Raw genomic sequence first — 56,171 nt, forward strand, 5'->3', positions numbered from 1 at the left:
GTGTGCCAGCACCGCGTCACTCACCATGAACACCGACGCCCCGGCGGCGACCAGCGGGCGGCCGGTGCCCCACGCCGTGACCACCATCGCGCCGATGACGAGCATGTATGCCGCGACCGCGGCTCCCATCGCTGCCCCGCCCTGGGCGGCAGCACCCACCAGCACCGGCCTCGCGACCAGCGCGACGACCACCACGACCGGCACCAGGCCCGGCAGCGCCAGCGCCAGGGTCTGCGGCCCGGCCGGAAGGAAGGCCGCCGTGTACGCGAGGTGGCCGACGAGGAAGGCCGACAGCCCTGCGAGGAACCGGCGCTCTCCGTCGCCGAGCAGGGCGACGTCGCCGACCAGTCCGAGCACGAGGCCGGCGAGGAGACGGTGCCCGGAGACGGTGTCCGCCGCACCCATCGAGAGAGCCGCGGCGAGGAGGGCCACCATGGTGAGCGGCTTGGCGAGCCGCTCGAGGCCGCGCGAGCCGCGCCACACGGCATACCAGTCGAGGACGGCGAAGCCGGCCACCAGCGCCCAGAGCACCCCAGTCACGGCCGAACCCTCCCACAGGCCGGCTGCGCCGTTGCCGTCACCCGGCAACGGCGCAGCTCGCGTCAGGTCAGTGGTGGTAGGCGTGCACCACCGCGTGGCCACGGCCCCGCGCGATGAGGGCGCGGTTGACGGGAACGGTGACGACGAACGCGATCACCAGCGAGGCGACCAGCGAGCCCCAGAACAGCAGGTCGGTCAGCCCGGCCTCCATCGCACCGGGGATGACCAGCATGCCGAGGTTGTCGATGACCTCCATGACGGTGATCGAGACGGTGTCGGCCGCGAGCGCCACGCCGAGGGCCGCCTTGAGCGGCAGGCCCGCCCGCAGCACCGGCCAGATCGTCAGCGAGTAGCCGAAGACGAAGGCCAGCACGATGGCGAGCACGATGCTCGGGCCGTTGGACCAGCCCCACCAGGTGGCGAGCGCCAGTCCGAGGACCTCACCGATGGCACAGCCGGTGAGGCAGTGGAGGGTGGCGCTGACGGCCTGCGACCACTGACCGGTGGCGGCGTGGTCGGAGTGAGACTGGACCTCGTGGTGGTGCACGTGTTCGCTCATGGCTCCTCCAACGTATACCCCCGGGGGGTGTATTCCCCTGCGGCATTCCGCGTAGCCGCCACAACGCATATTGCCGGATCCGGGCACGTGCTCCACCTCCTACCGTCGGCACATGGAGGGGACGCTGCGCCTCATCGCCTGGATGGAGCGCCACGCAGGGGCCTGGGGCGCGGCCGGGGCGGTGCTGCTCTTCGCCTTCTGGAACGCGCTCGCCCGTGACGTGGCCCTGCCCCCCGCGGTGCACACCACCCTCCAGCTCGCGACGACGGTGCTCATCACCGTCGGCGTGGCCGGGCACCAGCTCGAGCAGGGCACCCACCCGGCCAGCTGGGTCGGCTGGGCCGGAGCCGCCGCGGTCGGCATGGGCTTCTGGGGGTCGCTGCTCCTGATGTGTGCGGGCCTGCTGCTGTTCGGGATCGCCATCGTCCGCTGCAAGGTGCACCGCCCCACGAGCGGCGTCTTCCTCGCGGTCGGTGCGGGGCTGCTGCTCCTGAGCACGTCGCTGGCACCGGGCTTCGGCACCGACAACTCGGTGCCCATGCCGCTGGAGTGGCTGCTGCTCATGGACGCCGGGCTCCTGCTCATCACCAAGGCCATGGTCGACCTCGCCCTCGCTGCGGCGACCGAGCAGGAGCGGTCCGCGGCCGCGTAGGGTGCGCGGCATGACCGCCGCCGTCCCCACCACACCGACGTCGCAGGACCTCCGCCGTGTCATCGACGACCTGCTGGTCCGGTTCGCCGTGCTGCCCGACGACGCGTGGGAGGCACCGGCCGCCGGTCTGGACTGGACCTGTCGCGACACCCTCGGGCATCTGCTCGACGACTTCGGCTTCTACGCCATGCAGCTCTCCGGCGTGAACCCGCCGCAGACCTCCTACGTCGAGCTGCTCGAGCCGGCCCCGTGGCGCGACGGCTCGCCACCCATCGTGTTCTGGCCCGACCCGGCCACCGGCACCCGCGGCATCCTCAGCGCCCTCGACGCCACCGGGGGCCTGCTCGTGGCGGTGACCGCCACCGCTCCCCCGGAGCGCCGTGGGTTCCATCCGGCGGGCCTGTCCGACCGCACGGGCTTCGCGGCGATGGGCATCGTCGAGGCGGTGGCCCACGCCCACGACATCTTGTCGGCGCACGACGTCAGCTACGCCGCCGACGCGGACATCTGCGGCCGGGCCCTCGACCGCCTCTTCCCCGACGCCGCACGCACCGGCGACCCCTGGCACGACCTGCTGGCCGCCACCGGGCGCACGCCGCAGACCCGCGGGACCGCCTGGCGCTGGTACGCAAGCGTTCCGTCGGACTGACACCGGCCGAACCCGCCGAACCGGCCGGGACATGGCTGCGGGCCCGGTTCAGATGAACCGGGCCCGCAGTTCCCACCCCCAGCTTTCGTTGTCCCCTACTTCTTGAAGCTGAACTTCGCGGTGTGATCCGTCCCGTCGGCCAGCCTCAGGGTGAAGGTGCCGGACTTGCCGGCCCAGGCCTTGTCGGTCTTCCAGACGTAGACGTACTGGTCGGCGACCGGGTCGTAGCTCAGCGAGCTGCCGCCGGCCGTGACGGTCTGCTCGATCGCGTCACCGGTCTGCGAGGTGCCGGTGATCGTGAACTTCGGGTAGCCGGCCGCGATAATGTCCATGCCCTGGAAACCGCTGAGGCTGAACTTGATCGGGATCGAGCTGCCTGCCTTGGCGACGTTGACCTTGTCCATGTCGACCGGCTGGAAGAAGCCGTGGAAGTCGTAGACCACCGAGTAGCTGCAGGCCTCGGTCGCCGCCGACTGGTGCCCGACGTTGTCGACCGCGGTGCCCGCGGGCGCCACGACGCTGCGCGACCCGACTGCGCTGGTGTCGAGGGCGACCTGACCGCTCGCCGCGGTGGCGAGGCCGGAGCCGAGGTCGGAGGCGGTCCAGGTGGCGTATGCCGTGGAGCCCTTGACCACCGGAGCGGTGGGGCAGGCGAGCGAGACGAGCGGCGCTGCCGCGTCGACGGAGCCGCTGAACGTGGTCGGGGCGGAGACGTTGCCCGCCCGGTCGGTGACCGTACGAGAACCGGTCGTGAAGGGCCCGGTCACCGTCACCGTCTCCGAGTCACTCCAGGCGGCGACACCGCTGCCGACGGAGCTGTCGGGCAGGTTGGGGTCGCCGTTGTCCGCGAAGCTGACCGTCACCGAGTCCTTCCACCAGGCACCCGTGGCGACATCGGTGTAGTCGGCGGCCCGGTCGGGCGATGCCGTCGGCGCGTTCGGCTTGGTGCGATCCACCACGACGGGGCTGGACGCCGGGCCGTACGCACTCTCCAGCGCCGGGCTGGTGCTGGTCTCGACGGCCTTGACCCGGTAGGTCCAGGTGCCCTCGGCTGGAGCGCCGGCGACGAAGGTGTGGCTCGGCGAGGTCAGGCCGGTCGCCACCGGCGTGAAGCCTGCGTCGTCGGCGTCCTTGCCCTCGAGCGTGTAGGTGACGGCGTTGTTCTCGGCGTCCGTCGAGGGCGCCCAGCTGAGCGAGAACCCTCCCTGCGTCGGGGTGGCGCTGGCCACCGGGGCGCCAGGAGCCGTTGGCGCGGTGTTGGTGGGACACGGCGCCGTGTTCCACGAGACCTTGAGCGAGTCCGTGCGTCGGATGGTGTCGCCGTCGGTGGCGACGCCGGTCGCCACGAACGAGATCGAGCCGGTGCCGGCGCCCGAGACGGTCGAGGTCGCGAGGCGCGCCACCACCGTGGCGGTGTCCTGGCTGACGTGGCCAGAGCCGGGAGCGAAGCTGGTCCAGTTGGACTCGAGGTCGATGGTGGCGTCACTGCCCGGAGCAGCAGTGAGCCCCGTCCCGGTGACGCCTGTCACTGAGACCGCGACGGCGGTGCCGTTCGCGAAGACCGGGTCTGCCTTGTCGCCATTCCCCCTGCGAATGGCGGCGACCAGGACGTTGCTGGTGACCACGGACTTGCACGCGACCGTGCCGAGGTCGAGGGTGCCGCCGGCGGTCGAGGTGACGTCGTCGCCGGTGAGGACGATGTTGTCGGCGAAGGCGGCGCTGACCCCCGCGCCGACCAGGGCGGCAGCCGTCAGACCGGCTGCCGCGGACTTGCCCAGAGCACGCATACGCGATGCTCCTTTCGAGTTCAGCGTCGCGGGAGTCCCCCACAGATCCGCTTTGCCCGCGGATGGCTGTGTCGACATGACGGAACGTAGACCGCGTCTAGACGGAGTCTTTACCCCTACGCCGGAAGTACGACCGAAGAGCCGATGACAAAGGGTCGTGAACCGGGCACATGCGGCATCCGTGTCGGAGGAGCGCCTTAGGCTGGTCGGCACGGGTCGCAGCCGGCGACCCGACCTACTGCTGGGGGGCGACGGCATGACCGGGCATGGAGCGCGGCACCTGCGTGCGCTGCCCCTGGCCGGCCTGGCCGTCATGCTCGTCGCCGGCGTCGTCGCCGGGCCGTACACCCCGTCGTGGTTCGACGGCGCCGAGGCCTGCACCCGCACCCCCTGCCCGGTCGACGTGGACCCGCAGCTGGCCCTGCGCGTGCTGTCGTGGGCGACGTGGGGTGGCCTGCTGCTGGTGGTGGCGGGAGCCGGCCTGGCTGCGGCACTGCTGGCCCACCGAGACGAGGGCCCCACCGGCCCCGCCACGGCAAGCAGCTTCCGCGGAAGGCGGGCCCTGCTCCACTCCGGCACCGCGGCGGTCGTGACGGCCGTCGTGGTCACCGTGGGGGCGTCGGCGTCGCTCATGGCCGGCCTGGCTGCCAGCTCACAGCTCGCCCTGGCCGCGGCCGTGGGCGCCTGGCTCGGCCTCGGCCGCCTGCTGGAGCTGGTCCATCGCAGGCTGGGGCGCGCACGAGGTGCGGCCACGGCATACCTGCTCTCGCTGGCCGTCGCGGCGCTGTCGGGCCTGGCCATGGCGACGGTGCTCGTCGCGCGCGAGGCCGACGCCTGGTGGGCCGGGGTCGGGACGGCTGGGCTGGTCGCCGCCGGCGTCACGGCGCTCGCCGACAGGGTGGCCTGGGACCGGTGGCCGGCCGTCCGTGCGCTGGGCGGGGTCGTCGCGACGGCCGCCGCTGTGACGGCCCTGGTCGGAAGCCTGTCACCGCTCGGCCTGCTCGGCCCCATGGACCGTCCGACCGGGCGCGCCGACCTGACGGACATGACGCCGCCGCAGTCGCCCCCACGCCCGACGGGCCCACCGGCCACCGCACCCGGCACCACGCCCTCCCCCACGACCGACCCCGGGGTGCGGACGGGACTCCGGTGCAGGGCGGCCGACCTTCGCCTCGCACTCACCGGCTTCGACGCCGCCATGGGGGCGCGCGTCGCCACGCTGGAGGCCACCAACCTCAGCGGACGCGCTTGCTACGTCGACGGTTTCGCGACGGTCGCACTCTCCCAAGGAGGCGGCGCCCTTGACGTGCGCAGCGGCACGACGTCGACCAGCCAGCCCGGGATGGAGGGACGTGCCACGCGCGTCGGGTTGTCTCCCCACGAGACGGCCCGGGCGGTGCTCTACTGGCGCGGATTCGGCGCCGCCGCCGACACGACCACGCCCCAGACCCTGACGGTCACCCTGCACCCCGGGACCCGTGGGCAGCCGGTCACCGTCGAGCCCTACGCCTTCGACCTCGCCGACGGCGGCGAGCTGCGCGTAGGCAACTGGGTGCTGGCGGGGTAGGTCGGATGGCCGGGTACGTCAGGCGGACATGTGGGTGAGGTGCCGGGTGGGTCAGGTGGCCGGGTGCGGGGTGCCCGGGCGTGCCGAGCTGCCGCGGGCCGCACCGGTCAGCTCGCGCCGCACCTCCCAGGCGAGGACGAGCATCGCCAGGCCGAGCACGATGGCGTACCAGCCGATCAGCCACGTGATGACGAGGACGCCGGCGCCGGGTGTGATGACGAGGACGACCGCGAACCCCATGGACAGCACGCCCACCGCGCCGAGCACCCACTCATGACGCAGCTCGCGGCGCAGCTGGATGGCGGTGACGAGCTTGGCGAGCCCGGACAGGAACGCCCAGATCGCGATGACGAACAGCAGCACCAGGCCGGTGATGTCGGGCCAGATGAACGCGACCAGGCCGGCGGCCACCCCCAGCACGCCGTGGGCGACCAGCCACCCGCGTCCGCGGACGACGTCGCTGGTGAATGCGGCGACGAGGGTGCCCACACCGTCGAGGAGCATGAACGTGCCCCAGGTGATGACCACAGCCCAGAGCGTGATCTCGGGCCACACGAGCGTCACCACACCGAAGGCCACCGCCAGCACTCCGCGCAGGGCCAGCAGGCGCCAGTCACCGACGTAGTCACGAACCATGGTGGGCCTCCTCAGGCGGCTCGGAACGCGCCGCGGCAGACGTCGCGCCCCTCCAGTACACGGCGTGCCGACCGGTCTGCTCAGGGGCGAAGGTCCTCCACGCCGGCCGCTGCAGGGTCGACGGATGCCGAGCCGGCCCCAGCCTCGTCGGCGGCCGATCCGGCCGCGCTGCCCCCGGCTGCCTCGCCGGGGGCACCAGCAGGGAGAGGCCTCCGTGGACCGGTCAGCAGGAAGGTCCGCATCGGCCCCTTCCCCTTGACGTCGACCACCCCGCGAGGCCGCAGCTCGAAGCTGCCCTCGAGCGCGCCCGCGACCCGCTCGGTCACCTGGATCTGCCCCGGGAGGCCGTGGGACTCCATCCGGCTCGCGGTGTTCACCGTGTCGCCCCAGAGGTCGTAGATGAACTTGCGCCTCCCGATGACGCCGGCGACGGCCGGTCCCGCGTCGATGCCGATGCGCACGGCCAGCCACGGGTGTCCCCCGCGTTGGGCGAGGTCCGCGATCTCCGCGCGCATCGCGAGCGCGGCGCGGGCGGCGGCCTCGAGGTGTCCCGGTCGCGGCTCGGGCAGCCCACCGGCCGCCATGTAGGCGTCGCCGATGGTCTTGATCTTCTCCAGCCCCTCGGCGTCGGCGACGCGGTCGAACGCCGAGAAGATCTGGTCGAGCAGCGCCACCAGGTCACGCGGGGCCATCACGAGCGACCGCGCGGTGAAGCCCACCAGGTCGGCGAAGAGCACGCTGACCGAGTCGTAGTGCTCGGCGATGACCCCGCTCTCGCGCTTGAGACGCGCGGCGATCGGCTCGGGCAGCACGTTCAACAGCAGCCGCTCGGAGCGCTCCTGCTCGGCCTCCAGGGCCTGGTGGGCGCGAGCCCGCTGCTCGACGAAGTAGGCCAGCATGACGTAGGTGCACAGGGTGACCCCGACGACGTTGAGCACGAAGAACGCGGTGACGAAACCCGCCGGCAGCTCGGCCGGGTGCTGCGACAGCCACGGATCGAGCACCGCCAGCAGGACCAGCAGCGTGAAGTAGGCGACGAGCCACGGAACCGACCGCCGCGTCCCGAGCAGGGCCAGGGCCGCGAGCGGGGTGAAGATCGACCACAGGCTCATCCCGCTCGAGGCCACGAACCCGCCGAGCGAGGCCTGAAGCAGGGCCGGGAGCACGAGGAACACTACGAACTGCGTCTTGCGGAACAGCTCGAACCGGTGGTTGTGCGCGAGGACGACCAGTCCCAGCACGGTGATGACCTGGTAGGCGGCAGGGATCGCCGCCGAGAGGGGGTACCCGTAGACGAGGTAGGTCGTCACCCACACGAACGAGACGAGGGAGATCAGCACCGACGCGAGGATGAGCGTCCCCGACCGGACCTGCTCGTCGTCTGACCCGTCCGGCGTCGAGCCGAGCGCCGTCAGCGCGGCCAGTACGGCCCTCGGGCGCGCCACGGCACGCCTCGGCCAGGGTTCCGGAAGCGCGCGGTGCGACGGCGCGGCGCCCACCCATCGAGCGTACGGCCGCGACGCCCACGCCCGCACCGGATCGCCGGGCTCAGCGGGTGGGCGCCTCGCCGTGCACGACCAGCACCGGCACGTGCGCGTGCTCGGCGCAGACGGCGCTCACCGAACCCAGCAGCAGGCCGGTGAACCCACCGTGGCCGCGGCTGCCCACGACCAGCATCTGTGCGCCCTCGCTGGCGTCCAGGAGGGACTTGGCTGCGGGACCCTGCACCACGCGGGTGGTGAGCTTGGGTGGCCGGTCGTTGCCGTATGCCGCGTCGAGCGCCTCCTCGAGAACCTGCCGGGCGTTCTCCTCCGGGTCCCAGCCACCGACCATGCCCCACCCAGCGGCTGCCGGGTAGGTCCACACCGTCACAGCCTCCACGACCGCCCCGGTGCAGCCGGCCAGCGTGCGCGCCCACCTCAGCGCCTGCCGCGACGGCTGCGACCCGTCGACCCCGACCACGACCCGTGCGACGTCGTGCTGGTTGTCCTGCGTGCCGACCATCGAGGGGCTCCTCCCTGCCGCGCCGATCGGCCGACCCGCTGCTGCGGGTCGTTCCTGGCACGTCCAGCGTGCCCCCGCGCCGCGCGCCCGCGGCAGGGCCGAAGGTCCGCCGCGCGGCTCCTCCTACCGATGGCGTAGTGCGAGCGGGCCGTTGGCCCCCACCAGGCCGCCCAACGCCTCTGACGCCGGCGCTCCACCGACGCCCAGACTGCCGGTATGCCGTCCCGCACCCCCGTCGTCGATCAGCGCCAGCGCCACGCCCGGAACCGGCACCGGCCGCTGCCGAGGGTCGACGCGGAGCCCTCGGCACCCGAGTGCGGGACCAGCCCACCGGCGGCCGTCACGGTGCCGGCGACGACGCACGCGGCGGTCCTGGCCCGGGCCTTCGTCCGGACGCACCTGTGCCGTGAGCACGCCCGCTGGTCCCTGCCCGAGGTCACCCTCGTCGTCAGCGAGCTGGTCACCCGGGCGCTGTTCGCGGGAGTGCAGCCGATCACGGTGGAGCTGTCCTGCACCGGCTCCGCGGCCAGGGTCGCGGTGAGCGACACCGCACCTGACGACGTCGAGCACCACCGCGACTCCCGCCTGCTGGTGGCGACCAGGGTCGCCGCTGACTGGGGGCGGGAGGACAGCGGCGGCGAGCCCATGGTGTGGTGCACCGTCGCAGCCAGGGACCGAGGCAGCCCCACGGGGCCGCCCAGCAGCGGCCCGCCCCGGACGCGCGTCGCCCCACCGTGGGCCTGACAGAGGGGCCGAGCGGACCGACCGCAAGCACACGCGTCTCACGTCACGCCGCCCGAAAACGACGAAACCCCTCCCGGTCGGACCGGGAGGGGTTCTCTTCTCGGTGGAGCTGAGGGGACTCGAACCCCTGACCCCCTCCATGCCATGGAGGTGCGCTACCAGCTGCGCCACAGCCCCGTGCGATTTCTCGCCCGTTCCCCCGAAGGGGACGCCAGAGTTTATCCACGGGACCCCCTGATTCACCAAATCGGGGGCGCACCAGCGGCTCAGGCCCGGGCGGCCTGCCCGTCGAGCGCCTCGATCCCCGGTGGACCGACGTTCCAGCGCACCAGGCGCCACCCGACCCGGCCCTCGGTGACCTCGGCCCAGTGGCAGTTCCCCAGCCCCCCGAGCGTGGTCCACGCGGTGCCCTGGTCGAGGCCCACGAGCTCGGCCACGACGGCCCGCCCGGCCACCCCGTGGGTGGCGACGACGACGGTCTCCCCCGCGCCCATGCCGGCGAGCAGCTCCTCGGCCGCCTCGGCCGTGCGGTGGGCGACGTCGGCCACCGACTCGCCGTGCTCGCCGCGGACGAAGTCCTCGCCGCGCAGCAGCTTCTCCTGCTCCTCCGGCCACTGCGCCCGCACCTCGGCGCCGCTCATGCCCTGCCACACCCCGGCGTGGATCTCGCGCCAGCGCTCGTCGTAGGCGATGGGCACACCGCACGCCTCGGCCACCGCCCGGCCGGTGATGGCCGCGCGCTGGAGGTCCGAGGCGACCACGCGCACGGGTGAGAGGGCCGCCAGGGCCTGCCCCGCGGCATACGCCTGCTGCATCCCCCGTTCGGAGAGGGGGCTGTCGAGCTGGCCCTGCCAGATGCCTGCGGCGTTGTGGGTGGTCTCACCGTGCCGGAGCACGACGATCCGGCGCCCCTGCGTCACCGGCGCACCGTCACGCCTCGCGGCGCTTCTGCACGCCGAGCTCGATCTCGGGGCAGTCCTTCCAGAGCCGCTCGAGCTCGTAGAAGTTGCGCTCCTCGTCGTGCTGGACGTGCACCACGATGTCGCCGTAGTCGATGAGCACCCAGCGCCCCTCGCGCTCGCCCTCGCGGCGCACCGGCTTGGCGCCGGTCTCGCGCAGCTTGTCCTCCACCTCGTCGACGATGGCGCCGACCTGGCGGTCGGTGCTCGCCGACACGATGACGAAGACGTCGGTGAGCGCGAGCTGCTCGCTGACGTCGATGGCGGTGATGGTGGTCGCCAGCTTGTCCTCGGCGGCGAGGGCGGCGACCTTGGCGAGGTCGAGGGCGCGTTGCGTTGCGGGCACTGCTCTCCTACGTGTGGTTCCGGGGGCGGCCCGCGATCGCGCGGTCCGCGGCATACAGGTGGTACTTGTTGATGTACTGCACGACCCCGTCGGGGACGAGGTACCAGATCGGCTCGGACCGGCCGACGCGGTCGCGGCAGTCGGTGGAGCTGATCGCCATCGCGGGCACCTCCTGCAGGGTCACGCCGTTCCCCGGCAGGCCCGGGTCGGCGAGCTCGTGCCCGGGCCGGGTGACGCCGATGAAGTGGGCGAGCTCGAAGAGCTCCGCGACGTTCTTCCACGACAGGATCTCGGCCAGCGCGTCGGCGCCGGTGATGAAGAACAGCTCGTCGCCGGGGCGCTGGGCCGTCAGGTCGCGCAGGGTGTCGATGGTGTAGGTGTCGCCGGGACGGTCGATGTCGACCCGGCTGACGGTGAAGCGGGGGTTGGACGCGGTCGCGATGACCGTCATGAGGTAGCGGTGCTCGGCGGGGCTGACGCCGTCCTTGTGCCAGGGCTGCCCGGTCGGGACGAAGACGACCTCGTCGAGGCCGAAGAGCGCCTGCACCTCACTGGCGGCGACGAGGTGGCCGTGGTGGATCGGGTCGAACGTGCCACCCATGACGCCGAGGCGCATGCGTCAACCGCGTTCGCTGGCCCGGGTGTGCGCCTCGCCGCCCGACATGTGCCCCGCTGCGCCGCGGAACATCCACAGCACGGCGAGGAGTAGTGCGAAGCCGGCCAGGGCCAGCGCGCCGAACATGTACGGGGACATGGGCAGCTCGCGCGTGTGCTCCTCGGCGGCGGTGTACAGGTTGACCAGCGACGACGACATGCGGCACAGCCTACCCGGCGCCGGTGCCCCCGCCCGCCGACACCCGTCACCACACGCCGGTATGCCGCGCGCCCGCCAGGCGTGACGACGCACCGGTGCGCCGCGCCGGCCAGGCGTGACGACGCACCGGTGCGCCACGGCGTCCACAGCAGCCCGGGACCGCGGCTGGGGAGGGCGGCCCATGGCAGCCTCGGTGGTCCACAGATCTTGTGCACAGGGCTGTGCACAAGACGTCACCCGTGCGGGGAGGGCTGTGGACGGCGCTGTGGGTTGGTGGAAGGGTGAACAAGTTTTCCGGATTCCGTTGCGGCACAGCATCACCCGGCGCTAGAACTTGCTCACTCGCTCCACGAGGTGGTCGGTGAAGGTTCCGACACCGCCGCAACGGGGAGCAGGGCCAGCCGGATAACGGCAGGCCCGCCCTGTCCGGCCGCGCCGGAGAGGGTTCCGGGGCGTGCCCCGGGTCCGCGGGCGCCGCCGCGGAGGGCCTACCGCGACTTGGGTGGCCCGACCGTCGCCGGTGACGGGGTCCACCCCCACCCCTGCCACCGTCGTAGTGGCCATCAGCGCACGGTCACCCGGTTCGCGCAGCGGACCGACCCCCTGTGGCCCTCGGTGCCCATCCTCCTGCCGCGCAGGCGGTGGGCACCGAGGTCCTCCCCTTGCCCCTCCCCCTTGTCCCTCCCCCTTGTCCCTCCTGTCCCTCCCCCTCGAGCCGAGCGCCTGGCCCTAGGCTGGGAGGCATGCCACCCGCGCTGAGCCCCGAGCTGAGCATCGTCGTCCCCGTGTACAACGAGGAGGACGTCCTCCCGCTGCTGGCGCAACGGCTGCGCCCGGTGGCCGACGGCCTCGGCGCCACCTACGAGGTGGTCACCGTCGACGACGGCAGCACCGACTCCACCGCGGTGGTGCTCCAGCGGATCCGGCGCGAGTGGCCCGAGCTGCGCGTCGTGCGCCTGCGCGCCAACGCCGGTCACCAGGCCGCGATCTCAGCCGGCCTCGCGGTGGCCCGCGGCGACTACGTCGTCACCCTCGACGCCGACCTGCAGGACCCACCCGAGGTCATCGCGCAGATGCTCGCCGTCGCGCGCGACGAGCGGGTCGACGTCGTCTACGGCGTCCGCTCCGACCGCTCGAGCGACTCGGCGTTCAAGCGGCTGAGCGCCCGGGCGTTCTACCGCGTGATCCGGGCCCTGTCGGGCACCTCGGCGCAGAGCGACGCCGGCGACTACCGGATGATGTCGCGCGCCACGGTCGAGGCGGTGAACTCCCTGCCCGAGCACAACCGGGTGCTGCGCTTCATCGTGCCCGCGCTCGGGTTCCCGTCGGCCTCGGTGTCCTACCGGCGCGACGAACGTGCGGCCGGCCGCTCGAAGTACCCGCTGGCAAAGATGCTGCGCCTGTCGATCGACAGCGTCACCGGCTTCTCCATCGCCCCGCTGCGCGCCGCGACGTGGCTGGGCCTGACGGGTGGGCTGGCGGCCGTGGCGCTGCTCGTCTACGCGCTCGTGGCCCAGCTCGTCGGCCACACCCTCCCCGGCTGGACGTCCACGGTCGTCGCTGTCGCGGGCGTGGGCGCGGTGCAGCTGCTCTGCCTCGGCATCCTCGGCGAGTACGTCGGCCGCATGTACGCGATGATGCAGGCCCGCCCGACCTACTTCATCGCCTACGACTCGCTCACCGGGCCGGCGACGAGCTCCGACGCGCCGTTGCCAGCAGAGTCACACCAGGCATCCCTTTGACGGGCAGGTAGCGCTCGGCCGTCACGACCGCCCGCAGCCCGGCGTTGACCAGCGGGTGCAGCTCGTCGAGGTCGCTCCCCCGGCTGCTGCGACGCCGCAGGGCCACGACCGGCCGCAGCAGCACGTTCCACGACGTCAGGGACTCGAGCTCGAAGCCCCCACGCTCGAGCACGTCGCGCAGGGTGACCCGCGTGTAGCGGCGCACGTGGTCGACGGCGACGTCGTGCTCCGACCACAGGCGCGGGTCGGCCGGCACGGCCACGAGGAAGGTGCCTCCCGGCCGCAGCACCCGGTGCACGTCGGCGACGGCGGCGTCGTGGTCGAGGATGTGCTCGAGCACGTCGAAGGCGACCACGAGGTCGAGGCTGCCGTCCGGCAGTGGCAGGGCGGTGGCGTCGGCCCGCACGACGTCGAGCCCCCGGCCGCGGGCCACCTCGGCCCCGTCGGCGCCGTACTCCAGAGCCGCGACCGACCAGCCGGCCGCCTTCAGCACCCGGGTGTTGCCGCCACCGGCGGCGCCCACGTCGAGCGCCCGGCCGGGCGTGAGGTTCTTGATGGCGCGGGCCAGCAGGTGCCGGCGCTCGCGGTACCACCAGTGGGTGTCCTCCAGCGCGGCCAGCTTGCGAACCTCGGTGCCCTCCACGGGCGGTCATCCTGCCACGGGTGGGGCACCGGTCCTGCACGGCGTCGGTGTGCCGCGTGGTGGGCCGCCGGTCCGGGCGCCCGTCAGTCGCTCAGGCGCGGACCTGGCCGTCGCCCTCCACGACCCACTTCGTCGTCGTCAGCTCCGGCAGCCCCATCGGGCCCCGGGCGTGCAGCTTCTGGGTGGAGATGCCGATCTCGGCGCCGAAGCCGAACTCGCCGCCGTCGGTGAACCGGGTCGAGGCGTTGACCATCACCGCCGCCGCGTCGACCTCGTGAGTGAAGCGCCGGGCCGCCGCACGGTCCTCGGTCACGATGGCCTCGGTGTGGCCCGACCCGTAGGTGCGGATGTGCTCGAGCGCCTCGTCGAGGTCGTCGACCACGCGCACGGCCATCTCGAGCGCGAGGTACTCGGTGCCCCAGTCCTCGTCGGTGGCGTCCTCGTGGGCCACCCCGGCCTGCTCGGCCGCCGCGCCGGAGGCCTCGTCGGTGTGCAGCCGCACGCCGGCGCCGCCCAGCTCGGCGAGCACCTTGGGCAGGAAGTCGTCGGCCACCGCCCGGTGCACGAGCAGCGACTCGGCCGCGTTGCACACGCTCGGCCGGTGCGTCTTGGCGTTGACCGCGATCGCGAGCGCCTTGTCGAGGTCGGCCGCGACGTCGACGTAGACGTGGCAGTTGCCCACGCCGGTCTCGATGACCGGCACGGTCGACTCGGTCACGACCGTCTGGATCAGGCTGGCCCCGCCGCGCGGGATGAGCAGGTCGACCAGGCCGCGCGCGGTCATCAGGGCGCGCACCGCGTCGTGCCCGCCGCCGTCGAGCAGGCTGATGGCGTCCTCGGGGAGTCCCTGCGCCACCAGCGCCTTGCGCAGCACGGCGACCAGGGCGCGGTTGGTCGACGCAGCGGCCGAGCCACCGCGCAGCACCACGGCGTTGCCGCTCTTGAGGGCCAGGCCGGCCGCGTCGACCGTGACGTTCGGACGCGCCTCGTAGATCATCCCCACGACACCCATGGGCACCCGCACCTGGCGGATCTCCAGCCCGTTGGGCAGCGTCGAGCCGCGCACGACCTCCCCCACCGGGTCGGGCAGCGCGGCGATGTCGCGCAGCGCCTGCGCGACTCCGGCGACCCGTCCCGCGTCGAGGGTGAGCCGGTCGAGCAGGCCCTGGGCCATGCCGTTGTCGCGGCCGCGCTGGAGGTCCTCGGCGTTCGCCTTGATGACGTCGTCGGTGGCGGCGTCGAGGGCGTCGGCCATGGCCCGCAGCGCGGCGTCCTTGTCGGCGCGCGAGAGCAGGGCGAGACGGCGCGAGGCCGTGCCCGCGGCCGTGGCCAGCTCACGCACCTGCTCCACGGCGGCCGGGTCGATCATCGAGGTCGTCGACATGCCCCAAGGGTATGCCGCGGGCTCACCGCCCAGCCGCGCGTCCCGTCCCCCGGACCGACCCCGGATCGACTTCGTACCCGCCGTGCCGCGCGATCACCCCTTCCGGGGCCCGCATCACCGGCACGGCGGGTACGAAGTCGCCGGCACGAGCGCGAGGCGAGTGACCGCACGGCCGGCGCGCGGGCGGCATACCGGCTTTGCCACAATGCCCGGGTGAGCATCCTGTCGATCCAGTCCTCGGTCGCCTACGGCCACGTCGGCAACAGCGCGGCGGTCTTCCCGCTGCAGCGCCTCGGGGTGGAGGTGTGGCCCGTCTACACGGTGCACTTCTCCAACCACACCGGCTACGGCCAGTGGCGTGGGCCGCTGCTCCCGGCGAGTGACGTGCGCGAGGTGATCACGGGGATCGAGGAGCGCGGCGCGTTCCCCGGCGTCGACGCGGTGCTGTCCGGCTACCAGGGCGGTGAGGACATCGGCGACGTCATCCTCGACGCCGTGGCCCGCGTGAAGAAGGCGAACCCCGACGCCATCTACGCGTGCGACCCGGTGATGGGCAACGCCAAGAGCGGCTGCTTCGTGCACCCCGCGATCCCGGTGCTGCTGCGCGAGCGCGTGGTGCCGGCCGCCGACCTCATCACGCCCAACCAGTTCGAGCTCGGCTTCCTCACCGAGACCGAGCCCGAGACCCTCGAGGACACCCTCGACTCCGTCGACAAGGCCCGCGCCATGGGCCCGCAGACGGTGCTGGTGACCAGCGTGCTGCGCCCCGACCGCCCCGAGGACACCATCGAGATGCTGGCCGTGAACGGCGACGGCGCCTGGATCGTGCAGACCCCTCAGCTGCCGATGAAGGCCAACGGCTCCGGCGACGTCACGGCCGCGCTCTTCACCGCGCACCTGCTCTCGACCGGCAGCCCGGCCGAGGCGCTCGGGCGCACCGCGAGCAGCGTCTTCGACCTGCTGGGGAACACGCTGGAGTCCGGTGAGCGCGAGCTGCAGCTGGTGCAGTCGCAGGAGAGCATCGCCCACCCGAAGATGCAGTTCGAGGTGACGCAGGTCCGCTGACCGGGCGCTGCACCGGGCGGGTCAGCCGGGGTGCGCGAGCAGGCTGTGCGCCAGGGTCACCGCCAGCCACGTGCGGTACTCCGCGTGGGTCCAGCCCCTGCTCGTGACGAGGCTGTCGTAGTTCGCCTGGGCGCACACCGCCCAGAGGATGTCAGCGGCGCGCTCGACTGACAGGTCGGGTCGCAGTGCTCCGCGCTCGTCGAGCAACCTCGCGAGCCGGCGCAGGCCGTCGAGCCGTTGCACCGCCTGGGCCTCCCGGAGGGCCGCCAGGCTCTCGTCGGCAGTCGCCGCGGCATCCAGCACACGCAGCAGCGGCGCCACCCTGCTCCACACCCCCGGCTGCGTCGCAGCGTAGGCCTCGAGCTGCCGGCGGGGGTCGCGCTCCTCGATGACCCTCGCGATGCCCGGGCGATGCTCCACGGGGACCTCCGCCCGCTCGGCGCCCCCCGCGAGAGCGGCCTGGACCGCCGCCTCCAGCAAACCCGCCTTGCCGCTCGTCGAGCGGTAGACCGTCTCGACGGCCACGCCGGCCTCGGCGGCGATCAGCGGGATCGTCGCCTGCACGTAACCACGCTCCAGGAACACGCGAGCAGCAGCGTCGACGATCCGGGCGCGGGTCTGCTCCTTCTGCGCCCGGCGGCCCGGCGCGTCATAGCGCCGCCTGGGTCTTGTCTTCTCCATCATTAGCGAGAATGATACTGGCATCAATTAGATCCTCCGCGACTGGACACAGCCACGGCGACGTCAGGAGCGACGATGAGTACACGAGAGGCCACCCGGGGCCAGACCGACAACACGCTCGCGACCCGGCGGGTGCTTGAAGAGGCCTTCCCGGCCGACGACGAGACGCTGCTGGCGCAGCTGGTGACCGACGACGTGGTGAACCACATGGCCCCACCCGGCACCCCGCCCGGGCTGGGCAGCATCGCCTTTCCCATGCACGCCCTGGCCAGGGCGTTCTCGGACCAGAAGTGGACCATCCACCGGATACTCGAGGACGGCGACATGGTGGCCGTGCACTGCACCCACAGCGGCCGCCACACCGGGGACTTCTTCGGTCTCCCCGCCACCGGCAGGACCTTCTCCTACGAGCAGATGCACATGAGCCGGATGGTGGACGGGCGCACCGCCGAGGTCTGGGAGGTCCGCGACGACGCCGCGTTGATGCGGCAGCTGACCGGGACGCCGCGCCGCTGACCTCGGCGTCTGCATCCGACCAGAGCGGGTCAGAGGATGACCAGGTCGTCGCGGTGGACGACCTCGCGCTCGTAGCCCGGCCCGAGCTCACGGGCCAGGTCGTGCGTCGTGCGGCCCAGCAGGTCGGGGAGCTCGGTGGAGCTGTAGTTGACCAGTCCGCGCCCGATGACGGTGCCGTCGGGGCCGCACAGCTCCACGGCGTCACCGTCGCCGAACGCGCCGACGACCTCCGTGACCCCGGCCGGGAGCAGCGACTTGCGACGCTCGACGACCGCGTGCACCGCGCCCGCGTCAAGCATGAGCCGGCCGCGCGGGGTGGTGGCGTGGGCCAGCCACAGCTTGCGTGACGCGCGGCGCGAGCCGGTCGGCACGAACAGGGTGCCGACGTCCTTGCCCTCCAGCGCCTCACCGGCCTGGGGGGCACTGGTGAGCAGCGTCGTGATGCCGGCGGAGTTCGCGATGGACGCCGCCTCGACCTTGGTGACCATCCCGCCGCTGCCCACCGACGAGCCGGTGCCGCCGATGCGCACGTGGTCGAGCCCGAGCCCGCCGACCACGAGCGGGACCCGCTGCGCACCGGGCTGGCTGGGCGGGCCGTCGTAGAGCGCGTCGACATCGGTGAGCAGCACCAGCGCGTCGGCGTGCGCGATGTGCGCGACGAGGGCGGCCAGCCGGTCGTTGTCGCCGAACCGGATCTCCTGCGTGGCGACGGTGTCGTTCTCGTTGACGATCGGCACGATGCCGAGCTCGAGCAGCCGGTCGATGGTGCGCTTGGCGTTGGTGTAGTGCGAGCGCCGGGTCACGTCGTCGGCGGTGAGGAGCACCTGCCCGACCGTGAGCCCGTGGGCGCCGAAGGCGCGCTGGTATGCCGCGACGAGGGCTCCCTGCCCCACGCTCGCCGCCGCCTGCTGCGTGGCGAGGTCCCAGGGGCGCTTGGTCAGGCCGAGCGGGGCGATGCCCGCAGCGATGGCTCCGCTGGAGACCAGCACCACCGAGCCACCGGCCAGGCGCCGCCTCGCGAGCACGTCGACGAGGGCGACGAGCCGCTCCTCGTCGAGGCCGCCACCATGGGGGTCGGTGAGCGACGAGGACCCCACCTTGACGACCAGCCGCGACGCGTCGACGACGTCGCGGCGCCGGTTGGCGGCGGTCATGCGGCTCGGCTCACTCGACGTCGTCCTCGTCGGCCGCCGTCGTCCAGTGACCGGCCCTGCGCTCGGTCGCCAGCTCGTCGCGGGCGGCGGTCTTGGCGGCGCGGCGGTCTGCGTACTCCGAGCGCTTCTGGTCGCGGGTGGGGCGGCTGCCCTCCTCGAGGCGAAGGTCGGTGCCGCGCGGGCCGGTGAGCAGCTCGGCACCGGCGCTCATCGTCGGCTCCCAGTCGAAGACCACGGCGTTGTCCCTCGGGCCGATCACGACCGTCGCCCCCGCGACGGCTCCGGCCTTGAACAGCGCCTCCTCGACCCCGGCTCGGGCGAGCCGGTCGGCGAGGTAGCCGACGGCCTCGTCGTTGGAGAAGTCGGTCTGGCGCACCCAGCGGGTGGGGCGCTCGCCGTCGACGCGGAAGACCTCGCCGTCGGGGGTCATCTCCTTGACGACCCTGAAGCCGCTGTCGTCGACGGCCTTGGGGCGCAGCACGATCCGCGGCTGCTCGACGACCTCGATCTCCTTGCGGTGCTCGGCCACGTGCCGGGCCATCGCGAAGGTCAGCTCGCGCAGGCCGGTGCGGGCGACGGCGGAGACGACGAACACCTCGAGCCCGCGCGCCTCGAGGTCGGGCCGGACCATCTCGGCGAGCTCGCGGGCCTCGGGCACGTCGGCCTTGTTGAGCACCACGATGCGGGTGCGCTCGCCCAGGGGGCGGCCACCCAGGGAGTCGTCGGGCACGTACTGCGCCAGCTCCTCCTCGATGACGTCGAGGTCGGTCATCGGGTCGCGGCCGGGCTCTAGCGTGGCGCAGTCGATGACGTGCACCAGCACCGAGCAGCGCTCCACGTGGCGCAGGAACTCGAGCCCCAGCCCCTTTCCCTGGTGGGCGCCCGGAATGAGGCCCGGCACGTCGGCGACGGTGAACCGCTCGTCACCGGCGACCACGACGCCGAGGTTGGGCACGAGGGTGGTGAACGGGTAGTCGGCGATCTTCGGCTTGGCCGCCGAGAGCACCGAGACCAGCGAGGACTTGCCCGCCGAGGGGAAGCCGATGAGCGCGACGTCGGCGAGCGACTTCAGCTCGAGCACGACGTCGCGCGCGTCACCCGGCTCGCCGAGCAGGGCGAACCCGGGGGCCTTGCGCCGCGGCGACGCGAGCGCCTTGTTGCCCAGGCCGCCACGGCCGCCGCGCGCGATGACGAACTCGGCGTGCTGCCCCACGAGGTCGGCGAGCACCTCGCCATCGGCGGCCTTGACCACCGTGCCCTCGGGCACCGGCAGCACCAGGTCCTCGCCGTCGGCGCCGTTGCGCTCGTCACCGGCGCCGGGCTTGCCGTTCGGCGCCTTGCGGTGGGGGTGGTGGTGGTAGTCGAGCAGCGTGGTGGCCTGCGGGTCGACCCGCAGGACGACGCTGCCGCCCCGGCCACCGTTGCCGCCATCGGGACCGCCGAGCGGCTTGAACTTCTCCCGCTTGACGGAGGCCACGCCGTGGCCGCCGTCACCCGCGGCGACGTGCAGCACGACGCGGTCGACGAAGCTGGCCATGGTCTCTGCTCTCTGTCAGGGGGCGTCCCGAGTCTAGGACGCCGAAAATGTGCGAAGGGGGCGGGCCGCACTGGGCCCGCCCCCTCGCGAGGTTCGGTGGCCGCGGGCAGTGAGCCCGCGGCATACCATCACTCCGCGGCGACGGTCTCCGCCGGGACGATGTTCACGGTCTTGCGGCCGCGCTTGGCGCCGAACTTGACCGAGCCCGCCACGAGGGCGAAGAGCGTGTCGTCGCTGCCGCGGCCGACGCCCTCACCGGGGTGGAAGTGCGTGCCGCGCTGGCGGACGAGGATCTCGCCCGCGTTGACGAGCTGGCCGCCGAAGCGCTTGACGCCGAGTCGCTGTGCGTTGCTGTCGCGACCGTTACGGGTCGAGGACGCACCCTTCTTGTGTGCCATGTCAGTTCCTGCCTTTGTCTGAAGTCGACTGTTTGACGAAGTCTGGGGGGCTCGCGGAGGCTCAGGCCTCGATCGCGGTGACCTTGACCTGGGTCAGGTGCTGACGGTGGCCCTGGCGCTTCTTGTAGCCGGTCTTGTTCTTGTACTTCATGATCGTGATCTTCGGGCCCTTGGCGGGCTTGACGACCTCGGCGGTGACCTTCACCTTGGCGAGCTTGTCGGCGTCGCTGGTGATGGTGGAGCCGTCGACCACCAGGAGCGGGGTGAGGTCAACGGTGTCGCCGGCCTGGGCGGACACCTTGTCGATGATGAGGACGTCGCCGACCGACACCTTTTCCTGTCGGCCACCAGCGCGAACGATCGCGTACACAGTTGAACTCACTTTCGTCTTTCGGAAGGCACGCGCTCTCTGTCTGGACCGTCCGATAGCTACCCGCGCGAGCGGACATCAGAGCGGTGGGCGCACCGAGGGACAAGACTACCGGTATGCCGCCCGCTCACCAAACCGCGGCGGGCGGCATCCGGGCTGGTCAGGCGGGGGGTGCGCCGGCCGCGCCGGAGCCCTCGCCGGCGGCCACGGGGGCCGTGGAGCGCGGCGGGCCGGCAGGCGCCACCACACGGCCGCGCCGGCGCCGCTTGGGCGTAGTGGCCGGTGCCGGCTCGGTGGCAGGGAGCTCGGCGGCCGGCTCCTCGGCCGAGGTGGTCTCGGCGGGCCGCTCACCGGGGGTCTCGCCGCGGGTCTCGGCGTGCGTGCTCGCCTCGGCTGCGGCGGCGGCCTGCGCCACCGGCACCTCGGCGGGGTGGGCCGTCACGTCGGCGCGGTGGGCCTGCTCCTGCTCCTCGGACTCGCTCTCGCGGACCTCGAGGTCGGGCTGGTCCTGCGCCGGCAGGGCCGACTCATCCACTGGCAGTCCGGCGCTCTTCATGGCGGCGGCGTGCGCAGCAGCGGCGATCTGCGCCGGTGTGGGGCCCGACGGGGTGGCCGGCTGCTGGGCCTGCTGCTGCGGCTGCTCCTCGGCCTGGCCGCCGCCCTTGCCGCGACGGCCGCGGGAGCGCCCGCCGGCGCTGCCGCCGGACTCGCCGCCACCCTGACCGCCCTGGCCGCCCTGGCCGCCCTGGCCACTCTGGCCACCATGGCCGGCGTGGCCACTGCCTCCGCCGTTGCCACCGTTGCCGGAACGCTCGACCGGCTCGGCGTGCACGATGATGCCGCGGCCGTTGCAGTGGTCGCAGGTCTCGGAGAAGACCTCGATCAGGCCGCTGCCGACCCGCTTGCGGGTCATCTGCACCAGGCCCAGCGAGGTGACCTCGGCCACCTGGTGCTTGGTGCGGTCGCGGCCGAGGCACTCCAGCAGACGCCGCACGACGAGGTCGCGGTTGGACTCGAGCACCATGTCGATGAAGTCGATGACGATGATGCCGCCGATGTCGCGCAGCCGGAGCTGGCGCACGATCTCCTCGGCCGCCTCGATGTTGTTCTTGGTGACGGTCTCCTCGAGGTTGCCGCCCGAGCCGACGAACTTGCCGGTGTTGACGTCGATGACCGTCATGGCCTCGGTGCGGTCGATGACGAGCGAGCCGCCGGAGGGCAGCCAGACCTTGCGGTCCATCGCCTTGGCGATCTGCTCGTCGACCCGGTGGTGGGTGAAGAGGTCCTCCTCGGAGGTCCACTTCTTCAGGCGCTCGGCGAGGTCGGGGGCCACGTCGTTGATGTAGTCGCTGACCTCGGACCACGCCTGGTCGCCGGCGACCACCAGGGAGGTGAAGTCCTCGTTGAAGACGTCGCGGATGACGCGGATGGTGAGGTCGGGCTCGCCGTGGACGAGCGACGGGGCTCCCCCGGACTTCCCCTTGGAGCCGGACTTGCCGTCCGCCTTGGACTTGATGCGCTCCCACGTCTTGGTCAGCCGCTCGACGTCGGCGCGCAGCTCCTCCTCGCTGGCGCCCTCGGCCGCCGTGCGCACGATGACGCCGGCGCTCTCGGGCACGACCTCCTTGAGGATCTGCTTCAGGCGGGCTCGCTCGGTGTCGGGCAGCTTGCGGGAGATGCCGGTCATGTTGCCCTCGGGCACGTAGACCAGGTAGCGGCCGGGCAGCGAGATCTGGCTGGTGAGGCGGGCACCCTTGTGGCCGATCGGGTCCTTGGTGACCTGGACGAGCACGGTGTCGCCGGACTTCAGCGCGTTCTCGATGCGCTTGGGCTGGTTGGCCTCGAGCCCGGCGGCGTCCCAGTTCACCTCACCGGCGTACAGCACGGCGTTGCGGCCCTTGCCGATGTCGACGAAGGCGGCCTCCATCGACGGCAGGACGTTCTGGACGCGGCCGAGGTAGACGTTGCCGGCCATCGAGACGTTTGTCTCGCGGGAGACGTAGTGCTCCACGAGCACGCCGTCCTCGAGCACGCCGATCTGCGTCTTCCCGTCGCGCTCGCGCACGACCATGGTGCGCTCCACGCTCTCGCGGCGGGCGAGGAACTCGGCCTCGGTGATGATGGTGCGGCGACGACCAGCCTCGCGACCCTCGCGGCGACGCTGCTTCTTGGCCTCGAGCCGGGTGGAGCCCTTCAGCGAGGTGGGCTCGTCCCGGTCCTTGCGGGGCTCGCGGACCTTCGTGACGACGCCGGGCTCGGTCTCGGCCTCTGCGCCACCGTTGCCGCTGCGACGGCGACGACGGCGGCGACGGCTGGTGGCGCTCTCGCCCTCAGGACCCTCGTCGTGTCCCTCGGTGCCCTCGGCCTCCTCGGCTGCCTCGGTGGCGGCCTCGGCGGCCTGGCCCTTGTCCTGCCGGCCCGGCTCCTGCTCGGCGGTCTCCTCGCCCTCGCCGTTGCCACGGCCACGGCGACCCTTGCCGCCGCGGCTGCGACGACGACGGCCGCGGCCGCCCTCGGACTCCTCCTCGGCGGCCTGCTTGGCCTCCTCGGCCTCTGCCGGCTCGGCGGGCTCGAGCGCCTCAGGAGCCTCAAGAGCCTCAAGAGCCTCAAGAGCCTCGGCGGCCGTGGTCTCCTCGACCTCGGGCTGGGCCTTGCGGGAACGACGGCGGGTCGGGACGGCCGGGGTCTGGGGAGGCTGGAAGAGCACCCCGAGGCTCGGGACGGCCGGCGCCGCGGCTGTGGCAGCAGCCAGCTCGGTCGCGTCGGTCTCCTCGTCCTCCTCCTCGTCCAGCGGCGGCACCTCGGCGCCGGCCGGCTCGAGCAGCAGGTCGTCGCTCAGGGCCGGCTGCGGCAGCTCGGCGAGCGCGGCAGCAGCCGACTCCGCCCGGTCCGCAGGCTCCTCGGACTCCTCGGGCTGACCCTTGGCGGCCGCCTTCTTGGCGGGCTTGCGGGTGGTCTTCTTGGCGGCGCGCTTGCGCGTCGCCTTCTTCTCGGCCTGCTGCTCGGCCTGGGCACCCTGCTCGGCGGTCGACTCGGCACCAGTGGGCTCGGCTCCAGCCGGCTCAGCGGCGGTGAGCTCGGCCCCGGTCGCCGGCTCCGCGGCCGGCAGGTCCCCCGCCGGCTGCGCCGGTGCGGGGGCCGAGGCCTTCTTGGTCGCCCGTCGCGGTGCTCGCTTGCGGGCGGGCGCGGGGATCTGGGGGCTGTCCCCCTGGGGAGCCTCGCCCTGCGGGGTTTCGTTCTGCGCGTCCTGGGACAGGTTGTCGGTGGAGGCCATCGTGGCGTCCTCTCGTCACCCACGGGGTGAGCGCCACACCCGAGCGGCCGAGGCCTCTCCATTCAGCACCGTGGTGCATGTGGGTCGTTCGCCGTGTCGCGGGCGGGTGCCTGCGGCTCGGAAGTCGGTTGGTTACCCCTGGCTGGCTCGCGCTGGGTCGCGCGTCACCGGTCAGGCGCCGGCGCCGCCCTTGTCGGCAGCCAGTGGGTCGGCCACCCCAGCGGTTGCGGGTTGCAGCGGGCCTTGCGCCAGCCGGGTCACCAGGGGTGGTGTCGGCGGCGCGAGCTCCGTTTCTGCTCGCAGCGCGGTCAGGACGTCGTCGGGACGTACGGCAGGTGTGGTGTGCCGGACGACCACTCGCAGTATCGCACACCCCGGCTGATCCGACGCTGCTGTCGACAGCGACACGACGGCGCCACGCACGTCGAACGTCTTGGGGCCGGTCTTGAACATGCGGGTGACCTCGGCCCGCTCGCGGGCCAGGAGGCCGTCGACGGCCCGCTGCAGCTCCCCCTGCTCGACGCCGCGGAACTCCATGACCCAGTCACTGGCCTCGAGCCGGTCGGCCAGCGACCCCGGGCCGGCCTCCACGACCTCCAGCACGTCGAGGCCGTCCGGCAGCGCCTCGTCGAGGGCGGCACGCACGGACTCGGGCTCGACGCGGTCGGTCACGGAGATCTCGAAGTACTCCGCCTCGCTCGCGGTGCCGGTGGGGGCGGCGTTGGCGTAGGAGATCTTGGGGTGGGGGTGGAAGCCCGCCGAGTAGGCCATCGGCACGCCCGCCCGCCGCAGCGCCCGCTCGAGCGCCCGTTGGAAGTCGCGCGTGGAGGAGAACCGCAGCCGTCCGCGCTTGGCGTAGCGCACCCTCAGCTTCTGGACGGCGGGCGCTGGCGGGGGTCCTTCGGGGGTGCGCTGGCGGGCCATGGGGTCCAAGCCTAGGAGGTGGACCGCGGTGCCCGGCCCCCCGGGCGGCCGCGGCTCCGCCGGGTCGCGTCCTGGGGTCGATCCTCACTGCGGAACCAGTGGCCATTGCACCGACGGACCACTGAAACGGTGGCGAGACGGCTCTTTCGCTGTCGACATCGTCGCACTAGCCTTCGGCCATGGCGACCCTCGACCGCACCCGGCTGGCCTCCCTCCTCGACGCCGAGCAGGCGGCATACACCAGCAACCACCCCCGCAGCCGCACCCTCTTCGGGGAGGCGGGGAACCTCTTCGGCCGGGTGCCGATGACGTGGATGAACATGTGGACCGGCGGCTTCCCGCTCTACCTCGACCGCGCCACGGGCAACCGCGTCACCGACGTCGACGGGCACACCTACATCGACTTCGCGCTCGGCGACACCGGCGCCATGGCCGGGCACTCCCCCGCCCCGACCGTGGCCGCCGTGCAGCGCCGGATGGGCGAGCTGGGCGGCATCACGACCATGCTGCCGACCGAGGACGCCCAGTGGGTGGGCGCGGACCTCACGCGCCGGTTCGGTATGCCGCTGTGGTCGTTCACGCTGAGCGCGACGGACGCCAACCGCTGGGCGATCCGCCTCGCCCGGCTCGCCACCGGACGGCCGAAGGTGCTGGTCTTCGCCTACTGCTACCACGGCTCGGTCGACGAGGCGTTCGCGCTGCCGGGACCGGAGGGCAAGACCGAGAGCCGGCCCGGCAACGTCGCCCCGCCGGTCGACCTCGACCTGACGACCCGAGCGGTCACCTGGAACGACCTCGACGCCGTCGAGAAGGCCCTCGCGCACGGCGACGTGGCCGCCATCCTCACCGAGCCGGCCCTGACCAACATCGGCATCGTGCCGCCCGAGCCGGGGTTCATGGAGGGACTGCGCGAGCTGGCGACGAAGTACGGCGCGCTGCTCATGATCGACGAGACGCACACCTTCTCGACCGGCTGGGGCGGCGCCACCCGCGCGTGGGGCCTGCAGCCCGACATCTTCGTCATCGGCAAGTCGATCGGCGGCGGCATCCCCTCCGGCGCCTACGGCATCACCGAGGACGTTGCCCGGGCCGTCACCCGGCACACCGACGCCGGTGAGGCCGACATCGTCGACGTCGGCGGCGTGGGCGGCACGCTCGCCGGCAACGCCCTGTCGACCGCCGCCATGCGCGCCACCCTCGGCGAGGTGCTCACCGAGGACGCCTTCGCCCACATGACCGAGCTCGCCACCGCGTTCACCGCGGGCGTCCAGGCCACCCTCGACGAGCTCGATGTGCCGTGGTCGATCAACCAGCTCGGCGCCCGGGCGGAGTACCGGTTCGCCCGGCCCGCCCCCACCACCGGCGAGGCGTCCGCCGCCGCGGCCGACGAGGAGCTCGACGCCTACATGCACCTCGCGATGGTCAACCGGGGCATCCTCATGACGCCGTTCCACAACATGGCCCTGATGTGCCCGGAGACCTCACGCGAGGACGTCGACCGGCACACCGCGGTCTTCCGGGAGGTCGTGGGCGCGCTCTTCGTCTGAGCCAAAGCACCGACCGCCCTTTTCGCGTAGACGCGAGGCCTCGCGGTCGTAGACCGGCTACGTCCTGTGCCCGACGAGCCGACCCGCGCGCCCGGCGTAGCGTCGGGCGCTGGACCACTTCACAGGGAAGCGGCCCTTCCACGACAGGAGGGCGAGAGGTGTTCATCCAGATCATGCAGGGCAGGTGCCGCGACGAGGAGCGGCTGCACCGGCTGAGCGACGAGTGGCGCGAGACGCTGGGGCCGACGGCCGTCGGCTGGCTCGGTGGCACCTACGGCGTCACCGACGACGGCGAGTTCGTCGGGGTCGTCCGGTTCGAGTCCAAGGAGGCCGCCATGCGGAACTCCGCCCGGCCCGAGCAGGGCGCCTGGTGGCAGCGGATGCAGGAGTGCTTCGACGGTGACGTGATGTTCCACGACTGCGACGACGCCAGCATCTGGCTCGAGGGCGGCTCCGACGACGCCGGCTTCGTGCAGGTGATGCAGGGCCGGGTCAGCGACCCCGAGCGGTTCCGGCACTTCATGGAGCAGCCGATGGACACCCTCCACGAGGAGCGCCCGGAGATCATCGGCGGCACCCTCGCCATGCAGCCCGACGGGTGGTTCACCGAGACGATCGCCTTCCGCTCCGAGGCCGAGGCCCGCGAGGGCGAGCGCAAGGAGATGCCGGAGGACGTGCGCCGGGAGTACGAGACCGAGATGTCGATGATGGAGAACGTCACCTACAAGGACCTGCACCACCCCTGGTTCGCCAGCCGCGGCTGACATCGCGCCGCAACGGCACCGTTGCCGAACGCCCCGCTCGACTTCTCGTCGGCCCCTCTTGCGCCCGGGGTGGGCACCGCCGTATGCCGCGTGGGCCCCGCGCAGCGCCCACGCGGCATACCGGGGACGTCGGTGCCGAGGCTGCGCGCGGCTGGGACCGCGTGGAGCGGTCAGCTCGCGCGTGGTGGCGCGAGCGGGAACGGCTCGTAGCAGTCGTAGGTCTCGTGCCGGGTGACGAGGCCGTCGCGCACGGTGAAGAACCCGGCCATGTGTGCGGTCAGCCGCGTGCCGGCCCGCAGCGCCCCGACGTCGTGCACCACGACCCCGGTCCACGTCGACTGCGCGGCTACGCGGTCGCCGTCGACCACCAGCTGCAGCACCTCGACGTGCTGGTCCTTGAGCAGGTCCTTGCCTGCGAGGAAGCCTGCGACCATCTCCTCGCGCCCGTGGGTGCGGCCGTGCGGCGACATCGGGCTGGGGTGCTCGATGTAGACCACGTCGGGGGCCAGGACACCGCGCAGGTCGTCCTCGTCGGAGCCCGGGGTGCCCACGATGGTGAGGTAGGTGTGGACGGTGGCGGCTGAGGTCCTGATCACCTCTCCACGGTAGGCACGGCGGTGGGAGCAGCGGTCGGGGCTTTTGACCTGAACCGGCCGGGATCGAGGCCCGGGTCAGGGTGGCGCAGCGTCTCGTCGCGCAGGTGCGAGGTCTTCCAGTTGGCCACCAGCACGAACGAGACCACCACCAGCAGGGCCCACGAGCCGAACTTGCCGACGTGCACCATCGACCAGCCGTCGGCCTGGTCGGGGTAGCGGTAGGCCGCGAAGATCGTGGAGATGTTCTCGGCCAGCCACAGGAAGAACCCGATCAGCACGAAGGAGAGCGCCAGCGGCATCCGGTAGCGGGCCTCCCCCACCGTGTAGTGCACCCAGGTGCGCCACGTGGCCGCCACGAGCAGCAACGCGAGCACCACGCGCACGTCCGGCAGGAAGTGGTGGGTGACGAAGTTGGCGTAGACGGCCGCCGCGAGCACCGCGGTCGGCCACGGCCGGTAGCGGGTCAGCCGAAGGTCCATCAGCCGCCACGCGCGCGCGATGTAGGAGCCGACGGCGGCATACATGAACCCGCTGTAGAGCGGCACGCCGCCGACCTTGGTGAGGGCCTCCTCGGGGTAGGCCCACGAGCCGAGGCGCACCTTGAGGACCTCGAAGGTGAGGCCCACCAGGTGGAAGGCAGCGGTGCCCAGCACCTCGCGACCGGTCTCGAGGCGCAGCGCCCAGAACGCCAGGGTGGCGACGACGCCGTACATGAGCAGCGCGTCGTAGCGGGCGACCGGCAACGGCACGACGGTCGACAGCGCCAGGCCGGCGAAGATGACGACGGCGAAGGCGCACGCGCGTGCCTCGAGCCACGCGAACCGGAGCAGCTGCGCGACGGCGTGCACAGCTCTGCGCGCGCCCCTCTGCCCGGCTCCCCCCATGCCGCTCACTCTAGGCGGGCCCGGCCGCGCCAGAGGGCAAACACGTCAGAGCTCCAGGCGCAGCAGCGAGTCGGCCGCCTCACGAAAACCGAACGCGGAGTAGAGCGGTCGCGAGATCTCGCTCGGCGCGAGCACGACGCGCACCATGCGCTCCGCCCGGGCCCACTCGACAAGGGCCTGCATGAGCAGGCCGCCCACGCCGCGTCGCCGGTGCCCCGGGTCGACCCAGACGTTGGCGCCGTAGGCCCACCGCGACGGTGGGATGCCGGGCTTCGGCATCCGCTCGAACACCGCGGCGTTCGCCATGCCGACCGCCTCGCCGCCCGGGGTGCGCGCCACCCACGCGCGCCGGTGGCCGGACTGCTGGTCCCACCACCGCCGCATCCGCTCGCCGAACGCCTCGACGGCAGCGTCGTCCGTGGCGTGCAGTCCCCGGTCGGCCGACCACGCCAGCCGCATCCGGGTCAGGTCGGCGAGCTCCTCGGCGCCGGCCTGCTCCACGGCATACCCGCTGGCGCTCACCCCCGGACCGGGTGGCGCGGTCCCGCCTGCGCTCACAGCGACAGTCGCGCGAGCCCGCTGCCCGCGTCGTCGAGTCCCAGTCGCTGCAGGGTCAAGCGGGCCATCTCCCACTGCCCCCGGCCACCCGGGTGGATGGGGTCGTCGAGCCACGGGGTCGGCGGCTCGTCACCGAACCGGTCGGTCCAGTGGGCGTGGTGGTCGACGAGGAGGGCGCCGTGCCGCTCGGCGACGTCGCGGCAGACCTGCGCGTATGCCGCGAGGTCGGGCCGCGGGCGCTCGGCACCGGGCCCAGTGGTGGTCGGGGTGTGCACGACCACGGCCGCGCCCGAGTGCTGCAGGTGCTCGACGATCGCGGACAGGTCAGCGGCGAACCGCTGCCGTCCGTCGGGTCCCTCGACGGCGTCGTTCATGCCGAGGGCCACGCTGGCGACATCCGGCCGGAAGCGCAGCGCGTGGTGCTCGAGCGCCCCGAGCAGGTCGCCCGCCGTCCACCCGGAGACCCCGGTGTTGACCACCACGTCGTGCACGCGGCCCAGCTCACCGCGCAGCCGCTCGGCCACGTGCTCGACGTAGCCGCGCAGGCCGCGGGTGTGGTGCAGCCCGTGGGTGATGCTGTCGCCGGTGAAGAGCCAGTCGAGAGGACGTCCGGAGCCGATCAGGTCAGGGAGGTCAGGCACCCCGCGACCCTACCGACTCAGTGGGAGTGCGACGCCTCGAGCATCTGCTCGCGGCCGGAGCCGAGCACGGTCAGCGGCAGCAGCGTCTTGCCGGTCGGGCCGATCTCGATCTCGGTGCCCATCTGGGGACACACGCCGCAGTCGAAGCACGGGGTCCAGCGGCAGTCGTCGACCTCGGTCTCGTCGAGGGCGTCCTGCCAGTCGGCCCAGAGCCACTCCTTGTCGAGGCCCGAGTCGATGTGGTCCCAGGGCAACACCTCGGTCTCGCCGCGCTCGCGGGTGGTGTACCAGGCGACGTCGACCGGCAGGTCGGCCAGGGCCTCCTCGGCGCAGCGCATCCACCTCTCGTAGGAGAAGTGCTCGCTCCAGCCGTCGAACCGGCCACCGTCACGCCATACCGCCTCGATGACCCGGCCGACACGGCGGTCACCGCGGGAGAGCAGGCCCTCGACGATGCCGGGCTTGCCGTCGTGGTACCGGAAGCCGATCGAGGAGCCGTAGCGCTTGTCGGACCTGATGGCGTCGCGCAGCTTCTCCAGGCGCGCGTCGGTCTCCTCGGCGCCGAGCTGGGCGCACCACTGGAACGGCGTGTGCGGCTTGGGCACGAAGCCGCCGATGGAGACGGTGCAGCGGATGTCGCGGCGGCCGCTGACCTGCCGGCCGGTCTCGATGACCCGCTTGGCGAGGTCGGCGATCTGCAGCACGTCCTCGTCGGTCTCGGTGGGCAGCCCGCACATGAAGTAGAGCTTCACCTGCCGCCAGCCGGCACCGTAGGCCGCGGCGACCGTGTTGATGAGGTCGTCCTCGGTCACCATCTTGTTGATGACCTTGCGGATCCGCTCACTGCCGCCCTCGGGGGCGAAGGTCAGGCCGGATCGGCGTCCGTTGCGGGTGAGCTCGTTGGCCAGCTCGATGTTGAACGCGTCGACGCGGGTCGAGGGCAGCGACAGGCCGGTCTCGGTGCCCTCGTAGCGGTCGGCGAGGCCCTTGGTGACCTCGGCGATCTCGGAGTGGTCCGCCGAGCTGAGCGAGAGCAGGCCCACCTCCTCGAACCCGGTCGCCGCCAGCCCGCGCTCGACCATCTCACCGATGCCGGTGATGGAGCGTTCGCGCACCGGGCGGGTGATCATGCCCGCCTGGCAGAAGCGGCAGCCGCGGGTGCAGCCACGGAAGATCTCCACCGACATGCGCTCGTGCACCGACTCCGCCAGCGGCACGAGCGGCTGCTTCGGGTAGGGCCACTCGTCGAGGTCCATGACGGTGTGCTTGGCGACCCGCCACGGCACGCCGGACGCGTCGGGCTTCGGGGCCACGCGCTTGATCCGCCCGTCGGGCAGGTAGTCGACGTCGTAGAACGCCGGCACGTAGACGCCGCCGGTGCGGGCCAGGCGGAGCAGCAGCTCGCGGCGGCCACCCGGACGGCCCTGCGCCTTCCAGTCCGACACGATGTCGGTGATGGCCAGCACGGCCTGCTCGCCGTCGCCGACGACCGCGGCGTCGATGAAGTCGGCGATGGTCTCGGGGTTGAACGCCGCGTGGCCGCCGGCGATGACGACCGGGTCGTCGTCGCCACGGTCGACCGCGTGCAGCGGGATGCCCGCCAGGTCGAGCGCGGTGAGCATGTTGGTGTAGCCGAGCTCGGTGGAGAACGAGATGCCGAACAGGTCGAAGTCGCGCACCGACCGGTGGGCGTCGACGGTGAACTGGGGCACCGCGTGGTCGCGCATGAGGCGCTCGAGGTCGGGCCACACGGCATACGTGCGCTCGGCGAGGGCGTCCTCACGCTCGTTGAGGACTTCGTAGAGGATCATGACGCCCTGGTTGGGCACGCCCACCTCGTAGGCGTCCGGGTACATCAGCGCCCACCGCACCGTGAGGTCCTCGCCCCCGGGGCCGAAGCCGCCGCAGTCCCAGTCCTTGACGGTCGAGTTGAGCTCACCACCGACGTACTGGATGGGCTTGGAGACCTGCTCGAGCAGCGGCTCGAGAGCAGGGAAGACGGACAGGCCAGACATGGGCTCAAGGGTAACCGCGCCCATGCCACAGCCCGAATCGCGAGCACCGGGTCGGCTTTCCCAGCGCTTTCCCAGACTGTTCGCAGCCACCGCCCCTAGCGTCTGCCCATGCGTTCCCGTGCCCTCACCGTGCGCCTGTTGGCCGGCACCGCCGCCGGACTGCTGCTGATCGCCCACCTGCACCACCACGCCGGCCACGACGCGTCCCCGACGGTCGCCGTGCGAGCACCCGCTGTGAGCGCGGAGTCGGCCTCGCTGACCCAAACGCACTGACCCAGCCGCGCTGGCCCAGACGGCCCGCCCGGCGTCGTCCCCGGCGGCATACTGGCGGCGTGGAGGCCGCAGAGCGGGTGCACGAGGCCATGCGGGCGGTGCCCCGCGCGCGGTACCTCCCGAGGGCCCAGCGGTTCTTCGCCCCGGCCGACATGGCGCTGCCGATCGGGCACGGTCAGACCAACTCGCAGCCGAGCACCGTGCGCGCCATGCTCGAGCTGCTCGACGTCCGACCCGGCCAGCGGGTGCTCGACGTCGGCGCCGGCTCGGGGTGGACGACCGCGATCCTGGCCCACCTCACCGGGCCCACCGGGTCGGTGGTGGGCGTCGAGCGGGTGCCCGCCCTCGTCGAGATGGCGACGGCCAACGTGGGCAGGGCCGGTATGCCGTGGGCGAGCGTCGTGTGCGCGACGCCGGGCGTGCTCGGGGCACCCGACGAGGCACCGTTCGACCGGATCCTGGTCTCGGCCGAGCCCGACCACCTGCCCGCCGACCTGGTTGCCCAGCTGGCCCAGGACGGCGTGATGGTGATCCCGGTCGGCGGGCGGATGCTACGCGTCCGGGCGACAGCAGCGGGGCCGGAGGTCGAGCGCACCGGCTACTACCGCTTCGTGCCCCTGGTGCCCTGACGGCCGGTCCGCGCCTGCCTTTTCCACAGGGCTGCCGAGGTCGCCACACCGTCCACAGGGGGCACTGGTGGGCTTGCGTTTCATCGACCCGTATGCCGTGAAAATGGTTGCGTTGCAACGGTTTCCACGCGTCGCGACTTGAGCTGGGTTGTCGGTGGTCACCCCTAGGGTTGTCGTCATGGAGGGGAACCAGCACCACGACGAGCAGGCAGGTCACTGCCTGAGCCTGGCCGAGCGCCGGGAGCGGTTCGCCGCCGCGCGGGAGGCGCTGCACGGACTGGACGCGGTGACCTGGCAGTGTCCCTCCGGTGGTGGGCCCGACGGGCTGGCCGGCCTGATGGAGGAGCTCGACGCCCTGGTGACGGCCGGAGGCGCCGGCCAGGTGGCCGTGCTGCGCGACGCACTCCAGCGCGGTGAGACCTCCGGCGGGTCCGCGGCGATGACCCCGACCCAGTGGGTCCGGGCTCACGCCCCGTCGACCAAGGCCGGTGGCGCCGCGGCGATCGTGTCGGTCGCGACCGCGTTCGGGAAGGCCGTGAACCAGCCGGTGAAGGAGGCGGTCGAGGCAGGCCGGTTGCCGGTGCGGTCCGCGGCAACCGTGGTGTCGGAGTTCGAGAAGCTGAGCCCGCTGCTCGGTGACCCGATGCAGGAGCCGGCGCTGACCACGCTGGTCGACATCGCCGCCGACGACGGCCCCCAGGCCTGCCGGAAGGTGCGCCCGTTCATCCTCGCCCGGTACGGGCTCGAGGATGCGTTGCAGAAGGAGCAGGACGCCGGCAAGGCGTTCATCCGCCTCTCCCAACCGGCCGACGCCGGAGCAGGCACGTTCGAGTACCGGCTCACCCTCGACGTGGAGGGCAAGGCCATCCTCGAGGCCGCGCTCGGACCGCTGTCCGCGCCGAAGCCGGTCGACGGGGAACGCGACCTCAGGTCCAGCGACCGGCGCCGCGGCGACGCCCTCATCACCCTCGTCCGCCGGGCGGTGGCGGCCGGGGACGAGGCCGGCAAGACCAACAAGACCACCCTGCTGCTGACCATGAGCTACGACGACCTCAAGGACCGGCTCGGCGCGGCCACGACCTTGGGCGGGCTCGACGCCGGCACCCACCTCGCCCCCGAGACGGTGCGGCGGCTGTGCTGCGACGGGTCCGTCATCCCGATCGTCCTCGGCTCCGGCGGCGAGGTGATGGACTGGGGCGTCGAGAAACGCTTCTTCACCGACGCCCAGACCAAACGGCTCTGGCTGCGCGACGGCGGCTGCACCTACCCCGGCTGCCAGGCGCCGCCGCAGTGGACGGACGCCCACCACCTCGTGCACTGGGCCGACCTCGGCCCCTCGGACCTGGCCAACGGGGCGCTGCTCTGCGAGCGGCACCACACCATCGTGCACAGCCGGCGTCTGGCCGGCCGAGTCGTGCAGGGGCCCTTCGGGGAACGGGTCGAGTGGGACCTGACCCGCGGCTCCTACGACGAGCTGCTCGCCCAACGGGCAGCGCAGGAGCCAGCGTGAACCCGCCCCACACCCCGCCGACCGCCGGCGGGGCCACACGCATGCCCGGCCACGCTCGGCCCCGCCGAGCGCCCTGCACCATCCGGAGACGTCAGGCGCTGGTGGTCTCAGGCGCTGCTGGTCGTCAGGCGCTGGTGGTGGCTTTCCTGGTCCGGCGGGCGTTCAGGCGGAGCTGGGTGACCCGGGCGATCCCGGCGATGGCGACGACCACGCCGCCCCCGACGGCGGCGATCAGCAGTGCCATCCCGAGCGGGATGGTGCCGGAAAGGCCGAGGAAGTGGACGTCGACCTTGGTCGTGTTCTGCAGCATGAAGACGATGAGCAGGATGAGGAGGAGCAGCGCGGCTCCGGTGGCCACCCAGACGGCGCTCGCCCGAGTGAGGGGTGGAGCACCAGCCTCAGGTGGAGGCGCAGCTGGGGGAACCTCGCCGGAGGAAACCTCCTCCGACGACGGAGTCTCCATCGGCCCCTCGTCGGATGGCGCCGGCGATGGAAGGTTGCTCGTCATGGTCCGCCTCCCCCGGATCGGCGACCGCAGCAGGACATCTCCATGGTCACGCCCGCCGAGCTTCGAGACAAGGCTCTGGACCCGCCGACTCCCGGGTCCCGTGCGCAGGCCGATCCGGCCGTGAACGCCAACGGGCCTCGTCCCGTCAGAACGGTCCGGTCAGAACAACCGGAGCCCGGCTACCTGCGCCTCGAGGTCGAGCAGCAGCCGCTTGCGTGGCAGCCCGCCGCCATAGCCGGTGAGGTCTCCCCCGGCGCCGACCACGCGGTGGCACGGGACCACGATGCCCAGGGGGTTGCGGCCGTTGGCCAGGCCGACGGCGCGCGAGCCGTTCGGGTGGCCCAGGCGCCGGGCCAGCTCGCCGTAGGTGGTCGTCTCCCCATAGGGAATCCGCAGCAGCTCGGCCCAGACCCGCTGCTGGAAGGCCGTCCCCTCCGGTGCGAGCGTGAGGTCGAACTCGGTGCGCCGCCCGGCGAAGTACTCCTCGAGCTGCGTCGCGGCGGCTGTCAGCACCTCGTCGTCGGCAGGGGCCGGTTCGCCGTAGGCGAGGACGCCGGGGTGGTGCCGCTGGTCCTCCATCCAGACCCCGACCAGCTCCGCCCCTCGGGCGACGAGCACCAGCCGACCGACGGGGGTCGACTCCATCACCACGTGGCGGCGGACGGCGGGCGAGGCCGCTCCGGAGAGGAACTGGCCCGTCATGCCGCCGACCCTTCCGACTCCGAGGCTCCCGAGCCCAGCCTCTCCGAGTCGGCCCCTCCCGTCTCCCTGTCCCCCGGTTCGTCGGGGAGCCGACCGGCAGCGTGGTCGCTGAGGCACCACAGGTGCTGCACGGCGTACGCGCCCCACGGCCGCCACCGACGCTGGGCCTCGGCCACCGCGGCACCGCCCGCAAGGCCCAGCTGGGTCAGCCCCGAACGCACGGCGAGGTCGGAGGCCGGGAAGGCGTCGGGGTCACCGAGTCCGCGCATGGCGAGCATCTCGACCGACCAGGGGCCGATGCCGGGCATCGCCATCAGAGCCCCACGTGCGGCGGTCCAGTCCTCCCCCGGCCCGAGCCGCACGTCGCCGGAGACCAGCGCTCCGGCGAGCCCGACCAGGGTGCGGGCGCGGCTGCCCGGCATGGCCAGGGTGGCGGGGTCGAGCGCGGCGACGGCGTCGGGCGACGGGAAGACGTGCGTCAGCCCGCCGTCGGGGTCGGTGAGCGGCTCGCCCAGGTCGGCCACCAGCCGGGCCGCGAGGCGACGCGCGGCGGCGGTGGAGACCTGCTGCCCCAGCACCACGCGCAGGGCGAGCTCCTCGGCGTCGACGGTGCGGGGCACGCGGCGTCCCGGGGCGGCTGCGACGAGGGGCCGAAGGGAGAGGTCGTGGCTGAGGTGCTCGTCGACCGCGGTCGGGTCGGCGTCGAGGTCGAGCAGGGCGCGGCAGCGGGCCACGGCGCTGCCGAGGTCGCGCAGGTCGGTGAGCCAGACGCGGGCGGCGACGTGGTCGGGCTGCGGGGTCAGGGCCACCACTGCCGGGCCGTGCGGGAGGCGGAGGCTGCGCCGGTAGGCCCCCCTGCGCCACTCCTCGACCCCCGGCACGCGGGTCTCGACCAGGTGACCGAAGAGGCTGTCGGGAAGCAGGGGTGCGCGGAACGGCAGGCGCAGCGCCACGTGGTGCCACGCCCCACCGGTGGCCGCCTCGCGGTCGACGGGTGTCGTGGACGGGGACCGGCGGCGGCGCAGCTCGGTCGGCGTGAGCGCGAAGACCGCCTGCACGGTGGCGTTGAACGACCGCAGGCTGGAGAAGCCGGCAGCCCAGGCCACCTCGGTCATCGGCAGGTCGCTGGACTCGATGAGGGTGCGGGCGGTCTGGGCCCGCTGCGCCCGCGCGAGGGCGAGCGGTCCGGCGCCGAGCTCGGCCGCGACCACGCGCTCGACCTGGCGGGTGCTGTAGCCGAGCCGGCGCGCCAGGCCGCTGACGCCCTCGCGGTCGACGACGCCATCAGCGATCAGGCGCACGGCCCGGGCGGTCGTGTCGGCCCGTGTCGACCACTCCGGTGAGCCGGGGCTCGCGTCGGGCCGGCACCGCTTGCAGGCCCGGAAGCCGGCGGCCTGGGCGGCAGCGGCACTCGGGTAGAACCGCATGTTCCGCGGCTTGGGCGGCACCACGGGACAGCTCGGTCGGCAGTAGATGCCCGTCGTCAGGACGGCGGTGAAGAACCACCCGTCGAACCGGGCGTCCTTGGCCTGCACGGCCCGGACGCAGGCCTCGGTGTCCTCGTGCATGCGGACAGTCTGCCTCCCGGAGCCGACACCCACCGGCAGGAATCCGACATCGTCCTCCGTCCACCGGCGTCCTGCGTCCACCGCCCCGGACGCACGGCGCCCCGCCACCCGGGTGGGTGGCGGGGCGCGGCGTCGGGACGACCCTGGTTCAGCTCTTGACCGTGGTGTCGGAGTAGTGGGCGTCGAGCTGGCCGCGGTAGCGCTCGTTGACGACCTTCCGGCGCAGCTTCATGCTCGGCGTGATCTCGCCGTCCTCGACGGAGAAGTCGCGGTCGAGGATGGTGAACTTCTTGATCTGCTCCCACCGGTTGAGCGTCATGTTGAGCTCGTCGATGTAGGTCTGGACCATGTCGCGGCACCGCTGGGACGTGACGACCTCGCTGTAGGGCTTGCCGGCCATGTTGTTGGCGGCCGCCCAGCCCTCCATCGCGTCGGGGTCCAGGGTGACCAGGGCCGAGACGAAGTGGCGGTCGGCGCCGTGCACCAGCATCTGGCTGACGTACGGGCACATGCCCTTGAAGATCGCCTCGATCCGCGACGGGGCGACGTACTTGCCGCCCGAGGTCTTGAACATGTCCTTCTTGCGGTCGGTGATCTTGAGGAACCCGCGGTCGTCGATCTCGCCGATGTCACCGGTGTGGCACCACCCCTGGACGTCGAGCGTCTCGGCCGTCTGGTCCTGGGCGTTGTGGTAGCCCTGCATGATGCCCGGGCCACGGACGAGGATCTCGCCGTCCTCGGCGACCTGGACCTCGGTGCCGGGGGCGGGCCAGCCGACGGTGCCGTGGCGGTAGGCGTTGGGGCGGTTGACGAACGAGAAGGCGCTCGTCTCGGTGAGCCCGTACCCCTCGAGGATGAGGAGGCCGAACGCGTCGAACCACCTCGCGATCGCGGGGTCGAGGGCCGCCGATCCGGAGACGAAGAAGCGCACCCGTCCGCCGAACCGCTCCCGCACCTTGTGCAGCACCAGCCTGTCGGCCAGGGAGTACTGCAGCCCGAGCAGACCGGACGGCTCGCGGCCCTCGGCACGCAGGGCGGCGGCCTTGCTTCCGACGCCCTCGGCCCACTGGAAGAGGCGGTACTTGATGCCGCCCTCCTCCTCCATCATCATCCCGATGCGGCCCTTGGCCTTCTCGAAGATGCGTGGGGGAGCCCCCATCCAGGTCGGCTTGACCACCGCGAGGTTCGGGACGATCTGGTCGACGCGCCCGTCGATCGCCGTGGGGAAGCCGATCTGCATCGGGATGATCAGGAACACCTTGCCGAGCACGTGCGACAGCGGCAGCCAGAGGAACTGCAGGTCGTCCTTGCCGAGGATGCCGATCGAGTCGACCGCCGCGGCCTCGTAGGTCCAGGCGTCGTGGGTGAGCCGCACACCCTTGGGCCGACCGGTGGTGCCCGAGGTGTAGATGATGGTGGCCAGGCGCTCGGGGGTGAGGGCGTCGATGCGCTCGTCGACGACACCGGAGTCGGTGGCGAGGAGCTCGGCACCCATCTGGTCGAGCTCGTCGAGGGTGATGACCCAGTCGCCGTCGGGCGTGCCGTCGTAGGTGACGACCCGGGTGACGTGCGGGATCTCGTGGCGGACCTCGCGCAGCTTGGCGATCTGCCCGTCGTCCTCGGCGAAGACGACGCGGCTGTCCGAGTTGGACAGGATGTAGGAGACGTCGCCCGGGATGGTCGTCGGGTAGATCGTCGTCGTGGCCGCCCCGGCACACATGATGGCCAGGTCGCAGACGGCCCACTCGTAACGGGTGGTGGAGGCGATCGAGACGCGGTCCTCGGGGCTGACGCCGAGCGCGATGAGGCCGGCAGCCAGGCGGTAGGCCTGCTCACGGGCCTCGCCCCAGGTGACCGGCATCCACTCGCCGTTGCTCGGGAAGGAGTAGGCCACCTCGTCCTTGGAGGCCTCGACCCGGTTGCGGAACAGGTGGGCGACGCTCGGCGCCCGGTTGTCGATCAGGCTCCTGTCGACCGGCTCGTCGGCAGGGGTCCGGTAGTGCAGCGTCATCGCCATCCTCACGTAGGGGGGTCCGTGTCGGCCGGTCTCCGGAAAGGGCCGCCTGTTCGCCTGCCCTGTCGGTGCAGGCCCGTTGGCGGGATCGTCCCACGGGGACCAGTGGTGCGGGGGGTGATTCGAGTGAATCGTTGCGGTTCACCCCGCACAAGGGACTTGGGACCCGGCCATGCTGCCAACGAGGCGCAACCGGCCGCCGCGGGCCCGTCTCAGCGGCGCAGCCCCGCCGCACCGCCGCACCGCCGCAGCCCGCCTGCTCAGCGGCGCTGGCCGGCGAGGTGGACGTTGTTGACCAGGCCGATGGCGAGCCAGCAGGCGAACATCGACGACCCGCCGTAGGAGACGAACGGCAGCGGGAGGCCGGTGACGGGCATGAGTCCGAGGTTCATGCCGACGTTCTCGAAGACCTGGAAGGTGAACCAGGTCGCCACCCCGAGGGCCAGGAGCCGGCCGGTGGCGTCCTGCGCGCGTGAGGCCACCACGACGGAACGGATGACTACGAACCCGAGGAGCAGCAGCAGCCCGGCGGCACCGAGGAAGCCGAGCTCCTCCCCCGCCACCGAGAAGACGAAGTCGGTCTGCTGGTACGGGATGAAGCCGCCCTGCGTCTGCCGGCCCTCGAACAGTCCCTGCCCCTGCCAGCCGCCGGAGCCGATCGCGATGCGCACCTGCCGGGTCTGGTAGCCGATGCCGTGTGGGTCGGCCTGCGGGTCGGCGAAGGCGGTGAGCCGGTCGCGCTGGTAGTCGCTCAGCAGCGGCGTCGTCAGGGCTGCCACCACCCCGGCGGTGACGAGGCCGAGCGCGAGCGCCAGCCGGCGCTTCGGGGCACCGCTGAGGGCCACGACACCGAACGCGAGCGCGCCCAGCACCAGGGCGGAGCCGAGGTCGGGCTGCAGCATGACCAGGGCGATGGGGACCGCCGCCACCGCCCAGGCGACGGCGACGTCACGACCGTCGGGCACGGCGCCCCGGTCGAGCCGCTCACCGAGCACGATCGCGAGCCCGAGGCACAGGGCGGCCTTGGCGAGCTCGGAGGGCTGCACGGAGAACCCGCCCGGCAGCAGGATCCACGAGTGCGACCCGTTGACGGTCGAGCCGATGGGCGTGAGCAGCAGCACCAGCCCGGCCACCGAGAGCACGTAGAGGGCGGGCGCCAGGGCCCGCAGCAGCTGGTAGCCCGTGCGCGTCACCGCGGCCGCCAGCGCCACCCCGAGCGCCGTGTTGACCAGGTGACGGGTGAGGTATGCCGTGCCGGCCGCGTTGCGCGTCGCCGACCACACGAGCAGGGCGCCGACGAGCGAGAGCCCGAGCGCGCCGACCACCAGCCCCCAGTCGCTGCGCGCCCAGGTGCCGGGCGCCGCCGGCCCCCACGCCGCAGACCACCGCCCGGGAGGCAGGCGTGTCGGCCGTGCCGCAGGAACGCGCCCCCGCACGGCCGGGCCGGTCAGGACGGGACGACGGTCTTGAGCACCTGGCGGCACTGCTCGATGTCCCCCGCCATGGCCGTCAGCAGCTCCTCGACGGAGTCGAAGCGCAGCGTCGGCCGGATGTGCTCGACGAAGTCGATGGCCACCCGCTCGTCGTAGAGGTCGAGGTCGGTGCGGTCGAGGACGTAGGCCTCCACCGTGCGCACGGTGCCGTCGAACGTCGGGTTCGTGCCCACCGAGATGGCCGAGGGCAGCGTGCGGTCGGCGTGCTCGGCCGGCAGGTCGAGCCGGGTCATCCACCCGGCATACACGCCGTCGGCGGGCACCAGGCCGAGCGCGTCCTGGTCGAGGTTCGCCGTCGGGTAGCCGAGGTCACGTCCGCGGTGCGCCCCGTGCACCACGGTGCCGACCACCTGGTGGGGACGGCCCAGGATGCCGGCGGCGGCACCGACCCGGCCGGCGGCCAGGTGCTCGCGCACCGCGGACGAGGACCAGCGGTGGAGGCCCTCGTCGCCGACGTCGTTCACCACGACGACCTCGAAGCCGTGCCGCGCCCCGAGCTCGCGGAGCAGGTCGACGTCGCCGGTGTAGCCCTTGCCGAAACCGCGGGTGTCCTCCCCCACCACGAGCACCTTCGCCTGCAGCGCCTCGACGAACGTGCGCACGACGTAGTCCTCGGGCGTCTGGTCGGCGAACTCGTGCGTGAACTCCAGCACGAGCAGGCCGTCGAGGCCCGTGTCTGCGAGCAGCTCGTCGCGCAGGGTGTCTGGCGTGATCAGCGGCAGGCCCTTCTCGCGGTGGAACAGCGCGGCCGGGTGCGGGTCGAACGTGACCGCCACCGAGGGCAGTCCGTGTCGGGCGCCCTCCTCGACCAGGCGGCCGAGCACCGCCCGGTGGCCACGGTGGACCCCGTCGAAGTTGCCGAACGTCGCCACGCAGGGGCGCAGCGAGTCGGGGGTCTGGGCGGGGTCGGTCCAGCGGTGCACGGAGGACACTCTACGAACCCGAGGGGGCGAACACGACGAGCGCCCGCGCTTTCAGCCCGGACTCGTCGAGCATGGCCACCAGCGTGCCGTCCGGCGCGAAGGCCGCGACGGGCTCACGACGGCCGGCCGGGGCGGAGGTGATGCGCTGGCCGTAGCCGACGGCACGCGCCTCGGCCTCGCTGAGCTCGCGCGGGGTGAAGCCGCCGCGGGCCGCGTCGGCGATCGGCAGCAGCGGCACCTCGTCGCGCTCGGCGGCGGCCTCGAGCTGCTCGAGGGTGTGGGCCTGCTCGAGGGTGAACGAGCCGACCCGGGTGCGCCGCAGGGCGGTGAGGTGGCCACCCACGCCGAGCGCGGTGCCGAGGTCGCGGGCCAGCGCCCGCACGTAGGTGCCCGAGGACACCTCCACCTCGACGTCGACGTCGAGCACCGGCACACCGTCGGCCTCGGCGCGGCGGGTGGCCAGGACGTCGAAGCGGTGCACCGTCACCGGTCGCGGCGGGAGCTCGACGTCCTCACCGGCCCGGACCCGGGCGTAGGACCTCTCCCCCTTGACCTTGATGGCACTGACCGCGCTGGGCACCTGCTCGATGTCACCCGTGAGGGCGAGCACGGCGCCGCGGAGAGACCCGGCGGTCACCCCGTCGGCCGGGGTCGAGGCCGTGACCTCGCCCTCGGCGTCGTCGGTGATGGTGCTCTGCCCGAGGCGGATGGTGGCGGTGTAGGTCTTGTCGCAGCCGACCAGAAAGGTCAGCAGCCGGGTGGCCTTGTTGACCCCGAGCACCAGCACGCCGGTGGCCATCGGGTCGAGGGTGCCGGCGTGCCCGACGCGGCGGGTGCCACACAGGCGCCGGGCCCGGCCGACGACGTCGTGGCTGGTCCAGCCGGCCGGCTTGTCGACGACGAGCAGTCCGTCAGCGACGGGCATCTGCTTCGCCGTCGAGGTCGGCGGTGTCCCACACGGTCTCGTCGGCGCCCTCGTCGAGGTCGTCGTCCTCGGTCGCGGGCTTCTTGTAGGGGTCGGCCTCGCCGGCGTACTTCGCCTCGGCCGCGGCAGCGGCCACGGCGGCGTCGCGCTCCTTGGCCTCGCGCAGGAGGTCCTCGAGGTGCGCGGCCGTCTCCGGGATCGCGTCGGCGAAGAAGTCCAGGCTGGGCGTCAGGCGGATGCTGATCTGGCCGCCCACGAAGGAGCGCAGCCGCCCCTTGTTCTTCTCGAGCAGGGCAGCGGTCCGGGCGCGCTGCGCCTCGTCGCCGAAGACGGTGTAGAAGACCGACGCGTGCTGCAGGTCGTTGGTGACCCGCACGTCGGTGATGGTGACGAAGCCGAGGTCGGGGTCCTTGACGATGCGCTCGACGTTGGCGGCGATCAGGACCTTGATGCGGTCGGCGATCTTGCGGGCGCGTCCGGCGTCAGCCATGGCTCCTCCTGAGGTGGACGGTGGGGTCGTGCGGGCGCAGGGACGCCGCCCGCACGAGGGAGAGGTGCGGGTATGCCGGGTGGTGACCACCCGGCATACCCCTCACCTCGGTGCGTGCCCCTGCGTCAACAGGGGCACGCCGTGCCGCGTCAGGCGCGCGGCTTCTCGCGCATCTCGTAGGTGGAGATGAGGTCGCCGAGCTGCAGGTCGTTGTAGGACCCGAGGTTGATGCCGCACTCGAAGCCCTCGCGGACCTCGGTGACATCGTCCTTGAACCGGCGCAGGCCGGCGATCTCGACGTTCTCGGCCACCACGACACCGTTGCGCGTGATCCGCGCCTTGGTGCCGCGCTTGATCTCGCCGCTGCGGACGATCGAACCGGCGATGTTGCCGAACTTGGACGAGCGGAAGATCTCGCGGATCTCCGCCGTGCCGAGCTGGTGCTCCTCGTACTCCGGCTTGAGCATGCCCTTCAGGGCTGCCTCGATCTCCTCGATGGCGTTGTAGATCACCGAGTAGTAGCGGATCTCGACGCCCTCGCGCTCGGCGTAGTCGGCGTTCTGGCCCTCGGCCCGAACGTTGTAGCCGATGATGATGGCGTCGGACGCCATCGCGAGGTTGATGTTGTTCATCGTGATCGCACCGACGCCGCGGTCGATGATCCGCAGGTCGACCTCGTCGCCCACGTCGATCTGCAGCAGCGCGTCCTCGAGCGCCTCGACCGAACCGGAGACGTCGCCCTTGAGGATGAGGTTGAGCGTCTCCACCTTGCCGGCCGCGAGCGCCTCGTTGAGGTCCTCGAGGCTGATGCGCTTGCGGGCCTTGGCCAGGGAGGCCTGACGGTCCGCAGCCTCACGCCGCTCGGCGATCTGGCGGGCGGTGCGGTCGTCGGGAGCCACCACGAAGGTGTCACCCGCACGCGGCACGGAGGACAGGCCGAGCACCTGCACCGGGCGGGACGGACCCGCCTCGTCGACGTTCTTGCCGTGCTCGTCGAGCATGGCGCGAACGCGGCCGTAGGCGCTGCCGGTGACGATCGCGTCACCGACGTGCAGGGTGCCGGTCTGCACCAGCACCGTCGCGGTGGCACCGCGGCCACGGTCGAGGTTGGCCTCGATCGCGACACCACGGGCGTCCTTGTCCGGGTTGGCCCGCAGGTCGAGCGCTGCGTCGGCGGTCAGCAGGACGGCCTCGAGGAGGCTGTCGATGTTCTGGCCGGCCTTCGCGGAGACGTCGACGAACATCGTGTCGCCGCCGTACTCCTCGGCGATGAGGTTGTACTCGGTCAGCTGCTGGCGCACCTTGGCCGGGTTGGCACCCTCGACGTCGATCTTGTTGACCGCGACCACGATCGGCACGTCGGCCGCCTGGGCGTGGTTCAGCGCCTCGATGGTCTGCGGCATCACGCCGTCGTCGGCGGCGACGACGAGGATCGCGATGTCGGTGACCTTCGCACCGCGGGCACGCATGGCGGTGAACGCCTCGTGACCCGGGGTGTCGATGAAGGTGATCGGCCGGTCGACACCCTCGTGCACCTTGTGCACCTGGTAGGCGCCGATGTGCTGGGTGATGCCGCCGGACTCGCCGCCCGCGACGTTCTCGTTGCGGATGGCGTCGAGCAGGCGGGTCTTTCCGTGGTCGACGTGGCCCATGACGGTCACGACCGGTGGACGCGCCTCGAGGTCCTCTTCCTCCTCGCCCTCGATGCCCGTCTCCAGGTCGATGTGGAAGGCGTCGAAGAGCTCCTTCTCCTCCTCCTCGGGGGAGACGACCTGGATGTCGTAGCCGAGCTCGGCGCCGAGCAGCTTGAAGGTGTCCTCGTCGAGCGACTGCGTGGCCGTGGCCATCTCGCCGAGGTGGAAGAGCACCGTCACGAGGGCGCCCGGGTTGGCGTCGATCTTGTCGGCGAAGTCGCTCAGGGACGAGCCGCGGCGAACGCGGATGACGGTCGAGCCGTTGCCGCGAGGGACGCTCACGCCACCGATCGACGGCGCCTGCATCTGCTCGAACTCCTGGCGCTTCGCGCGCTTGGACTTGCGGCCGCGGACCGGACGACCGCCACCGCGGCCGAACGCACCTGCCGTGGAGCCACGACCGGCGCCACCACGGAAGCCACCGCCACCGGGACGACCGGCGAAGCCACCGCCGCCGCCGGGACGACCGCCACCGGCACCGCCGGGGCCACCACCGGGACGACCGCCCGGACGGGCCGGACGCTCACCGGGTCGGGCGACCGCGCTGCGGTCGGGCATCATGCCGGGGCTCGGACGCGGGCCACCCGGACGGGGACCGGCCGCACCAGTGCCACCCGGACGGGGCCCGGGACGGTTCTGGGGACGCGGCATGCCCTGGCTCGGGGCGAACGGGTTGTTGCCGGGACGCGGCGAACCCTCGCGCCCGCCACCCTCGCGGCCGGCACGCATGCCCTGGCTCGGGGCGAACGGGTTGTTGCCCGGGCGCGGGGCGCCGGGACGGGGACCGCCGGGCCGGGGGGCGGACCCACCAGCGGGACGCGGCGCGCCCGCACCAGCGCCACCCGGGCGAGGTGCACCGGTGCCGGGACGCGGGGACGGCGGCACGCCGGGGCCCTGGCGGCCCTCGTCACGCGAGGACTGCACGCGCGCGGCCGGGGCCTCGGGGGTCTTCGGCGCGGGACGGGGGCCGGGCGTCGGGCCGGACGGCGCGACAGCAGGCTTCGCCGGGGCGGCGGGCTCGGCCGCGGCCGGAGCGGCCGGAGCCGGGGTCGCCGGAGCCGGAGCGGCCGCAGCCGGGGCAGCCGGAGCTGCGGGGGCCGGTGCAGCCGGGGCAGCAGGCTTCCTCGCCCCCGGCTTGGCGGCGGGCTTCGCCTCGGCCTGGCCGTCGCCGCTGCCGCGGAGCTCCGCGGGGAAGGTCTCCTTGATCTTGCGGACGACCGGCGGCTCGATGGTGGACGACGCGGAGCGGACGAACTCGCCCTGCTCCTTCAAGTGGTTGAGCAGTGTCTTGCTCTCGACTCCGAGCTCCTTGGCGAGCTCGTAGACACGGACCTTGGCCACGTTTCTCCTGTCTGGTCCGTGCCGGGACAGGCGCGGACCGTCGTTAATGCTGGGGGGTGCTCATCGCTGAGTACTCATCGGGTGCTCATCAGCGTCAAACCCGCTTTCGGTTCCCTCATTCGGACGGTTTTCCCTGCTTTGCTGCCTCGAGGTGGTCCCTCACCGGGTTCGGGTCCAGGGCGGCGCTGACACGCAGCGCGCGCCCGAAGGCCCGCCGGCGAAGGGCTTGGTCGAAGCAGTCGGTCGTCGGGTGCAGCCATGCGCCACGGCCCGGCGAACAACGTCGCAGATCAGGTACAAGCAGGAACTGGCCCTGTTCATTCCTCATCGCGACCACTCGCAGGAGCACCGACCGGCTATCCCTCCCACGACACCCCACGCACGTCCGGGTCGGGCGCGCTGCGCCCTCGTCGTGCCGTGCACGGGTGCGCCGAGGCTGGAGTCCAGTCCGGTCGGTCCCCACCACTCTACCCGTTACCGGGGCGCGTGTGCGCCACCGGCACCGCCGGTCCGGTCACCACCGGCACCAGCGGCTCCACCAGCACCATGACCAGCGGACTGCCCACCACGCTGACCGGCCCCGGACGCACCGGTCGAGCCGGTCGAGCGGCCGCCCTGCTGGCCGGAGGGGGCGTTGTCGGGGCGGATGTCGATGCGCCAGCCGGTCAGCTTGGCGGCGAGGCGGGCGTTCTGGCCCTCCTTGCCGATGGCGAGCGAGAGCTGGTAGTCGGGCACCACCACGCGGGCCGCGCGCAGCTTGGGGTCGACGATCTCGACCGACTCCACCCGCGAGGGCGAGAGCGCCGCCGCGACGAACACCTTGGGGTCCTCGGAGTAGTCGACGATGTCGATCTTCTCGCCGTGCAGCTCGGTCATGACCGCGCGCACGCGCGCGCCCATGGGGCCGATGCAGGCGCCCTTGGCGTTGAGTCCCGCGACCTTGGAGTGCACGGCGATCTTGGTGCGGTGGCCGGCCTCGCGGGCCAGCGCGGCGATCTCGACGCTGCCGTCGGCGATCTCGGGCACCTCGAGCGCGAACAGCTTGCGCACCAGGTTGGGGTGGGTGCGCGACAGGCCGATCTGCGGGCCCTTCGGGCCGCGGCGCACGCTGACCACGAAGCAGCGCAGGCGCTCGCCGTGCACGTACTTCTCCCCCGGCACCTGCTCGGCCAGCGGCAGGATGCCCTCCACGGTGCCGAAGTCGACCAGCACGTGGCGGGGGTCGGAGCTCTGCTGGATCACGCCGGCGACGACGTCACCCTCGCGACCCTTGAAGTCGCCGAGGATGGCCTCGTCCTCGAGGTCGCGCAGGCGCTGGACGATGACCTGGCGGGCGGTCGACGCGGCGATGCGGCCGAAGCCCGAGGGGGTGTCGTCGAACTCGGGCCCGAGCTCGGGACGCCCGCGCTCCTCGCCCTCGGCCGGCTCCGGGGTCTCGAGCTCCTCGCGGGCCCACACGATCACGTGGCCGGTCTTGCGGTCGAGCTCGACCCGGGCGTGCTTGTAGGCGCCCTCGGTGCGGTGGTAGGCGACGAGCAGCGCCTGCTCGATGGCAGGGATCAGGATCTCGAGCGAGATGTCGCGCTCGCGCTCGAGGGCCCTCAGGGCCGCAAGGTCGATGTCCATGTTCAGTTCTCCTACTCGCTGCTGTCGGTGCCGTCGTGCGCGGCGCTGTCGTGCTCGTGACGCTCGTGACCCCGCGAGAACTCGACCTGGACCGCGGCACGCGCGACGTCGGCATACCGGAGCTCGAGCTCGCGTGCGGGCTGCTTCTTGACGGCGGGGACCTCGATGGTGAGCCCCTCGGCGCCGGCCCGCAGGATGCGGCCGGTCACCGGCTCGCCCTCGACGGGGGTCAGGGTGACCAGGCGCGAGACGTTGCGCTGGAAGTGCCGCGGCTCGGTCAGTGGGCGGTCGACGCCCGGAGAGGTGACCTCGAGCGTGTACGGCTGCTCGCCCATCACGTCGGAGGCGTCGAGCGCGTCGCCGACGACGCGGGTGGCGTCGGCGACCTCGTCGAGGGTCAGCGACGGGGTGGGCTCGGTGACATCGGCGCCGTCGGCGTCGAGAACGCGGTCGATCCAGACGCGCACCAGGCGGCGTCGTCCCGCCGGCGTGACCGCGACGTCCTCGACCAGCAGGCCCAGGGCGGCGAGCGGGCCCTCGACGGTAGGACGGATCTGCTCTCTCACGCTCATGCGGATCGTCCTCTCTGAAGTTCTCGGGTCCGTGCGCGCACACTCTATCCACGGGGGCAGCCGCGCTGCATGTCGCCCGACGACACCCGGTGCGGCCGGTCGGCATCCCGCCGCGTGCCATGATCGGGCCCATGCCCGAGACGCGTATGCCGTGCGGCCCGAGCCGACGGTCGGTGCTGGCCGTCCTCGGGCTCGGCGCTGCGGGGGTGGCGCTGTCCGGGTGCGGGATCCGCCTCGAGGACGACGCTCCCCGCGTGCCGCTCGTGCCCACCCGGGAGCCGGTGCCGGGCGAGGCGTTCCTGATCGGGCTGTGGCTCGGTTCGCAGGACCTCTCGGCCCAGGCGTCCGCCCTCGGGGGGCCCGGCACCGGGCTGCCCGCCCGGCTCGCCCTGCTGCACCGCGCCCAGGCGGAGGTGCTGCGGACCCTGCTGCGCAGCGAGGGCGTGCCCGACTCGGTGGTGGACGACGCCCGGGAGCGGCACACGTCCACGCCGTCGACCACGTCGAGCCCCTCCGCCGCGTCCCCCACGTCCGGCGCCACGCCCGGCCGGTCGAGCACCGGCGCGCCCACCTCCCCCTCGCGCTCCACCCTGGCGGCAGCCGAAGCCGCGACGCTGTCCCCCGAGTCGTTCGCGGCGCTCAAGGCGCTCGACGCCAAGGCGGTCGTGACGCCGGCGGCCGCCCTCGCCCAGCGGGCCGCCGCCGCGACCCTCCTGGGCAAGCTGCCGGCGTGGCCCACCCAGGAGGACGTGCCGGCGGACCTCGCCGCGGCGGCGCTCGAGGCCACCCGCGCGGCGGTCTACGGGTTCGAGGTCGTGGCGGCTCAGTCGGCCGGGGCCCAGCGCGCCCAGGCCACCGCGACGCTCGCGACGCTGCGCGCCCGCGTCGCACGGCTCGAGCAGCCGGCCGGTGACAAGGCCCCGCCCGCCTCGCTGGGCTACCCGCTGCCCTTCCCGGTCACGACCCCCGGTGCCGCGAAGCGCCTGGCCCTGCACGTGCTCGAGGGCCTGCGGGCGAGCCAAGCCGCCGCGACCGGGCGGGCGGCCCGCGACGCCACCGGGCTCGCGGCCACCGTGCAGTGGCTGGCCGAGGCCGAGGGCCTGTGCCACCGCTGGGGCATGGCCCTGCAGCCCTTCCCCGGCCTGGAGTGAGCGTGCCCTCGACCACCGAGGCCGCCGCCCTGATCCCCGACGGGTGGCGTGAGCAGGTCTCCCGGCTGCCCGCCGAGGGTGGCCCGTCCGGCGCGACATGGGCGGCCGGTCTCCCCCGCCTGCTGGCCGACCTGCTCGACCACTGGGGCCTGTCCCCCACCGGGACCGGCATGACCGGCTGGACCGCAGTGGTCGTGCCGGTCACCCGCGAGGGTGACCCGCTGGTTCTCAAGGTGGTGTGGCCGCACCACGAGGCCGCGGCCGAGCCGCTGGCCCTGCGACACTGGGCGGGCAACGGGGCGGTGCGCCTCGTGGCGGCCGAGCCCTCGCGCGGGGGCCTGCTCCTCGAGGCCCTCGACCCCACGACGGACCTGCGGTGCGAGCCGGTCGAGGACGCCTGCGAGGTCATCGGCGGCCTGCTCCGCCGGCTCCACGTGCCCGCGCCGCCGCGGGTGCGCACGCTCAGCGACTGGCTGGAGCGGCAGCTCGGCCGGCTGCCGCAGCACGCCGACACGGTGCCCCGCCGGATGCTCGACCAGGCCGAGTCGCTCATGCGTCAGCTCGCGACGGTGCCGGAGGTCGACGGCACCCTGCTGCACACCGACCTGCACTTCCAGAACGTCCTCGCCGCCGGTCGCGAGCCCTGGCTGGCCATCGACCCCAAGCCGCTGGCGGGTCGTCCCGGGTTCGAGCTCCCGCCGGTGCTGTGGAACCGGCTCGGCGAGCTCGGCACCGGCTCGGCGTTCCGCTGGTCGGTGCGCCGCCGGCTGCAGGTCGTCTGCGAGGCGGCCGGCATCGATGAGGACGAGGCGCGCGCCTGGGTCGTGGTCCGCGAGACGGCCGAGGCGATGTCCGCAGCCGACGACGGCGACCGTGACGCGCTCACGCTGGCCATCTCGCTCGCCAAGGCGATGGACGACTGAGCCGTCTCTACCCGACCCAGGTGTACTCGACCTCGGGCCGCCCCGAGCCGGTGTAACGCGACCGGCGCACGGCCAGACGGCCCTCGCAGAGGTACTCGGCGTAGCGCCGGGCCGTGACCCTGCTGACGCCGACCGCCTCGCCGAGCTCGGAGGCCGACAGGCCGGCACCGGCCTCACGCAGCGCCCGGCTCACCCGGGCGAGCAGCTCCTCGCCCATGCCCTTCGGGAGCCGGGCCTCGGTGGCCGCCCGGACACCGGAGACGACCTCGTCGACCTCCGCCTGGGTGCCCACCTGCTCGGCGCCGTGCAGCTGCTCGCGGTAGGTGCGGTAGGCCAGCAGCCGCTCGCGCAGCGTGGCGAAGACGAACGGCTTGAGCACGTACTGCACCACCCCGAGCGACACCGCCGCCCGCACCACCTCGAGGTCGCGCGCCGAGGTGAGCGCGATGACGTCGGCCCGGTGCCCACCCGCCCGCATGGCCCGCACCACCTCGAGGCCGTGCCGGTCGGGCAGGTTCATGTCGAGCAGCACGAGGTCGATGCGGTGCTCCTGCAGTGCTTGCAGCGCGGCCTGGCTGGTGCCGGCCGTCGCCACGACGGCGAAACCGGGCACCCGCAGGACGTATGCCGCGTGCGCCTCCGCCGCGACCGGCTCGTCCTCGACCACGAGGACGCCCAGGACGCCCACGCCGTCCGCGGCGCCCCGCTGGCCACCTGCCTGCTCGCCGCTCACGCACCCGCTCCCATCGGGAGGCGCACGACGAACCGGGCGCCGGGCGGCCCCTCGACGCGCAGGTCGCCCCCGAGCCGGTGCACGGACTGCGCCACCAGCGCCAGGCCCAGGCCGCGGCGGCCCGCGCCGGCGGCTTCCTTCGTGGAGTACCCGCGCTCGAAGGCCCGCTCGACCTCGTCCGGGGCCAGCCCGGGGCCGCTGTCCTCGACGACCAGCACGGAGCTCCCCTCCTCCACGTGGGCGTCGAAGCGGACGCGCCGCGGGCCGTCGACGGTCGCCACCGCGTCGAGGGCGTTATCGACGAGGTTGCCGACGATGGTGACGAGGTCGCGCGCCGGCACGAGGTTCTCGGGCCAGTGGGCTCCCTCGCCCACCTCGAAGTCGATGCCGCGCTCCCCCGCCTGGGCGGCCTTGCCGAGCAGCAGTGCGGTGAGGGCCGGCTCCTGCACCGCCCCGACCACCCGGTCGGTGAGCACCTGCGAGGCGGCCAGCTCCTCGGTCGCGAACGCGAGCGCCCTTTCAGGGTGGCCGAGCTCGATGAGGGAGACGACGGTGTGCAGCCGGTTCGACGACTCGTGGGCCTGCGAGCGCAGCGCCTCGGTGAGGCCGCGGGCCGAGTCCAGCTCACCGGTCAGGTCCTCGAGGTCGGTGCGGTCGCGCAGCGTGACCACCGACCCGAGCCGGCGCCCGGCGCGCACCGCCGGCGCCTTGTTGAGCACGACGACCCGTGCCTCGGTGACGTGCAGCTCGTCCTCCCGCGGCTGCGGGTCGGTGAGCGCCTGCTGCAGCTGCGGCGCGAGGCCCAGGCTCTCCACGGGCCGGCCGCGGGCGTCGTCCGGCAGACCGAGCAGCCGCACCGCCTCGTCGTTGGCCAGGATGAGCCGGCCGTCGGGGTCGACGAGCAGCAGCCCCTCGGTCACGGCGTGCAGCACCGCGTCGTAGTACTCGTACATCTGGGTCAGCTGCTGCTCACCGAGGCCGTGGGTCTGGCGCCGGACCCGCCGGGCCACCAGCGCCGTGCCCACCCCCGAGAGCAGTGCCGCGGCGAGTCCGGCGAGGAGCAGCCCCGGCACCTGGCCGCGCAGCCGCTGGGCCACGGCTGCCTTGCGGATGCCGACCGCGACCAGCCCCACCACGCGGCCACCGTCCTCGACCGGGACGACGACCCGGCGCGAGGGCCCCAGCGTGCCGGTGTAGTCCTCCACCACCGTGCCGCCGGCCGCCGCCGCGGCGATGTGGCCGATGAACTGGCGGCCCACCTGGGCGGGGTCCGGGTGGCTGTAGCGGGTGCCCGTCGGGCTCATGACCACCACGAAGTCGGTGGCCGTCTCACGGCGCACCCCCTCGGCATACGGCTGGAGGACCCGGCTGCGGTCGGTCCCCTGCACGGCCTTCACGACCTCGGGCGTCGCCGCCACCGACTCGGCCACCGCCGTGGCCCGCGCCGTGGCCTCCGCGGTCGCCGACCGCTGCGCCTGCACGCCGGCGCCGAGGAGGCCGGCGCCGACCACCAGCACCGCCACCAGCACCTGGAGGGCGAAGGTCTGCCCGGCGACCGACCAGCGCGACGGCGGCACCAGCCGGGGCCTGCCACCGGCGGTCGGCGCCGCGGAGGCGGAAACGGACATCAGCGGCATACTGGACAGCTGCGGGGGCGGCAGCGCGTGCCCAGCGGCCAGAACTCAATGAACACAAAGGTGACCCTAGTCACCACGGCCAGCACCCTCGTGGTTGATCACCGCTCCGGGCACCGCCGCCCGGACCGACCCGCTGGAGGACCACCGTGAGCAGCACCACCGACAACGCCGTCGAACCCCGGCCGACACGCAGGCGCGACCGCACGCACTACCTCTACGTTGCCGTCATCGCCGCCATGGTGGGCGGCATCGTCGTCGGCGCCATCTGGCCCGACTTCGGCGTCCAGCTCAAGCCGCTGGGCACCATGTTCGTCAACCTCATCAAGATGATGATCACGCCGATCATCTTCTGCACCATCGTCCTCGGCATCGGCTCCGTCCGCCGAGCCGCCCAGGTCGGCCGCGTCGGTGGCCTCGCCCTCGGCTACTTCCTCACCATGTCGACGGTCGCCCTCGCGATCGGCCTCGTGGTGGGCAACCTCATCCACCCGGGTTCCGGGCTGCACCTGACCAAGGAGCTGGCCGCCGCCGGCCAGAAGCAGGTCGCGACCGCCGGGGAGAGCGGCTCGACCATGGACTTCGTGCTCGGCCTCATCCCCGACACGCTCGTCTCCGCACTGACCTCCGGCTCGGTGCTGCAGGCCCTGCTCGTGGCCCTGCTGGTCGGCTTCGCCCTGCAGAAGATGGGCCGGGCCGGTGAGCCGATCCTCGGTGGCATCAAGCACCTCGAGCGGCTCGTGTTCCGCCTGATGGCCATGATCATGTGGGTTGCCCCCGTGGGCGCCTTCGGTGCGATGGCCGCCGTCGTCGGTGCCACCGGCCTCGGGGCCCTCAAGAGCCTCGGCCTGCTGATGCTCAGCTTCTACATCACCTGCGCCATCTTCGTGTTTGGCGTTCTCGGCCTCATGCTCAAGGTCGTCACAGGGCTCAACGTCTTCTCGCTGCTGCGCTACCTCGCCCGCGAGTTTCTGCTGATCCTGTCGACCTCGTCGTCGGAGTCGGCCCTGCCGCGCCTCATCGCCAAGATGGAGCACCTGGGCGTCTCGCGTCCGGTCGTCGGCATCACCGTGCCGACCGGCTACTCCTTCAACCTCGACGGCACCGCGATCTACCTCACCATGGCCTCGCTCTTCATCGCCGAGGTGATGGACAAGCCGTTCAGCATCGGGCAGCAGATCTCGCTGCTGGTCTTCATGGTGATCGCCTCCAAGGGCGCCGCGGGCGTCACCGGTGCGGGCCTGGCGACCCTCGCGGGTGGCCTCCAGTCGCACCGCCCCGACCTCGTCGACGGCGTCGGCGTCATCGTCGGCATCGACCGCCTCATGAGCGAGGCCCGCGCGCTGACCAACTTCGCCGGCAACGCGATCGCCACCGTGCTCATCGGCACCTGGACCGGACAGCTCGACAAGGTCCAGTGCGCCGCGGTGCTCGCCGGCGACCGGCCCTTCGACGAGGCCACGATGGTCGACAACGACCACGACACCGTCCATGACGCTGAGCCGGCACAGCTGCCGGCGGCCGCGGCCGGAACCAACGCCGGCACGGCTCCCAGTGAGCGGGAGACGGTCGGGTCCACCCGGATCTGACGCCCGGGGAGGCGAGCTTTCGCTCCGCCGCTCCACCCCCTCACGAGACGAGCCCGGCCGGGCACACCGGCCGGGCTTGTTCGTGTCCGGTGGGCTCTCTCAGAGCCGCACGGGGAACCCGAAGCTCGTCTCGACCCCGCGTGAGAAGAGCACGCTGTCCGGCGGCCGGTCGACGACACCCTCGAGACCAGCGGCGGCGACGAAGCGGTCGTCGAGCTCGAGCACCTCACCCCGGTGCAGCGGCCACGGGCCATGGGTGTTCGGCACCCAGAGCGGACGACCCGCGACGGTGGTGTGCAGGCCGAACCGCGCGGTGAGGAAGAGGTCGATGGCACTCGGCTCGGGCAGGGCCTGCCCCACCCGCACCCGCAGCCGGCTGTCCGGTCGCGCCGAGGACGGGTATGCCGGTCCCGCCGGGACCGCGCGCCGGTGCCACGGCGTGCGGTGCCACAGCGTGCGGTCCCACGGCGTGCGGTGCCGCCGTGCGGCATACGTCACCACCGTGCCGGTGGGGTCCGCCGGCACGGTGCTCGGAGAGGCAGCCATGCGGGCCCACTGGTACGGCGTGCCGAACAGCAGCCGGGCGCCCACGACGACCGGCAGGCGCTCTGCGTCGAGTGACAGAAACACCACGCCGCGGCGGCCCGCATCGTCGCGCGAGTAGACGCGCACGTTGGTCTCGAGGAAGGTGCCCAACCACGGCACCGCACGTCCCCGGCCGACGCCGGCTCCGACCATGCGGAACGGGATCAGCCCACCCAGCCCGAGCCGTCGTGCACGTCGGGTCGCACCCCGCCAGGCATGAACTGCTCGAGACGGATGGGGTCGACCCTCCAGTGCACGAACGTGATGTCACGCCAGTGCTGGTGCATGACAGGGCGACCCGGCAGCGCCGGCCCCTGGGCCTAGAGCTCGTGGGCGGACGGCGTGGTCATGCCGACGCCGCGCACGGGGTCATGCCCGGCGGCCCGCGAGCTCGAGCAGCACCGCGCGCGCGGCCCGCCGTCCTGAGACCAGGGCGCCCTGCTGGCTGGCCGTGTCACGGTGGTCGCCCGCCACGAAGAGGCCGTCGCCGAGGGCGACGGGCCGGCGCGGCTGGAGCGGCGGCAGCTGCCGCGGCAGCGACCGGGCGACGTCGTGGCGCACCACCAGCTCCCAGTCGGAGGTGGACGTCCCCCAGAGACGGTCGAGCTCGCGGCGCACCACCCGCTCGTCGGCCTCGGTCGGCAGGAGGGTGGTCGCCTGGACGAGGCTGCGCCCCGGCGGGGCGTAGGCCGGCGCGACGGCGCTGAGGACGGCGGTGTTGACGACCGGCCCACGGCGAGCGTCGACGACGAGCATCCGTTCGGGGCGCGGGGCCCGGGACGCCGCGAACCACCACGTGCGTAGGCCGTTCATGGTCTCGGCGCGGCGGTCGAGCAGGCGCGACCCGAGCAGCGCCCCGGCGTCGGGGCCGTCGGTGGCGACGACGACGGCCCGGCTCCGCAGTGGCCCCGAGGCGGTGCGCACCGACGGTCCGCCGGCTCCCCCACTCCCGGCGTGGACCTCCTCGACGGCGGTGCCGCAGCGCACCGGTCGGTGCAGCCCCGCGGCGAGCTGGCGGGGCAGCTCCCCCATGCCGCCCGCCGGCACGCCGGGCGTGCCGAGCAGGAAGCAGCGCACGAGCAGGCGCACGAAGGCGGCCGACGAGGCGCCGGTGTCGTCGGCGAGGACCCCTGCCAGGAAAGGCTCGAGGACCTCGCGGCGCAGCGCTCCCCGGGCTCCGGCGGCATCGAGCGAGGCCGCGAGGGTCGTGTCGGCTCTGGACAGGAGGCTGCGCGGGCTGCCCAGCGCCGGGGCGGCCCAGCGGGCGAGCGCGAACAGCTCGACCGGGTCGAGGTAGCCGGCGCGCCAGGCCGACCGCACCGTCCGGGGCAGGAGCCG

At 72.9% G+C, this 56,171-nt stretch carries 54 protein-coding genes, 1 tRNA gene and 1 pseudogene (2 of these 56 cut by a window edge); 15 read left to right on the forward strand and 41 right to left on the reverse strand.

All coding sequences use genetic code 11. From position 1 onward, the window contains the following. On the reverse strand, positions 1-540 hold the 5' portion of the coding sequence (locus BMW78_RS00480) for a lysoplasmalogenase (RefSeq protein WP_143056096.1). 96 nt of this gene lie to the left of the window's left edge; the window shows 540 of its 636 coding nt (coding positions 1-540); it begins with the start codon at positions 538-540; its stop codon lies beyond the left edge, outside the window. A gap of 67 nt (positions 541-607) precedes the next feature. After that, a complete protein-coding gene (locus BMW78_RS00485) occupies positions 608-1,099 on the reverse strand; it encodes a DUF4396 domain-containing protein (RefSeq protein WP_091755398.1) in 492 nt (163 codons plus the stop codon). A gap of 112 nt (positions 1,100-1,211) precedes the next feature. Here BMW78_RS00485 and BMW78_RS00490 point away from each other — a divergent pair, with 112 nt between their 5' ends. Both BMW78_RS00490 and BMW78_RS00495 read left to right on the forward strand, forming a co-directional pair. After that, a complete protein-coding gene (locus BMW78_RS00490; protein WP_091755400.1) occupies positions 1,212-1,751 on the forward strand; it encodes a hypothetical protein in 540 nt (179 codons plus the stop codon). Positions 1,752-1,761: 10 nt separating this feature from the next. Then, positions 1,762-2,400, forward strand: a complete 639-nt coding sequence (locus BMW78_RS00495) for a DinB family protein (RefSeq protein WP_143056097.1) — start codon at positions 1,762-1,764, stop codon at positions 2,398-2,400. A gap of 95 nt (positions 2,401-2,495) precedes the next feature. Here the strand turns inward: BMW78_RS00495 and BMW78_RS00500 are convergent, their stop codons facing one another. Next, positions 2,496-4,187 carry a PxKF domain-containing protein gene (locus BMW78_RS00500; RefSeq protein ID WP_091755404.1) on the reverse strand — a complete coding sequence of 564 codons (1,692 nt, stop codon included), beginning with the start codon at positions 4,185-4,187 and terminating at the stop codon, positions 2,496-2,498. Positions 4,188-4,443: 256 nt separating this feature from the next. On the opposite strand from BMW78_RS00500, the gene BMW78_RS00505 reads away from it, so the two are divergent. Beyond that, positions 4,444-5,754: a DUF4232 domain-containing protein gene (locus tag BMW78_RS00505; RefSeq protein WP_091755405.1), complete on the forward strand. Its 1,311-nt coding sequence runs from the start codon at positions 4,444-4,446 to the stop codon at positions 5,752-5,754. 51 nt (positions 5,755-5,805) lie between these two features. Here the strand turns inward: BMW78_RS00505 and BMW78_RS00510 are convergent, their stop codons facing one another. From BMW78_RS00510 to BMW78_RS00520, 3 genes are all read right to left on the reverse strand, one after another. Then, positions 5,806-6,390, reverse strand: coding sequence for an HdeD family acid-resistance protein (locus BMW78_RS00510; protein WP_091755407.1), 585 nt, complete (start codon positions 6,388-6,390; stop codon positions 5,806-5,808). Positions 6,391-6,470: 80 nt separating this feature from the next. Continuing rightward, positions 6,471-7,835, reverse strand: coding sequence for an adenylate/guanylate cyclase domain-containing protein (locus BMW78_RS00515; RefSeq protein ID WP_091755408.1), 1,365 nt, complete (start codon positions 7,833-7,835; stop codon positions 6,471-6,473). Positions 7,836-7,938: 103 nt separating this feature from the next. Further along, positions 7,939-8,394 (reverse strand): universal stress protein, encoded by a 456-nt coding sequence (locus BMW78_RS00520; RefSeq protein ID WP_091755410.1) that lies wholly within the window; start codon positions 8,392-8,394, stop codon positions 7,939-7,941. 216 nt (positions 8,395-8,610) lie between these two features. Between BMW78_RS00520 and BMW78_RS00525 the strand changes: the two genes are divergently transcribed. Beyond that, a complete protein-coding gene (locus tag BMW78_RS00525) occupies positions 8,611-9,138 on the forward strand; it encodes a hypothetical protein (RefSeq protein ID WP_091755412.1) in 528 nt (175 codons plus the stop codon). A 104-nt stretch (positions 9,139-9,242) separates the two neighbouring features. Here the strand turns inward: BMW78_RS00525 and BMW78_RS00530 are convergent. The 5 genes from BMW78_RS00530 to BMW78_RS00550 all read right to left on the reverse strand — a co-directional run bounded on the left by BMW78_RS00530 (position 9,243) and on the right by BMW78_RS00550 (position 11,257). Then, a tRNA-Ala gene (locus BMW78_RS00530) sits at positions 9,243-9,315 on the reverse strand. Positions 9,316-9,404: 89 nt separating this feature from the next. Further along, positions 9,405-10,058 carry a histidine phosphatase family protein gene (locus BMW78_RS00535; protein ID WP_091755414.1) on the reverse strand — a complete coding sequence of 218 codons (654 nt, stop codon included), beginning with the start codon at positions 10,056-10,058 and terminating at the stop codon, positions 9,405-9,407. A 10-nt stretch (positions 10,059-10,068) separates the two neighbouring features. Then, the gene (gene rsfS, locus BMW78_RS00540; RefSeq protein ID WP_091755415.1) at positions 10,069-10,443 is read right to left on the reverse strand and encodes a ribosome silencing factor; all 375 of its coding nucleotides are present in this window, start codon (positions 10,441-10,443) and stop codon (positions 10,069-10,071) included. A 7-nt stretch (positions 10,444-10,450) separates the two neighbouring features. Then, on the reverse strand, positions 10,451-11,059 hold the full coding sequence (nadD, locus tag BMW78_RS00545; RefSeq protein WP_342707678.1) for a nicotinate-nucleotide adenylyltransferase: 609 nt from the start codon (positions 11,057-11,059) through the stop codon (positions 10,451-10,453). Positions 11,060-11,062: 3 nt separating this feature from the next. Continuing rightward, a complete protein-coding gene (locus BMW78_RS00550; protein WP_091755416.1) occupies positions 11,063-11,257 on the reverse strand; it encodes a hypothetical protein in 195 nt (64 codons plus the stop codon). Positions 11,258-12,000: 743 nt separating this feature from the next. Between BMW78_RS00550 and BMW78_RS00555 the strand changes: the two genes are divergently transcribed. Continuing rightward, a complete protein-coding gene (locus tag BMW78_RS00555; RefSeq protein ID WP_091755417.1) occupies positions 12,001-12,999 on the forward strand; it encodes a glycosyltransferase family 2 protein in 999 nt (332 codons plus the stop codon). On the opposite strand, the gene BMW78_RS00560 is transcribed toward BMW78_RS00555, so the two are convergent. Next, positions 12,935-13,642, reverse strand: coding sequence for a class I SAM-dependent methyltransferase (locus tag BMW78_RS00560; RefSeq protein ID WP_091755418.1), 708 nt, complete (start codon positions 13,640-13,642; stop codon positions 12,935-12,937). The two genes, BMW78_RS00555 and BMW78_RS00560, sit on opposite strands and share 65 nt — an antisense overlap. Before the next feature lie 91 nt (positions 13,643-13,733). Beyond that, positions 13,734-15,026 (reverse strand): glutamate-5-semialdehyde dehydrogenase, encoded by a 1,293-nt coding sequence (locus BMW78_RS00565; RefSeq protein WP_091755419.1) that lies wholly within the window; start codon positions 15,024-15,026, stop codon positions 13,734-13,736. A 213-nt stretch (positions 15,027-15,239) separates the two neighbouring features. On the opposite strand from BMW78_RS00565, the gene pdxY reads away from it, so the two are divergent. Continuing rightward, positions 15,240-16,091, forward strand: a complete 852-nt coding sequence (pdxY, locus tag BMW78_RS00570) for a pyridoxal kinase PdxY (protein WP_091755421.1) — start codon at positions 15,240-15,242, stop codon at positions 16,089-16,091. A 21-nt stretch (positions 16,092-16,112) separates the two neighbouring features. Here the strand turns inward: pdxY and BMW78_RS00575 are convergent, their stop codons facing one another. Further along, complete coding sequence (locus BMW78_RS00575) at positions 16,113-16,775, reverse strand: TetR/AcrR family transcriptional regulator (RefSeq protein WP_177180221.1); 663 nt, start codon at positions 16,773-16,775, stop codon at positions 16,113-16,115. A 72-nt stretch (positions 16,776-16,847) separates the two neighbouring features. Between BMW78_RS00575 and BMW78_RS00580 the strand changes: the two genes are divergently transcribed. Next, the gene (locus tag BMW78_RS00580; protein ID WP_091755424.1) at positions 16,848-17,288 is read left to right on the forward strand and encodes an ester cyclase; all 441 of its coding nucleotides are present in this window, start codon (positions 16,848-16,850) and stop codon (positions 17,286-17,288) included. Between the two features lie 29 nt (positions 17,289-17,317). On the opposite strand, the gene proB is transcribed toward BMW78_RS00580, so the two are convergent. From proB to BMW78_RS00610, 6 genes are all read right to left on the reverse strand, one after another. Then, on the reverse strand, positions 17,318-18,442 hold the full coding sequence (gene proB, locus BMW78_RS00585) for a glutamate 5-kinase (RefSeq protein WP_091755426.1): 1,125 nt from the start codon (positions 18,440-18,442) through the stop codon (positions 17,318-17,320). Positions 18,443-18,452: 10 nt separating this feature from the next. Continuing rightward, positions 18,453-19,979 carry a GTPase ObgE gene (obgE, locus tag BMW78_RS00590; protein WP_091755428.1) on the reverse strand — a complete coding sequence of 509 codons (1,527 nt, stop codon included), beginning with the start codon at positions 19,977-19,979 and terminating at the stop codon, positions 18,453-18,455. Between the two features lie 128 nt (positions 19,980-20,107). Beyond that, positions 20,108-20,377 carry a 50S ribosomal protein L27 gene (gene rpmA, locus BMW78_RS00595; RefSeq protein WP_091755430.1) on the reverse strand — a complete coding sequence of 90 codons (270 nt, stop codon included), beginning with the start codon at positions 20,375-20,377 and terminating at the stop codon, positions 20,108-20,110. Positions 20,378-20,438: 61 nt separating this feature from the next. Next, positions 20,439-20,747: a 50S ribosomal protein L21 gene (gene rplU, locus BMW78_RS00600; RefSeq protein WP_091755432.1), complete on the reverse strand. Its 309-nt coding sequence runs from the start codon at positions 20,745-20,747 to the stop codon at positions 20,439-20,441. Positions 20,748-20,907: 160 nt separating this feature from the next. After that, a complete protein-coding gene (locus tag BMW78_RS00605; protein ID WP_091755434.1) occupies positions 20,908-24,021 on the reverse strand; it encodes an Rne/Rng family ribonuclease in 3,114 nt (1,037 codons plus the stop codon). Between the two features lie 171 nt (positions 24,022-24,192). Beyond that, on the reverse strand, positions 24,193-24,945 hold the full coding sequence (locus BMW78_RS00610) for a TIGR03936 family radical SAM-associated protein (protein ID WP_091755435.1): 753 nt from the start codon (positions 24,943-24,945) through the stop codon (positions 24,193-24,195). Positions 24,946-25,124: 179 nt separating this feature from the next. Between BMW78_RS00610 and BMW78_RS00615 the strand changes: the two genes are divergently transcribed. Together BMW78_RS00615 and BMW78_RS00620 are read left to right on the forward strand one after the other, a co-directional pair. Beyond that, entirely contained in the window at positions 25,125-26,492 is a 1,368-nt protein-coding gene (locus BMW78_RS00615) for a transaminase (RefSeq protein ID WP_091755437.1), read from the forward strand. A 158-nt stretch (positions 26,493-26,650) separates the two neighbouring features. After that, entirely contained in the window at positions 26,651-27,256 is a 606-nt protein-coding gene (locus BMW78_RS00620; RefSeq protein ID WP_091755439.1) for a hypothetical protein, read from the forward strand. Positions 27,257-27,426: 170 nt separating this feature from the next. On the opposite strand, the gene BMW78_RS00625 is transcribed toward BMW78_RS00620, so the two are convergent. From BMW78_RS00625 to BMW78_RS00645, 5 genes are read right to left on the reverse strand one after another with little or no spacing between them, the layout of a single operon-like run. Beyond that, on the reverse strand, positions 27,427-27,852 hold the full coding sequence (locus tag BMW78_RS00625) for a nuclear transport factor 2 family protein (protein ID WP_091755441.1): 426 nt from the start codon (positions 27,850-27,852) through the stop codon (positions 27,427-27,429). After that, positions 27,849-28,736 carry a DUF817 domain-containing protein gene (locus BMW78_RS00630; protein WP_143056098.1) on the reverse strand — a complete coding sequence of 296 codons (888 nt, stop codon included), beginning with the start codon at positions 28,734-28,736 and terminating at the stop codon, positions 27,849-27,851. The genes BMW78_RS00625 and BMW78_RS00630 overlap by 4 nt, the downstream gene beginning before the upstream one ends. Before the next feature lie 45 nt (positions 28,737-28,781). Further along, a complete protein-coding gene (locus BMW78_RS00635; RefSeq protein ID WP_245735582.1) occupies positions 28,782-29,258 on the reverse strand; it encodes a GNAT family N-acetyltransferase in 477 nt (158 codons plus the stop codon). 32 nt (positions 29,259-29,290) lie between these two features. After that, positions 29,291-29,935: an SGNH/GDSL hydrolase family protein gene (locus tag BMW78_RS00640; RefSeq protein ID WP_091755443.1), complete on the reverse strand. Its 645-nt coding sequence runs from the start codon at positions 29,933-29,935 to the stop codon at positions 29,291-29,293. Positions 29,936-29,952: 17 nt separating this feature from the next. Continuing rightward, the gene (locus BMW78_RS00645) at positions 29,953-31,950 is read right to left on the reverse strand and encodes a TIGR03960 family B12-binding radical SAM protein (RefSeq protein ID WP_091755445.1); all 1,998 of its coding nucleotides are present in this window, start codon (positions 31,948-31,950) and stop codon (positions 29,953-29,955) included. Between the two features lie 108 nt (positions 31,951-32,058). Between BMW78_RS00645 and BMW78_RS20615 the strand changes: the two genes are divergently transcribed. The 3 genes from BMW78_RS20615 (at position 32,059) to BMW78_RS00655 (ending at position 34,362) form a co-directional block, all read left to right on the forward strand. Continuing rightward, positions 32,059-32,223: a hypothetical protein gene (locus tag BMW78_RS20615; protein ID WP_177180222.1), complete on the forward strand. Its 165-nt coding sequence runs from the start codon at positions 32,059-32,061 to the stop codon at positions 32,221-32,223. Between the two features lie 59 nt (positions 32,224-32,282). Then, a complete protein-coding gene (locus tag BMW78_RS00650; RefSeq protein ID WP_091755447.1) occupies positions 32,283-32,852 on the forward strand; it encodes a protein-L-isoaspartate O-methyltransferase family protein in 570 nt (189 codons plus the stop codon). A gap of 178 nt (positions 32,853-33,030) precedes the next feature. Then, entirely contained in the window at positions 33,031-34,362 is a 1,332-nt protein-coding gene (locus tag BMW78_RS00655) for an HNH endonuclease signature motif containing protein (RefSeq protein WP_091755449.1), read from the forward strand. Positions 34,363-34,486: 124 nt separating this feature from the next. On the opposite strand, the gene BMW78_RS21090 is transcribed toward BMW78_RS00655, so the two are convergent. The 12 genes from BMW78_RS21090 to rimP form a co-directional block, all read right to left on the reverse strand. Further along, positions 34,487-34,720: a lipopolysaccharide assembly protein LapA domain-containing protein gene (locus tag BMW78_RS21090; protein ID WP_245735583.1), complete on the reverse strand. Its 234-nt coding sequence runs from the start codon at positions 34,718-34,720 to the stop codon at positions 34,487-34,489. A gap of 309 nt (positions 34,721-35,029) precedes the next feature. Then, on the reverse strand, positions 35,030-35,572 hold the full coding sequence (locus BMW78_RS00665; protein ID WP_091755453.1) for a methylated-DNA--[protein]-cysteine S-methyltransferase: 543 nt from the start codon (positions 35,570-35,572) through the stop codon (positions 35,030-35,032). Then, the gene (locus BMW78_RS00670) at positions 35,569-37,140 is read right to left on the reverse strand and encodes a DNA-3-methyladenine glycosylase 2 family protein (RefSeq protein WP_091755455.1); all 1,572 of its coding nucleotides are present in this window, start codon (positions 37,138-37,140) and stop codon (positions 35,569-35,571) included. The genes BMW78_RS00665 and BMW78_RS00670 overlap by 4 nt, the downstream gene beginning before the upstream one ends. 148 nt (positions 37,141-37,288) lie before the next feature. Continuing rightward, entirely contained in the window at positions 37,289-39,151 is a 1,863-nt protein-coding gene (locus BMW78_RS00675) for an AMP-dependent synthetase/ligase (protein ID WP_091755457.1), read from the reverse strand. A gap of 263 nt (positions 39,152-39,414) precedes the next feature. Then, positions 39,415-40,479 (reverse strand): rod shape-determining protein RodA, encoded by a 1,065-nt coding sequence (gene rodA, locus BMW78_RS00680; RefSeq protein ID WP_342707679.1) that lies wholly within the window; start codon positions 40,477-40,479, stop codon positions 39,415-39,417. A 122-nt stretch (positions 40,480-40,601) separates the two neighbouring features. Continuing rightward, positions 40,602-41,570: a bifunctional riboflavin kinase/FAD synthetase gene (locus BMW78_RS00685; RefSeq protein ID WP_091756447.1), complete on the reverse strand. Its 969-nt coding sequence runs from the start codon at positions 41,568-41,570 to the stop codon at positions 40,602-40,604. A 10-nt stretch (positions 41,571-41,580) separates the two neighbouring features. Beyond that, a complete protein-coding gene (gene truB, locus BMW78_RS00690; protein ID WP_091755459.1) occupies positions 41,581-42,495 on the reverse strand; it encodes a tRNA pseudouridine(55) synthase TruB in 915 nt (304 codons plus the stop codon). Continuing rightward, positions 42,482-42,985, reverse strand: a complete 504-nt coding sequence (rbfA, locus tag BMW78_RS00695) for a 30S ribosome-binding factor RbfA (RefSeq protein ID WP_091755461.1) — start codon at positions 42,983-42,985, stop codon at positions 42,482-42,484. The genes truB and rbfA overlap by 14 nt, the downstream gene beginning before the upstream one ends. Before the next feature lie 149 nt (positions 42,986-43,134). Then, positions 43,135-46,020 carry a translation initiation factor IF-2 gene (gene infB / locus BMW78_RS00700; protein WP_091755463.1) on the reverse strand — a complete coding sequence of 962 codons (2,886 nt, stop codon included), beginning with the start codon at positions 46,018-46,020 and terminating at the stop codon, positions 43,135-43,137. A 115-nt stretch (positions 46,021-46,135) separates the two neighbouring features. Next, a complete protein-coding gene (locus BMW78_RS21095) occupies positions 46,136-46,348 on the reverse strand; it encodes a YlxR family protein (protein WP_245735584.1) in 213 nt (70 codons plus the stop codon). Between the two features lie 146 nt (positions 46,349-46,494). Continuing rightward, on the reverse strand, positions 46,495-47,646 hold the full coding sequence (gene nusA, locus BMW78_RS00710; RefSeq protein ID WP_091755467.1) for a transcription termination factor NusA: 1,152 nt from the start codon (positions 47,644-47,646) through the stop codon (positions 46,495-46,497). An 11-nt stretch (positions 47,647-47,657) separates the two neighbouring features. Then, positions 47,658-48,218, reverse strand: coding sequence for a ribosome maturation factor RimP (gene rimP / locus BMW78_RS00715; protein ID WP_091755469.1), 561 nt, complete (start codon positions 48,216-48,218; stop codon positions 47,658-47,660). A gap of 131 nt (positions 48,219-48,349) precedes the next feature. Between rimP and BMW78_RS00720 the strand changes: the two genes are divergently transcribed. After that, positions 48,350-49,369, forward strand: a complete 1,020-nt coding sequence (locus BMW78_RS00720) for a DUF4439 domain-containing protein (protein ID WP_143056099.1) — start codon at positions 48,350-48,352, stop codon at positions 49,367-49,369. Between the two features lie 2 nt (positions 49,370-49,371). Beyond that, on the forward strand, positions 49,372-50,292 hold the full coding sequence (locus BMW78_RS00725; RefSeq protein WP_245735585.1) for an aminoglycoside phosphotransferase family protein: 921 nt from the start codon (positions 49,372-49,374) through the stop codon (positions 50,290-50,292). A gap of 7 nt (positions 50,293-50,299) precedes the next feature. Here the strand turns inward: BMW78_RS00725 and BMW78_RS00730 are convergent, their stop codons facing one another. Together BMW78_RS00730 and BMW78_RS00735 are read right to left on the reverse strand one after the other, a co-directional pair. Beyond that, a complete protein-coding gene (locus tag BMW78_RS00730; RefSeq protein ID WP_245735586.1) occupies positions 50,300-51,025 on the reverse strand; it encodes a response regulator in 726 nt (241 codons plus the stop codon). Further along, complete coding sequence (locus tag BMW78_RS00735; protein WP_245735587.1) at positions 51,022-52,653, reverse strand: sensor histidine kinase; 1,632 nt, start codon at positions 52,651-52,653, stop codon at positions 51,022-51,024. The genes BMW78_RS00730 and BMW78_RS00735 overlap by 4 nt, the downstream gene beginning before the upstream one ends. A 155-nt stretch (positions 52,654-52,808) precedes the next feature. Here BMW78_RS00735 and BMW78_RS00740 point away from each other — a divergent pair, with 155 nt between their 5' ends. Further along, positions 52,809-54,248, forward strand: a complete 1,440-nt coding sequence (locus tag BMW78_RS00740; protein ID WP_091755475.1) for a cation:dicarboxylate symporter family transporter — start codon at positions 52,809-52,811, stop codon at positions 54,246-54,248. Between the two features lie 99 nt (positions 54,249-54,347). On the opposite strand, the pseudogene BMW78_RS00745 reads toward BMW78_RS00740, so the two are convergent. Beyond that, positions 54,348-55,120 (reverse strand): annotated as a pseudogene (locus BMW78_RS00745) (YqjF family protein). A gap of 82 nt (positions 55,121-55,202) precedes the next feature. Next, positions 55,203-56,171 carry the 3' portion of an NAD(P)/FAD-dependent oxidoreductase gene (locus BMW78_RS00750; RefSeq protein WP_091755477.1) on the reverse strand. Its footprint extends 321 nt past the window's final position, so 969 of the gene's 1,290 nt are visible here — the last part of the coding sequence; its start codon lies beyond the right edge, outside the window — the gene reads right to left on this strand; its stop codon occupies positions 55,203-55,205.

It is taken from the genome of Pedococcus cremeus, assembly GCF_900111375.1.
In the GTDB taxonomy this organism is placed as follows: Bacteria; Actinomycetota; Actinomycetes; order Actinomycetales; family Dermatophilaceae; genus Pedococcus_A; species Pedococcus_A cremeus.

Bases quoted from the DNA above. Each gene is read 5' to 3' on its own strand.
- obgE (WP_091755428.1), bottom strand. From the start codon at position 19,979: ATGGCCAGCTTCGTCGACCGCGTCGTGCTGCACGTCGCCGCGGGTGAC.
- BMW78_RS00615 (WP_091755437.1), top strand. From the start codon at position 25,125: ATGGCGACCCTCGACCGCACCCGGCTGGCCTCCCTCCTCGACGCCGAG.
- rimP (WP_091755469.1), bottom strand. From the start codon at position 48,218: ATGAGCGTGAGAGAGCAGATCCGTCCTACCGTCGAGGGCCCGCTCGCC.
- BMW78_RS00575 (WP_177180221.1), bottom strand. From the start codon at position 16,775: ATGATGGAGAAGACAAGACCCAGGCGGCGCTATGACGCGCCGGGCCGC.
- BMW78_RS00605 (WP_091755434.1), bottom strand. From the start codon at position 24,021: ATGGCCTCCACCGACAACCTGTCCCAGGACGCGCAGAACGAAACCCCG.
- BMW78_RS00655 (WP_091755449.1), top strand. From the start codon at position 33,031: ATGGAGGGGAACCAGCACCACGACGAGCAGGCAGGTCACTGCCTGAGC.
- BMW78_RS00505 (WP_091755405.1), top strand. From the start codon at position 4,444: ATGACCGGGCATGGAGCGCGGCACCTGCGTGCGCTGCCCCTGGCCGGC.
- BMW78_RS00565 (WP_091755419.1), bottom strand. From the start codon at position 15,026: ATGTCGACGACCTCGATGATCGACCCGGCCGCCGTGGAGCAGGTGCGT.
- nusA (WP_091755467.1), bottom strand. From the start codon at position 47,646: ATGGACATCGACCTTGCGGCCCTGAGGGCCCTCGAGCGCGAGCGCGAC.
- BMW78_RS00675 (WP_091755457.1), bottom strand. From the start codon at position 39,151: ATGACGCTGCACTACCGGACCCCTGCCGACGAGCCGGTCGACAGGAGC.
- BMW78_RS21095 (WP_245735584.1), bottom strand. From the start codon at position 46,348: ATGAGGAATGAACAGGGCCAGTTCCTGCTTGTACCTGATCTGCGACGT.
- BMW78_RS00500 (WP_091755404.1), bottom strand. From the start codon at position 4,187: ATGCGTGCTCTGGGCAAGTCCGCGGCAGCCGGTCTGACGGCTGCCGCC.
- rbfA (WP_091755461.1), bottom strand. From the start codon at position 42,985: ATGGCTGACGCCGGACGCGCCCGCAAGATCGCCGACCGCATCAAGGTC.
- nadD (WP_342707678.1), bottom strand. From the start codon at position 11,059: ATGCGCCTCGGCGTCATGGGTGGCACGTTCGACCCGATCCACCACGGC.
- BMW78_RS00720 (WP_143056099.1), top strand. From the start codon at position 48,350: ATGCCCGAGACGCGTATGCCGTGCGGCCCGAGCCGACGGTCGGTGCTG.
- BMW78_RS00735 (WP_245735587.1), bottom strand. From the start codon at position 52,653: ATGTCCGTTTCCGCCTCCGCGGCGCCGACCGCCGGTGGCAGGCCCCGG.
- BMW78_RS00485 (WP_091755398.1), bottom strand. From the start codon at position 1,099: ATGAGCGAACACGTGCACCACCACGAGGTCCAGTCTCACTCCGACCAC.
- proB (WP_091755426.1), bottom strand. From the start codon at position 18,442: ATGACCGCCGCCAACCGGCGCCGCGACGTCGTCGACGCGTCGCGGCTG.
- BMW78_RS00495 (WP_143056097.1), top strand. From the start codon at position 1,762: ATGACCGCCGCCGTCCCCACCACACCGACGTCGCAGGACCTCCGCCGT.
- BMW78_RS00580 (WP_091755424.1), top strand. From the start codon at position 16,848: ATGAGTACACGAGAGGCCACCCGGGGCCAGACCGACAACACGCTCGCG.
- BMW78_RS00555 (WP_091755417.1), top strand. From the start codon at position 12,001: ATGCCACCCGCGCTGAGCCCCGAGCTGAGCATCGTCGTCCCCGTGTAC.
- rpmA (WP_091755430.1), bottom strand. From the start codon at position 20,377: ATGGCACACAAGAAGGGTGCGTCCTCGACCCGTAACGGTCGCGACAGC.
- BMW78_RS00490 (WP_091755400.1), top strand. From the start codon at position 1,212: ATGGAGGGGACGCTGCGCCTCATCGCCTGGATGGAGCGCCACGCAGGG.
- BMW78_RS00665 (WP_091755453.1), bottom strand. From the start codon at position 35,572: ATGACGGGCCAGTTCCTCTCCGGAGCGGCCTCGCCCGCCGTCCGCCGC.
- BMW78_RS00670 (WP_091755455.1), bottom strand. From the start codon at position 37,140: ATGCACGAGGACACCGAGGCCTGCGTCCGGGCCGTGCAGGCCAAGGAC.
- BMW78_RS00520 (WP_091755410.1), bottom strand. From the start codon at position 8,394: ATGGTCGGCACGCAGGACAACCAGCACGACGTCGCACGGGTCGTGGTC.
- BMW78_RS00645 (WP_091755445.1), bottom strand. From the start codon at position 31,950: ATGTCTGGCCTGTCCGTCTTCCCTGCTCTCGAGCCGCTGCTCGAGCAG.
- BMW78_RS00525 (WP_091755412.1), top strand. From the start codon at position 8,611: ATGCCGTCCCGCACCCCCGTCGTCGATCAGCGCCAGCGCCACGCCCGG.
- BMW78_RS20615 (WP_177180222.1), top strand. From the start codon at position 32,059: ATGCGTTCCCGTGCCCTCACCGTGCGCCTGTTGGCCGGCACCGCCGCC.
- BMW78_RS00510 (WP_091755407.1), bottom strand. From the start codon at position 6,390: ATGGTTCGTGACTACGTCGGTGACTGGCGCCTGCTGGCCCTGCGCGGA.
- BMW78_RS00610 (WP_091755435.1), bottom strand. From the start codon at position 24,945: ATGGCCCGCCAGCGCACCCCCGAAGGACCCCCGCCAGCGCCCGCCGTC.
- BMW78_RS00630 (WP_143056098.1), bottom strand. From the start codon at position 28,736: ATGGGGGGAGCCGGGCAGAGGGGCGCGCGCAGAGCTGTGCACGCCGTC.
- BMW78_RS00550 (WP_091755416.1), bottom strand. From the start codon at position 11,257: ATGTCGTCGTCGCTGGTCAACCTGTACACCGCCGCCGAGGAGCACACG.
- truB (WP_091755459.1), bottom strand. From the start codon at position 42,495: ATGCCCGTCGCTGACGGACTGCTCGTCGTCGACAAGCCGGCCGGCTGG.